At 70.6% G+C, this 53,518-nt stretch carries 44 protein-coding genes and 4 pseudogenes; 11 read left to right on the top strand and 37 right to left on the bottom strand.

Annotation, left to right across the window (positions count from 1 at the left end; translation table 11 throughout):
* Positions 1-143 precede the first annotated feature (143 nt).
* The 5 genes from fxsT to fxsA all read right to left on the bottom strand — a co-directional run bounded on the left by fxsT (position 144) and on the right by fxsA (position 8,689).
* Positions 144-4,085, bottom strand: coding sequence for an FxSxx-COOH system tetratricopeptide repeat protein (fxsT, locus tag ACWDO5_RS16270; protein WP_450530924.1), 3,942 nt, complete (start codon positions 4,083-4,085; stop codon positions 144-146).
* Positions 4,069-5,409: a TIR-like protein FxsC gene (locus ACWDO5_RS16265; RefSeq protein ID WP_450530923.1), complete on the bottom strand. Its 1,341-nt coding sequence runs from the start codon at positions 5,407-5,409 to the stop codon at positions 4,069-4,071. Before ACWDO5_RS16265 ends, fxsT begins: the two co-directional genes overlap by 17 nt.
* Before the next feature lie 111 nt (positions 5,410-5,520).
* Positions 5,521-6,231 carry an AAC(3) family N-acetyltransferase gene (locus ACWDO5_RS16260; protein WP_450530934.1) on the bottom strand — a complete coding sequence of 237 codons (711 nt, stop codon included), beginning with the start codon at positions 6,229-6,231 and terminating at the stop codon, positions 5,521-5,523.
* 76 nt (positions 6,232-6,307) lie between these two features.
* Entirely contained in the window at positions 6,308-8,515 is a 2,208-nt protein-coding gene (gene fxsBH / locus ACWDO5_RS16255; RefSeq protein ID WP_450530922.1) for a radical SAM/SPASM protein FxsBH, inactivated beta-hydroxylase extension form, read from the bottom strand.
* Between the two features lie 9 nt (positions 8,516-8,524).
* Positions 8,525-8,689, bottom strand: a complete 165-nt coding sequence (gene fxsA, locus ACWDO5_RS16250) for an FxSxx-COOH cyclophane-containing RiPP peptide (protein ID WP_450530921.1) — start codon at positions 8,687-8,689, stop codon at positions 8,525-8,527.
* A gap of 231 nt (positions 8,690-8,920) precedes the next feature.
* Here fxsA and ACWDO5_RS16245 point away from each other — a divergent pair, with 231 nt between their 5' ends.
* Positions 8,921-9,823 carry a DUF4231 domain-containing protein gene (locus ACWDO5_RS16245; protein ID WP_450530920.1) on the top strand — a complete coding sequence of 301 codons (903 nt, stop codon included), beginning with the start codon at positions 8,921-8,923 and terminating at the stop codon, positions 9,821-9,823.
* A 7-nt stretch (positions 9,824-9,830) separates the two neighbouring features.
* Here the strand turns inward: ACWDO5_RS16245 and ACWDO5_RS16240 are convergent, their stop codons facing one another.
* The 4 genes and pseudogenes from ACWDO5_RS16240 to ACWDO5_RS16225 all read right to left on the bottom strand — a co-directional run.
* A complete protein-coding gene (locus ACWDO5_RS16240; RefSeq protein WP_450530919.1) occupies positions 9,831-10,316 on the bottom strand; it encodes a hypothetical protein in 486 nt (161 codons plus the stop codon).
* A gap of 126 nt (positions 10,317-10,442) precedes the next feature.
* Positions 10,443-11,342, bottom strand: coding sequence for a S1 family peptidase (locus ACWDO5_RS16235; protein ID WP_450530918.1), 900 nt, complete (start codon positions 11,340-11,342; stop codon positions 10,443-10,445).
* 258 nt (positions 11,343-11,600) lie between these two features.
* Entirely contained in the window at positions 11,601-12,419 is an 819-nt protein-coding gene (locus ACWDO5_RS16230; protein WP_450530917.1) for a DUF1684 domain-containing protein, read from the bottom strand.
* Positions 12,420-12,424: 5 nt separating this feature from the next.
* A pseudogene (locus ACWDO5_RS16225) lies at positions 12,425-12,691 on the bottom strand (F420-dependent methylene-tetrahydromethanopterin reductase); the annotation flags it as partial.
* A 36-nt stretch (positions 12,692-12,727) separates the two neighbouring features.
* Here ACWDO5_RS16225 and ACWDO5_RS16220 point away from each other — a divergent pair.
* A pseudogene (locus tag ACWDO5_RS16220) lies at positions 12,728-12,934 on the top strand (GNAT family N-acetyltransferase); the annotation flags it as partial.
* Positions 12,935-12,961: 27 nt separating this feature from the next.
* Here the strand turns inward: ACWDO5_RS16220 and ACWDO5_RS16215 are convergent.
* Positions 12,962-14,158: a DUF5685 family protein gene (locus ACWDO5_RS16215; protein ID WP_450530933.1), complete on the bottom strand. Its 1,197-nt coding sequence runs from the start codon at positions 14,156-14,158 to the stop codon at positions 12,962-12,964.
* A 288-nt stretch (positions 14,159-14,446) separates the two neighbouring features.
* Between ACWDO5_RS16215 and ACWDO5_RS16210 the strand changes: the two genes are divergently transcribed.
* Entirely contained in the window at positions 14,447-14,884 is a 438-nt protein-coding gene (locus tag ACWDO5_RS16210; RefSeq protein WP_450530932.1) for a cell division protein SepF, read from the top strand.
* 27 nt (positions 14,885-14,911) lie between these two features.
* Here the strand turns inward: ACWDO5_RS16210 and ACWDO5_RS16205 are convergent, their stop codons facing one another.
* A complete protein-coding gene (locus tag ACWDO5_RS16205; RefSeq protein WP_450530916.1) occupies positions 14,912-16,102 on the bottom strand; it encodes an acyl-CoA dehydrogenase family protein in 1,191 nt (396 codons plus the stop codon).
* An 81-nt stretch (positions 16,103-16,183) separates the two neighbouring features.
* Complete coding sequence (locus ACWDO5_RS16200; RefSeq protein WP_450530915.1) at positions 16,184-17,851, bottom strand: MFS transporter; 1,668 nt, start codon at positions 17,849-17,851, stop codon at positions 16,184-16,186.
* 432 nt (positions 17,852-18,283) lie between these two features.
* Here ACWDO5_RS16200 and ACWDO5_RS16195 point away from each other — a divergent pair, with 432 nt between their 5' ends.
* Entirely contained in the window at positions 18,284-19,267 is a 984-nt protein-coding gene (locus ACWDO5_RS16195; protein WP_450530914.1) for a phosphatase PAP2 family protein, read from the top strand.
* Positions 19,268-19,341: 74 nt separating this feature from the next.
* On the opposite strand, the gene ACWDO5_RS16190 is transcribed toward ACWDO5_RS16195, so the two are convergent.
* The 5 genes from ACWDO5_RS16190 to ACWDO5_RS16170 form a co-directional block, all read right to left on the bottom strand.
* The gene (locus ACWDO5_RS16190; RefSeq protein WP_450530913.1) at positions 19,342-19,557 is read right to left on the bottom strand and encodes an I78 family peptidase inhibitor; all 216 of its coding nucleotides are present in this window, start codon (positions 19,555-19,557) and stop codon (positions 19,342-19,344) included.
* A gap of 449 nt (positions 19,558-20,006) precedes the next feature.
* Complete coding sequence (locus ACWDO5_RS16185; protein WP_450530912.1) at positions 20,007-20,966, bottom strand: helix-turn-helix transcriptional regulator; 960 nt, start codon at positions 20,964-20,966, stop codon at positions 20,007-20,009.
* A 53-nt stretch (positions 20,967-21,019) separates the two neighbouring features.
* Complete coding sequence (locus ACWDO5_RS16180) at positions 21,020-21,811, bottom strand: hypothetical protein (RefSeq protein ID WP_450530911.1); 792 nt, start codon at positions 21,809-21,811, stop codon at positions 21,020-21,022.
* Positions 21,808-23,091 carry a glycosyltransferase family 4 protein gene (locus ACWDO5_RS16175; RefSeq protein WP_450530910.1) on the bottom strand — a complete coding sequence of 428 codons (1,284 nt, stop codon included), beginning with the start codon at positions 23,089-23,091 and terminating at the stop codon, positions 21,808-21,810. Before ACWDO5_RS16175 ends, ACWDO5_RS16180 begins: the two co-directional genes overlap by 4 nt.
* A 249-nt stretch (positions 23,092-23,340) precedes the next feature.
* Positions 23,341-23,949: a transglycosylase family protein gene (locus tag ACWDO5_RS16170; RefSeq protein WP_450530909.1), complete on the bottom strand. Its 609-nt coding sequence runs from the start codon at positions 23,947-23,949 to the stop codon at positions 23,341-23,343.
* Between the two features lie 557 nt (positions 23,950-24,506).
* Here ACWDO5_RS16170 and ACWDO5_RS16165 point away from each other — a divergent pair.
* Together ACWDO5_RS16165 and ACWDO5_RS16160 are read left to right on the top strand one after the other, a co-directional pair.
* Positions 24,507-25,286 carry a hypothetical protein gene (locus ACWDO5_RS16165; RefSeq protein WP_450530908.1) on the top strand — a complete coding sequence of 260 codons (780 nt, stop codon included), beginning with the start codon at positions 24,507-24,509 and terminating at the stop codon, positions 25,284-25,286.
* A 162-nt stretch (positions 25,287-25,448) separates the two neighbouring features.
* Positions 25,449-25,733, top strand: a complete 285-nt coding sequence (locus ACWDO5_RS16160) for a hypothetical protein (RefSeq protein ID WP_450530907.1) — start codon at positions 25,449-25,451, stop codon at positions 25,731-25,733.
* Positions 25,734-25,822: 89 nt separating this feature from the next.
* Here the strand turns inward: ACWDO5_RS16160 and der are convergent, their stop codons facing one another.
* From der to aroH, 5 genes and pseudogenes are all read right to left on the bottom strand, one after another.
* Complete coding sequence (der, locus tag ACWDO5_RS16155) at positions 25,823-27,283, bottom strand: ribosome biogenesis GTPase Der (RefSeq protein ID WP_450530906.1); 1,461 nt, start codon at positions 27,281-27,283, stop codon at positions 25,823-25,825.
* 68 nt (positions 27,284-27,351) lie between these two features.
* Positions 27,352-27,981 (bottom strand): lysophospholipid acyltransferase family protein, encoded by a 630-nt coding sequence (locus tag ACWDO5_RS16150; RefSeq protein ID WP_450530931.1) that lies wholly within the window; start codon positions 27,979-27,981, stop codon positions 27,352-27,354.
* A 128-nt stretch (positions 27,982-28,109) separates the two neighbouring features.
* Positions 28,110-28,781: pseudogene (cmk, locus tag ACWDO5_RS16145) on the bottom strand ((d)CMP kinase); the annotation flags it as partial.
* Positions 28,782-29,039: 258 nt separating this feature from the next.
* On the bottom strand, positions 29,040-30,125 hold the full coding sequence (locus ACWDO5_RS16140) for a prephenate dehydrogenase (RefSeq protein ID WP_450530905.1): 1,086 nt from the start codon (positions 30,123-30,125) through the stop codon (positions 29,040-29,042).
* Positions 30,122-30,484: a chorismate mutase gene (gene aroH, locus ACWDO5_RS16135; protein ID WP_450530904.1), complete on the bottom strand. Its 363-nt coding sequence runs from the start codon at positions 30,482-30,484 to the stop codon at positions 30,122-30,124. The genes ACWDO5_RS16140 and aroH overlap by 4 nt, the downstream gene beginning before the upstream one ends.
* A 286-nt stretch (positions 30,485-30,770) precedes the next feature.
* On the opposite strand from aroH, the gene ACWDO5_RS16130 reads away from it, so the two are divergent.
* Positions 30,771-31,220 carry a Rieske (2Fe-2S) protein gene (locus tag ACWDO5_RS16130; RefSeq protein WP_450530903.1) on the top strand — a complete coding sequence of 150 codons (450 nt, stop codon included), beginning with the start codon at positions 30,771-30,773 and terminating at the stop codon, positions 31,218-31,220.
* A gap of 23 nt (positions 31,221-31,243) precedes the next feature.
* The gene (locus tag ACWDO5_RS16125) at positions 31,244-31,993 is read left to right on the top strand and encodes a nucleotidyltransferase domain-containing protein (protein WP_450530902.1); all 750 of its coding nucleotides are present in this window, start codon (positions 31,244-31,246) and stop codon (positions 31,991-31,993) included.
* On the opposite strand, the gene ACWDO5_RS16120 is transcribed toward ACWDO5_RS16125, so the two are convergent.
* The 13 genes and pseudogenes from ACWDO5_RS16120 to ACWDO5_RS16060 form a co-directional block, all read right to left on the bottom strand.
* Positions 31,925-32,677 (bottom strand): nucleotidyltransferase domain-containing protein, encoded by a 753-nt coding sequence (locus tag ACWDO5_RS16120; RefSeq protein ID WP_450530930.1) that lies wholly within the window; start codon positions 32,675-32,677, stop codon positions 31,925-31,927. The genes ACWDO5_RS16125 and ACWDO5_RS16120 overlap by 69 nt on opposite strands.
* 27 nt (positions 32,678-32,704) lie before the next feature.
* The gene (locus tag ACWDO5_RS16115; protein WP_450530929.1) at positions 32,705-33,727 is read right to left on the bottom strand and encodes an ADP-ribosylglycohydrolase family protein; all 1,023 of its coding nucleotides are present in this window, start codon (positions 33,725-33,727) and stop codon (positions 32,705-32,707) included.
* 5 nt (positions 33,728-33,732) lie between these two features.
* A complete protein-coding gene (locus ACWDO5_RS16110) occupies positions 33,733-34,452 on the bottom strand; it encodes an NUDIX hydrolase (protein WP_450530901.1) in 720 nt (239 codons plus the stop codon).
* A 20-nt stretch (positions 34,453-34,472) separates the two neighbouring features.
* Positions 34,473-34,709 (bottom strand): annotated as a pseudogene (locus tag ACWDO5_RS16105) (nicotinamide riboside transporter PnuC); the annotation flags it as partial.
* A 91-nt stretch (positions 34,710-34,800) separates the two neighbouring features.
* Positions 34,801-35,898: a pseudouridine synthase gene (locus ACWDO5_RS16100; RefSeq protein WP_450530900.1), complete on the bottom strand. Its 1,098-nt coding sequence runs from the start codon at positions 35,896-35,898 to the stop codon at positions 34,801-34,803.
* The gene (gene scpB / locus ACWDO5_RS16095) at positions 35,898-36,464 is read right to left on the bottom strand and encodes an SMC-Scp complex subunit ScpB (RefSeq protein ID WP_450530928.1); all 567 of its coding nucleotides are present in this window, start codon (positions 36,462-36,464) and stop codon (positions 35,898-35,900) included. The genes ACWDO5_RS16100 and scpB overlap by 1 nt, the downstream gene beginning before the upstream one ends.
* Before the next feature lie 32 nt (positions 36,465-36,496).
* Positions 36,497-37,855 (bottom strand): segregation/condensation protein A, encoded by a 1,359-nt coding sequence (locus ACWDO5_RS16090; protein WP_450530899.1) that lies wholly within the window; start codon positions 37,853-37,855, stop codon positions 36,497-36,499.
* A gap of 48 nt (positions 37,856-37,903) precedes the next feature.
* Positions 37,904-38,470, bottom strand: coding sequence for a hypothetical protein (locus ACWDO5_RS16085; protein WP_450530927.1), 567 nt, complete (start codon positions 38,468-38,470; stop codon positions 37,904-37,906).
* Positions 38,467-39,612 carry a ParA family protein gene (locus tag ACWDO5_RS16080; RefSeq protein WP_450530898.1) on the bottom strand — a complete coding sequence of 382 codons (1,146 nt, stop codon included), beginning with the start codon at positions 39,610-39,612 and terminating at the stop codon, positions 38,467-38,469. The genes ACWDO5_RS16085 and ACWDO5_RS16080 overlap by 4 nt, the downstream gene beginning before the upstream one ends.
* A gap of 380 nt (positions 39,613-39,992) precedes the next feature.
* Positions 39,993-41,108 carry an alanine dehydrogenase gene (ald, locus tag ACWDO5_RS16075; RefSeq protein WP_450530926.1) on the bottom strand — a complete coding sequence of 372 codons (1,116 nt, stop codon included), beginning with the start codon at positions 41,106-41,108 and terminating at the stop codon, positions 39,993-39,995.
* A 143-nt stretch (positions 41,109-41,251) separates the two neighbouring features.
* Positions 41,252-43,297 (bottom strand): tetratricopeptide repeat protein, encoded by a 2,046-nt coding sequence (locus ACWDO5_RS16070; protein ID WP_450530897.1) that lies wholly within the window; start codon positions 43,295-43,297, stop codon positions 41,252-41,254.
* A gap of 163 nt (positions 43,298-43,460) precedes the next feature.
* Entirely contained in the window at positions 43,461-44,087 is a 627-nt protein-coding gene (locus ACWDO5_RS16065; protein WP_450530896.1) for an NUDIX domain-containing protein, read from the bottom strand.
* Between the two features lie 84 nt (positions 44,088-44,171).
* Positions 44,172-45,821 carry a CTP synthase gene (locus ACWDO5_RS16060; RefSeq protein ID WP_450530895.1) on the bottom strand — a complete coding sequence of 550 codons (1,650 nt, stop codon included), beginning with the start codon at positions 45,819-45,821 and terminating at the stop codon, positions 44,172-44,174.
* Between the two features lie 407 nt (positions 45,822-46,228).
* Here ACWDO5_RS16060 and ACWDO5_RS16055 point away from each other — a divergent pair, with 407 nt between their 5' ends.
* The 3 genes from ACWDO5_RS16055 to ACWDO5_RS16045 all read left to right on the top strand — a co-directional run bounded on the left by ACWDO5_RS16055 (position 46,229) and on the right by ACWDO5_RS16045 (position 51,288).
* Positions 46,229-48,031, top strand: a complete 1,803-nt coding sequence (locus tag ACWDO5_RS16055) for a glycoside hydrolase family 15 protein (RefSeq protein WP_450530925.1) — start codon at positions 46,229-46,231, stop codon at positions 48,029-48,031.
* Positions 48,032-48,128: 97 nt separating this feature from the next.
* Positions 48,129-49,526: an FAD-binding oxidoreductase gene (locus ACWDO5_RS16050; RefSeq protein WP_450530894.1), complete on the top strand. Its 1,398-nt coding sequence runs from the start codon at positions 48,129-48,131 to the stop codon at positions 49,524-49,526.
* Positions 49,527-49,662: 136 nt separating this feature from the next.
* Positions 49,663-51,288: a PucR family transcriptional regulator gene (locus tag ACWDO5_RS16045; RefSeq protein WP_450530893.1), complete on the top strand. Its 1,626-nt coding sequence runs from the start codon at positions 49,663-49,665 to the stop codon at positions 51,286-51,288.
* Positions 51,289-51,376: 88 nt separating this feature from the next.
* On the opposite strand, the gene ACWDO5_RS16040 is transcribed toward ACWDO5_RS16045, so the two are convergent.
* A complete protein-coding gene (locus tag ACWDO5_RS16040) occupies positions 51,377-52,468 on the bottom strand; it encodes a glycosyltransferase family 4 protein (protein WP_450530892.1) in 1,092 nt (363 codons plus the stop codon).
* A 90-nt stretch (positions 52,469-52,558) separates the two neighbouring features.
* Complete coding sequence (locus tag ACWDO5_RS16035) at positions 52,559-53,338, bottom strand: hypothetical protein (RefSeq protein WP_450530891.1); 780 nt, start codon at positions 53,336-53,338, stop codon at positions 52,559-52,561.
* Between the last annotated feature and the right edge of the window lie 180 nt (positions 53,339-53,518).

Here is a 53,518-nt window from a genome sequence, read left to right as displayed (position 1 = left end):
GGTGCAGGCCGCGGTGTACGCGTACGAGAGCGGTCTGGTGCGCCCCGGCGCCCAGTGAGCAGACGTGCCTGAATCTTCAGGCCGACCGGCGGAAATTAAGCCTCGCCGGCGATTGGCGCGGGGCCCGGGGCGGAGCCCCGGGATCAGACGGAAAGCGGCTCCAGATCGCGGTGCACCCTGCGCTCGTCCCGCGCGATCCTGGTCAGCGCATGCTCCTCACCGAGCAGCCGCTGCAGCTCCGTCACGGTCTCCGCCCGCACATGCGCCGCCTCGTCCTTGCGGCCGAGCAGGCCGAGCGTGACGGACATGTTGGAGACGATGCCGAGCACCTCGGGATGGTGCGAGCCCAGCACCTCGCGCAGCCGGCTCACGGTCCGTTGCTCGATCTCCAGCGCCTCCTCCAGACCGCCCAGATCCGCAAGCGAGTTGGCGAGGTTGATGGTGCTGTACAGGGCGTGCGGATGGTTCTCGCCCAGGACCTCCCGCATCGTCCTGGACGCCTTCGCCAGCAGCTGTTCCGCGGCCTCCGGAGCGCCACAGCCCCACTGGAAGATGCCCAGGTTGTTGAGGGCTGCGAGGGTGTACGGGTGCCGCTCCCCCGGCACCCTCACGTACTGGTCGACGACCTCCTGCGCCAGATCCCGCGCCGCGACCGGCTCCCCGGCCGCGAACAGGTCGGCCGCCAGATTCAGATCGCAGGCGAGCGAGTCCGGGTTGGCCGATGTGTACTTGGCGCGATAGCGATTGCGGGTGGCCGTCGTCAGCCGCCGCGCGTCCTCGATCCGCCCCGCCCTGCGCAGTGAGACGGCGAGGCTCTTGGCCGCCGCCAGCGTGCCCGGGAAGGCCCGGCCGAGCTGCTCCTTGTAGATCTCGTACGTCCGGCTGAGCAGCGAGACCGAGTCCTCGTACCGTCCGACTTCCCGCAGGTCACGGGCAAGGTTCATGGCCGAGGAGAGGGTGTACGGATGCTCCGGGCCGAGCACTTCGGTGCGCCGGTCGAAGACCTCCTGGTCGATCTCGCGGGCCCGGGCGTACTGGCCGACCATGCGCAGATTCAGCGCCAGGTTGTTGGCGGCCGCGAGCGTACGCGGATGGGACTCGTGGAAGATCTGGCTGAATCCCTCGTGCGCCTCGGTCGCCAACTCCATCGCCCTGCCGTACTGGCCGAGGGTGCCCAGGTCCATCGCGAGACCGCTGGTGGTCATGTACGTATGCGGATGGGAGGTACCCAGCACCGCCTGCTGACGCTCCAGGGTCACCTCGTCCAGCTCCTTGGCCTCCACGTAACGGCCCTGCGAGCGAAGGATGTTGGAGAGGTGGAAGCGGAGATAGAGATACTGCAGGTCGTCATTGCCCAGCATTTCGCGCCAGACCTCGCGCAGTTCGTCGGCGAGCGTGTACGCCGCGTTCAGGTCGCCGCGCTTCCACAGATAGCGCACCCGGTCGATCATCAGCCGGCGCGTCTCGGGCTCCTTGCAGAACCTGGCCTCGGAGGTGCCGAGATGCGGCCAGATGCTGGCGAACCGCGGCCAGGTCTCGGGGTTGTCGATCGGCTCGTCGTCGTCGGGCCGCGCGCCCGCGAGGACCCGGTGGACGGCGTGCCGCGCGTCCTGCTGCTCCTGCTCGGTCAGCTGGGCCCGGATGACCGCCTGCACCAGTCGGTGCACCTGGATGCTGTTGGAGACCTGGTCGACCTTGGCCAGCGCGAACCGGCCGATCTCCCGGATGACCCGGCCGAGCACCAGCTTCTCCTGCAGCGAGGAGTCGTACGGCTTGAGCGCGTCGATCATCTCCTTGCTGTAGAGGAGGTTCGCGGAAATCGGCTCGGGGGCGAAGAAGGCGCAGAGCTGGAGGAGGCGCACCGCGGCGGGCGAGCGCTCCTTGAGCCGTTCGATGGAGACGTTCCAGGTCGCGGCGACCGGCTCGGGATAGCCGGGGGGCTGGTTGAGCGCGAGGACGCTTGCGGCCTGTTCCCTGAGCTGTTCCAGATACGCGGCGACGGGGGTGGCGGTCTCCGCGATCCAGGCCGCGGCCTGTTCGACGGCGAGCGGCAGGTCACCGACGGCGGTGGCGACCTGGTCGGCGTCCTCGATGCTCAGCCCGCGGGCCCGGCGCTGGAGGTGCTCGATGGACTCCTCGCGCAGGAATACATCGACGGGCAGCGCGTCCCCGTACTGCGACCAGGTCTGGTTCCTGGAGGTGACGAGGATGTGCCCGGGCCCCTGCGGCGGGAAGAACCGCTTGAGCTGCTCGGGGTCGTCGGCGTTGTCGAAGACCAGCAGCCAGCGGGAGGACGGCACTCCGCGCCGCAGCAGGTCGATGGCCTCCTGCGAGGCGGCCGCCATGTCCTCGCTGCCCTGGGCGCCGAGCCGGACTGCGAGTTCGGCGAGTCCGGCAACCACGTCGTCGGGCTGCTCGGAGGAGATCCACCACACCAGGTCGTAGTCGGCCATGAAGCGGTGGACGTACTCCAGGGCGACCTGGGTCTTGCCTACGCCGCCGAGTCCGTACAGGGTCTGCGGCTGGGGCAGCACCGCGGCCACCGTCATTCCGCCGCCGAGCTGGTCGCGCATCCGCTCCAGCACCACCGAGCGTCCGGTGAAGCCAGGGTTGCGGGGCGGCGCGTTCCAGATCTTCGGCACGGTGCCGGGGAAGCGCGGCCCCGGCGAGGCGCTGTCGGGGAGCTGGACCGGGCGGTCCAGCGCCCGCAGCAGCGCGGTGGTGGCGTGCACCTCGTCGAGCCGGAAGAGGTCCACCGGGTTGCGGTCGATGTACGGGGTGGTGAGCCGGACGTCACCGACCCGGATCGGCAGCAGATGGTGCCTGCCGCCGCCGGGGTCCTCGGCCGCGGCCCGCGACCAGAGCTCCACCGCCCGGGCGGACTTGAGATATGCGCCGGACAGCAGCACCACGGTGCGGGCTGCGTTCTCCGCGGCGAGTTCGTCAGGGTCGGCCGGGTCCCGTTCGACCGAGACGTCGCGCGGCACGACCCGGAAGCCGGCCCTGGTGAGCAGAGACTCCACCCAGTCGGCCCACATGCGGTTCTCGGCGACATAGCTGAGGAAGAGGTCGGCGGGCAGGGCGGGCCGGCGGCGGGTGAAGGCGTCCCTGATCCGGAGCCTGACCTCTTCGCCGATGGCGGGCATCGAGGTGATCCGCTGGTCGGTGATGACGGTCGTGAGCCGTTCGAAGGCGGAGAGCAGGGAGTTGGTCAGGCCCGCTTCGTCGCCGAAGGTGGCGAGGGTCTCCTCGTAGGCGTAGTAGGGCCGGTACGGAATCTCCACCGCGCCCCAGTAGGCGGTGAGGTCCTCCCCGGCGAGGCCGGTGGGGAAGCGGTCGAACTTCAGCCGGGCCAGCGCGCGTCCGGCGTCCGCCTTTTCCTTCTCGCCCTCGTCGATCCGCATCGGGACCGGGAAGATCCGGATGCCCCGGCCGCCGTACCGCTCGTCTATCTGCCGGGCCACCGCGGCGGCGCCGTCGATGGACTGGTCGCTGAGGGTGAAGCAGTCGACGAGGATGTCGGGCAGATGGACGGTGCAGATGTCGGCGATGTCGCTCAGGCCGGTACGGCTGTCGATGAGGACGTAGTCGTAGTTGGCCTTCATGTCCTCGCGCAGCGCGTCGAAGAAGTGGCCGCCGCCGAGCCGGTCGTAGAAGTTGTCCCAGTCGAAGGTGGAGACCGTCGCCGAATACTCGCGGTTCTGCTTGCCCGCGGAGACGAAGTCGAGTGTGCCGCCGTCGGGGAACTCCCAGCCGAGGCTCTCGGGGGTGAGGGAGACGGCGTGCGGCTGGATGCGCGCGTAGTCGAGATGCCAGTCGTCGCGGCGCGGCTCGGGGCTGGTCGCGGCCCAGGCGTACTCGGTGATCAGATCGATGACCCCGGTGGTGGCGCCGAGCGTGGAGGGGTCGAGGAAGGGGTGGAAGAAGCGATGCAGGCCGGGCGCTTCCAGGTCCCAGTCGACCGCCAGGACCCGCTTGCCGTTCGCGGCTAGAATCCAGGCCGTGTTGGCCAGGGCCATCGTGCGGCCCGTACCTCCCTTGTACGAATAGAAGGTGACGATGCGTCCGTCACGACTGGCCGTCATCCGTGTCCTCCGCATCGGGGGCGATGTCACGCGTGTTCGGGACGTAGTGCGTGGTGCCGTACTCGGCCATCGGGCCGCGGAGCCTGGGCCGTTCGGAAGAGCGGGCTCCGGGCGCCGGGGGCGCCGCGGGCGGGAAGACCTCGGCGTGCCGCAGATACTCCTGGGCCGCCGACTCCACCACCTGGGGCAGGATCTGGCCGAACGCCTCCATGCTGAGCACGCCTCTGGCGGCGGCCCGGCAGGCGGCCCGGCCCTGGCGCATCTGGTGGGGCATCGTGCGCTCCAGCTTCTTGACCAGCTCGGCCTCGGACACCCGGCTCTGCGGGTCGTCGCGGTTCCAGGGGACGACGACGCTCACCCAGGGGCGCGGCTCCGCGTCGAAGGCGGCGAGCCGCTCGCGCCGGTCCTCGTCCTCCAGCGCCCAGCGGTCGACGAGAAGTATCTCGGGCCGGGTGGGCGGCTGGCTCAGGTCGGGCGGCGTCTCATGGTCGAACGAGGAGACCGTCGCCTGGTAGTTGAGCGAGCGCACCAGGTCCTGGGCCACGTACGCCAACGGCCGTGCCGAGTCCGGATGGTAGGGATTCCAGTCCTGGGACTGCTTGCCGTAGTAGTCGGGTGCGCGGCCTTCGGGCAGCTCGTGACTGGTGGGCGCGGCAACGGTCACATGCATCGGGCGGGGGCCGCCGCGGGGCTTGCCGAAGGCACTGGGCGCCTGCCGGTAGTCGACGGGGCTGCCCGAGCCGACGCGCGTAGTGTCGGCGACGCTGACAATGCGTTTGGCGAGCTCATAGACGGCGGCCTCGTACTCCTCGGCGAATATCCGGAGTTTGATCAGCCCATAGAGGCCGTCGGTGACGTAGCGGTCGCCGAAGGCACGGTGGTTGAACTGCAACCGCTCGGCAGGACCTGGCAGTTGCTCCGGCGGCATCGGCACCCACAGCGCGGGCACGATCGCCTCCGCCGGCCTGTTGCTCTTGGCCTGGTGGTAGATCGCCCGCTGGGCGAAGGCGTACCACTCCTTGCCGCACATCTCGCTGGCGAAGTACCGCGGCGAGAACAACGGCACGAACACCCGGCAGGTGGCCAGTACTTCACCCAGGCGCTCCGACCAGCCCTCCCCCGAGCGGATCTCCCGGTCCATGAACCCGGCCGGAGCGCCGGCCGGCAGATCGGTCATGGCCATCACATGGCCGCACAGATCGCGGAAGAGCCGCTCCACCCACATGTCCGGATCGGGGCCCCCTGCCCCGTACCGCGGCGTGTGCGCATAGCTCAAAAAGAAGTACGGCCGATGGTCCGCCGCTCGGTGCCCTGAATCTGCCACACGACCCCCGTCCTGTGCGAACGCCCGCCCCCACACCCAGCATCGATGAGAGACGCGAGCGAATTAATCATTCCGGAGCCCGACACGCTCCATCCCCCGACGTTCAGTCAATCAACACCGCTTTTCGGTCATCCAGCTCTCTGCATGGTCGACCGCGTCCTTGATCGAGAACAACCTTGCGAGCCTTCCTCCCACTTGTCCCTTCTGTTCCATGCCCCATGTGAAGGCGGCGCCGATCGCGTCGAAATCGCTGTCGTCCAGATCGGCGTCTTCGTACTCCGTCCATTCCTTACCCCCGCCAGGTCGCTGCACCACACAACGGTAGGTGCGCGGAGGCGCTCCGGTGCGGTATTCAGCGAGATGGAATGCGGTACAGACGGAGAAATCCACATTAATCATCAACACCTGTGCCCGTGCCCGGTAGAGAGCTCCGAGCGGCGAGTCCTCGCCGAGATGGGAAGTCAGCGGATGCCGGGCGAGGAGTTCCGCGGCCCGCCGCCCCAGCGCCGCGAAAGAGGTCTGCGGATGGGCACTGCGCACGGCTCCCTCGGCGGTCCGCACGGACTCGGCCAACCGGCCCATTCCCTGACTCCGGCTGGCCGCGGCGTCGAAGGCCGGCATTTCCGCCCGGAAGGCCGCCGCCTGCTCGGGTGTCATCCCGCGCACCCGGGCCAGGTACGAGTGGGACGTGTCGGAGTTCTCCATGGTGAACGCGGGCACCACCAGTGTGCCGTCCGCGCCCAGCACGTCCAGCAGCGCGTCACGGACGGTGTCGCCGCGCAGCCCGGTGGCGCGCAGGGAGGCATGGACAAGCAGCGTCATGCCGTCCTGTACGCCCAGCCTGCGCAGCCTGTTGGCCAGCCCGCGCCGGAGCCCGGCCTCAGGCCGGAGCCCGGCCTCAGCCACGACCGGCCTCTTTCCAGAGCTCGTCCAGCAGGCGCCGCCCGCTGACGGTCAGTTCGGCCGCGCGCTCCAGGGTTTCCAGGGCGCGCTCGGCCTGGTCGGCGGCGGCCGGTTGGAAGGCCGCGAGGCCCACTCGTTCGTACGCCCCGGCCAGCAGCTCGGACGCCGCAACGGGCTCGTCCTGCCAGGGCGCCGGGTGGCGCCACCAGCCATCCTGCGCATAGAGATCCGTGACCTTGACCAGCGCGTGCAGCTTCGCCCGCCTGAATCCGCGCAGCAGCGCGGGCGCCAGCTCTTCGGGGCCACCGGGCAGCGCGATTCCCAGCGCACCGTAGCCGTGCCTCCACAGTGACGGCTCTCCCGATACCAGCGGCGTCAGGGTAGTCAGACAGTCCGCGGCCTCCGTGGCCTGTTCGGGTGCGGCCTGTCGCAGCAGCCCCCAGGCCTCGGCCAGCCGCTCGCTCCAGTCGGCCACCTCACCGGCGCCGAGCCGCTCCCGCACGGGGGCGCCGAAGCAGTTGCGGTACGGGTCGAGGTCGTCGAGCCGCAGAGCGGGCGCCCCCTCGCCGCCGAGCGTGCGCACGGGCCGCCAGCCGTCGCTCTCCTCGTCCGTGCGTACGTGCACCGGCGCACATCCGTCCACCCGCACCTGGAAGCCGTTCTCGGCCAGGCGCACCTCGGCCTCGCCCGGCTCCCCGGCACTGGTCAGCCGCAGTTCGCCGAGCGTGGGGAGCCAGAGCCTGCTGTCCCGGTGCGGCATCCGGACGGGGAGGTCGAGCCCGCCTCGTACGACCGCCGCGGCGAGGTACGAAGCCAGCCGGAGCGCGAGTGAGACCGCCTCTGTCCGCCCCGTACGCAGCGCGGCCAGCGTGTCCTGCAGCCAGGTGTAGGTGTACGGATGGCCGTACACCGCGTCGAGCACATCGGCGTGCCCCTCCAGGACACCTGCGAGCTGCCAGACCTCGTCCCACTTCTCGCCGCCCCGCCCGTCGAGCTCCTGATGGAGCTCGGCGAGCAGGGTACGGGTCAGGTCCTGGTGCTCGGCCATCAGCACGCCCGCGTCCGTGACCGCGGGGGACACCGTCGACGCGGCCGTACGCTGCTCGATGCCGCGGATCAACGCCTCGAGGTCGGCGCAGTACACGGAGGTGTTGTCGAAGCCGTTGCCGGAGCTGTAGCGGTGGGTGTAGAGCCCGCCGCCGCACGACCGTACGACCGGGCACTGCCGACACGTCCGGCTGACTGCCGCGAGGCCCAGCTGGCGCGCCCTGACGCCGGGGTGGGCCGCAACGTCGTCGAAGGGGTGCGTGAAGACGTCGAATCCGGTGGCTGCCGCGCCTTCGTAGGCGCTTTTCAGCGAGTCGACCTGCTCCAGCGTGCCGTCGGTCTCGACGACGACGAGGTCGGTGGGGGCGAGGCCGAGGGATTCGGTGAGGCTGAGGCCGCCGCCGAGCGTGGAGAGTACGGATTCGAAGAGCCGTACCGGCACGTTTCTGCCCAGTTGGTCCCAGCGGTCGAAGACGGCGAGGATCCAGTCGGCGTACGCGGTGGGTGAGCCGTCGGGGCGGGCCGGCGGGTCCTCCCAGGTGGCGTGCGGGAGCAGGAAGTCGATGAGGGGAGGGTCGAGCTCGGCGAGCGCGTCATACACGGCGATCGGGTCGTTGGCCACATCGATCGTGCAGAGAAGGCCGAGATAGAGATGGCGGTAGCGCTCCTGCCGGAGCAGTTCGACGGCCCTGAGGACAAGCGGATGACTGGTGCGTCCGTCTGCGAAGCGGCGATGGCGGTCGTTCGCGCTCCGGTCGCCGTCGAGGGAGATCCCGACCCGGACGTTGTACTCGCTGAAGAGGTCCAGGTAGCGCGCGGAGAGCTGTAAGCCGTTCGTGTGGATTCGAAGGTCGAGCTCGGCCACTGTGGCGAGGGCTCCGGTCAGCTCCTCGCAGATGCGTCGCAGTCGTGCGGGTCCTGCCAGAAGAGGCTCCCCTCCGTGCAGGATCACTGACACGGAGGGCAGGGCATGGCTCTTGGCATGCTCGGCCAGTCGCAGAGCTGTCCAGGAAATCGCTTCGTCAGAGATTGCCTTTGGGCGGGTACGCCAGCTCTGATCAGCGTGTTCATAGATATAGCAATGGTCACAGGCAAGATCACATCTGCTGTGAACCTTCAATACGATCTCGCGGAATGGGACCAGCGGTCCAGTCATTCCACCAGTCTAGAGCGCCGAGTTGAACGTGGAAGCCCGCGGAGTGCGGTCGGCGGCGGCGGGAAGAACGCGGGCCAGCCTCCTGGCAGTTTCGGTGCTACGCACATCGATCTGTGCCAGCGGAACGCGGTTCTTCTTCGCAGCCGCGAAGGACGCGGAGGTCTGAAACGTCATGAGGGCCGTCCTTGATGTTGTGTCCAGCACAGATACCACGCACCGTTGCGATGCCGGCGGCACGACTTTACTCTCATGGCCACTCGCAGCAACTCAAGCCATGGAGACGGAACAAAAGAGTTTCCTCGTATTCTCGCAGGACAGTACGGAACAAGCCATTCCGCCTAACGAGTGAAGACAAAACTGCAGACAGGGGTGCGCATGACCGGGTTTCCCGGCCCACTGCAAAGCATGGTCTTCCGAAACACTGATCTGCCGGAGCTCTTCCACCACACGGACGCCATCGCCATCTCGCGCCAGCGCGAGGCCGTCAGCGCCACCCGCTACCAGCTGCTGCTGCTGGTCGTCGGCGCGGCCCTGGCGACGCTGCCGTCGTCACTGAAGCTCGGCGACACCTTTCAACTCCCCAGCGCGCTCAGCGCGTTGGCGTACGCCGGGGTGCTGATCCTCAGCTACCGCTCATCGAGGCACAGAGCAAAGTCGCATTGGCAACTCAACCGCTCCGCAGCGGAGTTCATCAAGTCGATGTGCTGGCGCTACGCGGTCCATGGAGCACCCTTCGACTCCAACTCCACTGATACGGACGGGCTGTTCACCGTGCGGCTGGAGGAAGGGCTGCGGGAACTGACCAAGGTCGGCTGGCAGGACCCGCGCCCGAACGTGCCGGAGGTGGCGGCCGGGGAGCTGATCACCACACCCATGCGGCTGCTGCGCGCCAAGGCATTCAGCGTACGCAAGGAGACGTATGTCAGGGACCGGCTGATCGAGCAGCGCAACTGGTATCACCGCCGCAAGGAGATATCCCGCCGGGCGACCATGCTGTGGTCCGCCTCGATCGGGCTGCTCACCCTGCTCGCACTGTTCTTCGCGCTGCTGCGTACCTTCTCGCTCGCCGACTCCGTCGACATGGCGGGGCTGTTGTCCTCGGCGGCGGCCGCGTGTCTGGCGTGGAGCGAGATCCGCCGCCATCAACCTCTCATCGCCGCCCACGCGCTGGTGGAGGAGGACCTCGCGGCTATGCATACGGCGATGGAGACCACGGTGAGCGATGACCAGTGGCCGTCAGCGGTGTACGAGACCGAGCGCATCGTGTCGCCTCAGCACACCGACTGGCTTGTCAGACACCGGAGTTGATGGCACATCAGATCCACTGGCGCTCAAGGCCGTCGCGCCAGATGACCGTCACGGGCTTTCCGCGATCGCGTGCGTAGCGGACGATGTCGCCCGTGCCGCCGTGGCCGCGGGCGGGGCGGCCGTCCCAGACCGCGAGGAGGCGGTCGCAGTGGTCGGCGATATAGGCGCCCGCCGCGTAGTAGGCCTCGTCGGTGGAGTGCGGGAAGGCGAGCTGGATCTCCCGCGTGGCGCGGCCCCTGAGGCGCTGGTAGCGGGCCAGCTCGTCGGGGGCCGTGAAGCCGTCCTCGTAGTCCCCGCTGGGGATGACCACGGTCAGTTCCGCGCCACAGGCCAGGGCGATGTCCGCGAAGAGCTGGTCGGCTCCGGCCGCGAGGCTGGACAGGGCCTCCATCGAGCCGTCGTGGCCGCAGAGCACGGCGTGCATTCCGGCGCGGATATGGGCGTAGGCCTCGGGAGGGATTCCTCTGTGGCCGGTCACTCCAATGCGTTTCACTGACCGCAACGTCCCTCCCTTCGAACCCGACCGCTCTGACATCCTCTCAAAAGGGGACGCGACGTCGAGCCCCCGTCCTGTCGTACGGACGAGGGCTCGACTGCTGCCGACCGCGAAGGTGGTGCGTCAGTAGACGCTGACTCCATAGGCGCTGAGCGCCTCGGTGACCGGCTGGAAGAACGTCGTGCCGCCGGAGGAGCAGTTGCCGCTGCCGCCGGAGGTCAGGCCGATGGCCCTGCTGCCGGAGTAGAGCGGGCCGCCGCTGTCGCCCGGTTCGGCGCAGACGTTGGTGCGGATCATGCCGTAGACGACATCACCACCGCCGTAGTTGACCGTGGCGTTGAGGCCGGTGACGGTGCCGCTGTGGGTGCCCGTGGTGGAGCCGCGGCGGGTGACGGACATGCCGACCGTGGCGTTGGCCGCACTGGTGATGTCGACGCTGCCGACGGTGCCCGGGTGGGCAAGCGAGGTGTTGGAGTACCGCACGATGCCGTAGTCGTTGCCCGGGAAGCTGGATCCGGCCGTGGGACCGATGCTCGTGGTGCGCGCGGAGTTGGTGTACCAGGGCGGATTGCCGTCGGTGCAGTGGCCGGCGGTCAGGAAGTAGTAGGTGCTGCCGCTGCGGACGTTGAAGCCCAGCGAGCAGCGCCAGCTGGTGGCGTAGATGGCGTCGCCGCCGGAGATGAGCTTGGAGAACGTGCCGGGGGTGCGCTCGATGCGCAGCGCACCGGCATTGGACCCGGCCTCTTGCTTGATCTTGGCTATCTCGGCCTGGGACACGGTGCTGTCGGCCGTGACAACCAGGGCACCCGCCGCCTTGTCGATGTGCCAGGCGGTGCCTGCCACATCGGCGTCGAGTACGGCGTCGCTCGCGGCGGTGAGCTGGTTGGCGCTGAAGGTCTGGGCCTGGTTGGCGTTGGCAGCGGGGACGGCCAGCGCGGCGGCGGCGATCAGGCCAGTGGTGACGGCGAGCAGACGCGTACGTCTCGCCGCGCCACTGCGGGGGGTAGTGCGCTTGATCCTCACTTGTCGTTCCTCCAGGGCGGAATCGGGGGCCCGTTGTGGGGTTCGGGGCCCGTGAGGCGCAGCCATGAAGCACGTTCGATCAGCCACGTTCGATTTCCGGACAAGCCGTGCTCCTGACAAGCGCTGTTCGGGAGTATTCGGGGCGTCAACTTGCCGCGCAAGGGCGCCTTTCGGCCGCTCCGCGCACCCACGACACGTTGCCCCGGCGGCTCGGTGGCCATCGGGGCTGTGCCGTACTTGTCCGGCCGGTAGGACGGCTCAGCCGCCCAGGAGGTTCCGTTCGCCCGCCGGGACACCGGCCTCCAGGATGTTGCCGGGGGGCGGGAAGGGGCAGATGAAGTGGTCCGCGAAGGCGCACGGCGGCAGCAGCGAACGGTTGAAGTCGACGGTCACCGCGCCGTCCGCGGCCGGTGCGGAGGGCCGCAGAAACCGGAAGCGGTAACTACCGTTTCCGCTGGTGGCGTCGGCGAAGACCGCCCACAGCGAGCCGTCCGGCTCGACGGCGACCTGCAGGGTGCGCTCCTCGCCGTCGATCTCGAAGGCGATCTCGCCACCGAGGCCGAGGCCGCGCTCGCGTCCGTCGGCGTTCTCGACCCGTACGCTGCGGTGTTCCTCGTACGGACGAAAGCACCCCGGCAGCGACCAGCGGGCGTCGTACGCGGTCGCCTCGATGTCGTGGAAGGCCTTGCGCGCCGGCGAGTTCGGGTCGAAGTCCCGTACCGCCCACAGGCCTTCGCGGCGCAGCACGACAAGGTGCCGCTCGCCGTGCGCGACCCGGGCGTCGGGGATCGCGCCGTGGTCCGCCGTCAGCCGGACGCCGCCGGTCAGCGGCTGTCCGTCGACGGTGAGAGCGTCCTCGGCAGCGGCGGTCAGCACCACTTCGTCGCCGTCCTCGCGCCACTGGCCCGGGACGGCCGGAATTCGACCTTCCGGGTAGTCCGAGAGCCAGTGCGTGCCGGTGAGGGACAGCGGTCCGTACGGCGCCGAGACCGTCGCGGTGCGGTGTTCGTGCCAGCTCTTCCAGTCCTGCGCGGCTTCCGCATCCGCATCCGCGTCTGCGTGTGCGTCTGTGCTCATCGTGATCAACCTTTCCACACCGGCTCGGCGAGCCCGAGGTGCGATCGCAGCGTCGTGCCGGTGTACTCCGTGCGGAAAGCTCCGCGTTCCTGGAGGAGCGGCACGACCCGCTCGACGAAATCGTCGAGTCCGCCGGGGGTGAGATGGGGGACGAGGATGAAGCCGTCGGCCGCGTCCGTCGACACGGACTCGTCCATCGCGGCGGCCACGCTCCGCGCGGTGCCTACGAAGGCCTGCCGGCTGGTCGCCTCGATGACCGTCTGCCGGATCGACGATGAGTTCACTCCGCCCGGCGGTGCCCTTCCTGCTGGACGCACTCCGCGCACGGCCGCGGTGGTCTTGCCCGGCGCGTGCTGGAGCGGGAGGCCGCCGAGCGCGGCTACTGCCGGATCTGTCCGACCACCGGACCGCGCCAGCCCGAGGCCAAGGGCCTCTATCTGGCCGCCGGATACCGCCCTCTCTGTTCCGCAGATCCGGAATCGATCGGCCCGCTGCCGTTCGAGAAGCACCTGGAGCCCCGGATCAAGCGATCTGACACCAGGTCAGCAGTCACAGCTGCAGCAGTCGCAGCAGTCGCAGTCGCACTTGTGGCAGCAGCCCTCGCGCTTCTTGCGGGACCAGGGACCTTCGTACTCTTCGGCGCAGCAAAGCTTGCAGGTGCAGCACAGCCCGATGAAAGCTGCGCAGCCGGCCCAGAAGCCGCGCCTGCCCGGCTTCTGGGGTTCCTGGTGGAAGCCGGGCGGCATACCGCCGGGCCCACCAGGACCGGCGGGGGCGCCCCCGCCGTAGGGGTTGTTGGAGCCGTACGGTCCCTGGCCGTACGGACCGCCCTGCCCCTGGTACGGGCCCTGCGGCGGGCCTCCGTACCCCTGGTGCGCGCAGGTCGTCGTCCCAAACGCCCGGTTCACCGAGTTCTGCAGCTCGTGCGCCAGCAGCACATGCACCAGCTTGTCGTCGGCGAGGCGGGCGTCGCGCAGCGCGAGCCGCACCCCGTGCACCGCGTCGTCGGCGAGCCGTCGCGCCTCGGCCTGCGAGGTGCCGGTGGCGGCGAGTGGGTTCCACGCACCCGACACCGCGTCAGCTGCCCTGTCCTCGACGGCATCCAGCAGGTGCGCGAGCCGTCCGAAGAGCTTCCCGGCCTCGGCCAGCGGCGCGATGTTCTCCGGCCGTCCGGCCAGTACGGCGGTGTGCGCGAAGGCGGCCGCGGTCGCCGTCTCGGTCGGCTCGGTGACGGTCAGCAGCGGGGTGCCGGGCCCGGCCAGCGCCTCGATCCCGCTCTGCCTCTCGACGGCGTCGAGCAGCACCGCCGTGTCGAAGCCGAGCTCCGCGCCGGTGCGCGCCCCGGCCCGGTCCCAGCCCGCGGCGACCCGGAGGGCGGGAGCCGCCACCGGCCTGCGGGCCAACACCCCGTCCCGGTCGGCGACGTGGTCCCGTATCTTCGCCGACGCCAGCACCAGGGAGACGGCGGCCGCCAGGCGCGCTCCTTCGCCTCGGGCGACGGGGGCGGTGCGCATGGCCCGCAGCGGGCAGGGGCCCGCGGTGCGCCGGGAGGCGGGGGTGCGCTCGGCCTGAGCCTCCGTCAGAACCGAGACGATCAGGCCGTCATAGTTGGTCACGACCCGGGCGAACTGGCCATGGTCGGCGCGAAGTGCCAGGCATAGTCCGCACAGATGGGCCATCCACTCCGTCTTGAGCCCGTCGGTGAGTCGATGAGTGCATGGCCTGACGATTCCGAACACGACGGTCCCCCGAGAGTCGTTCCACAGTGCGGCACGCATCGTATCGAGCGATCCGTTCACCCGGACGCGCCCAGCGTCACCCGTCCGGCCCGACTTTCATATTTTGGGCCCGTAACCCCCCGCACCAGGAAGAATCTTGACGAACCGCCACATCTTCTGCACCAGTACCGTCACGAATCCCCTGCGCGGCGACTATCTACTTGGCGCGCGATCCGCATCATGGACGACCATAGGGACGCGGAACGAGAGAAGACCGCAATGAGCGGACTGGAGCGGAAGGAGGCGTCCATGGGATCTGTGCGCAAGGCAAGCGCCTGGCTGGGACTCGTCGAGGACAGTGACGAGCGTTACTACGACGACGAGTACGCCGAGAGTGCTGAGACGGGTGACGCGTGGGTCACCGACCCACGGGTGCGCGTGGCCTCCGAGTCCGCCCAGGAACAGGGCCGCCGGATCGCCACGGTCTCCCCGGACAGCTTCCGGGACGCCCGCGGCATCGGTGAGCTGTTCCGGGACGGCGTCCCGGTCATCGTGAACCTCACGTCCATGGAGCCCTCCGACGCCAAGCGCGTGGTGGACTTCGCCGCGGGGCTGACCTTCGGGCTGCGCGGCTCGATCGAGCGCGTCGCTACCCGGGTCTTCCTGCTGAGCCCCGCCGACACACAGGTCGTCAGCGGGGAAGCCGCCAGCCGTTCTCCGCAGGACGGTTTCTTCAACCAGAGCTGAGCAGGGCGTTCGCCGGCCGCCACCGGGTCACCGGAAGGCGTCCAGGCCGGTGAGCGCCTTGCCCAGCACCAGCTGGTGCATCTCGACGGTGCCCTCGTAGGTGAGCACCGACTCGAGATTGGTCGCATGGCGCATCACGGGGTACTCCAGCGAAATCCCGTTCGCACCGAGGATGGTGCGCGAGGTGCGGCAGATCTCGATCGCCTCCCGCACATTGTTGAGCTTCCCGAAGCTGACCTGCTCGGGGCGGAGCTTCCCCGCGTCCATGCGGCGGCCCAGATGGTGGGCGAGCAGGATCCCCTTGTGCAGCTCCACGGCCATGTCGGCGAGCTTGGCCTGGGTGAGCTGGAAACCGCCGATCGGCCTGCCGAACTGCTCGCGAGTCTTCGCGTACTCCACGGCGGACTCGAAGCTGGACCGCGCCGCCCCCATCGAGCCCCACACGATTCCGTAGCGGGCGTGCGTGAGGCAGCTCAGCGGGCCCTTCAGACCGGTGACCCCCGGCAGTACCGCGTCGGCCGGCAGCCGTACCTCGTCCAGGACCAGCTCGCTGGTGACGCTGGCGCGCAGCGACCACTTGTGCTTGATCTCGGGGGCGGAGAAGCCGGGAACGCCGGTCGGCACGGCGAAGCCGCGGATGCCCTCGTCGGTCTGCGCCCACACCACGGCGACCCCGGCCACCGAGCCATTGGTGATCCACATCTTGCGGCCGGTGAGCACCCAGTCCGAGCCGTCCCGCTTGGCGAACGTCCGCATGCCCGCCGGGTCGGAGCCGTGGTCGGGCTCGGTGAGGCCGAAGCAGCCGATGATCTCGCCGGCCGCCATGCCGGGCAGCCAGCGCTGCTTGTGCTCCTCGGAGCCGAAGCGGTGAATCGCGTACATGGCGAGTGAGCCCTGTACGGAGACGAGCGAGCGGATGCCGGAGTCGGCGGCTTCGAGCTCCAGACAGGCGAGGCCGTACTGGACCGCGGTGGCGCCCGCGCAGCCGTATCCCTGCAGGGACATGCCGAGCGCGCCGATCGAGCCGAGTTCGCGGGCCAGCTCGCGGATGCCGGGGAGCTCGCCGCGCTCGTACCAGTCGGCGATGTGCGGCAGGACGCGGTCCGCGGCCCAGCTGCGGACGGTGTCGCGGATCGCGAGGTCCTCCGGGGCGAGCAGATCGTCGATGCCGAGGGGGTCGCTGGGGTCGAAGGGCGGCAGCTTCGAGGGTGCGGACATGGGCGTGGCCTCCGGCGGCGCTCACACAGCGGAACACAGAAAACTAGCAGTGTTAGTTACTGCTCCGGCTGACGTTACGGCTCAGTGTGCCGCGCGTCCAGACCCGGCCGCCGTGGCGGTACCCCCAGGCGTCAGCCCTGGGCTACGGTTCGCGCTCGCCGGGAGCGAGCCCTCCGGGCGCCTCGGCCTCGGGCACTTCTCGGCGGCGACAGTCGCGCACTCCATGACCTTGGGCAGCCGCACCGCGGCGAGCGCGCCGAGCAGCAGCAGGCCCGCGCTGACCAGGAGCGTTATATGGAGGCCGTGGACGAAGGAGTGGCGCGCCGTGCTGCGCAGCATCGCGCCTGCCGGGCCGCCGAGCCGGTCCGCCACCTCATAGGCCTCGCCCAGCGAATGGGAGGCGGCCGAGCCCGCCTGTCCCGGGACACCGGTGAGCGAGGCGAGCGCGGGCGCGTACGCCGCGTTCATGACGCTGCCGAGCAGCGCGATGCCCATCCCCGCACCCAGTTGGTAGCAGGTCTCGCCGATCGCGGCAGCCCCGCCCGCCTGGTCCGGCGGGGCCTCGCTGAGCATCGACTCGTACGCGGCGAACAGCGTGGTCTGCAGTCCGAAGCCGAGCAGCACGAAGCCCGTGGTGAGCAGCCAGGGCCGGTCGTGATGTCCCATCAGGGTCAGCAACAGCACGGCCGCGGCGGTGAGCACGAAGCCCCAGCCGACCATCCGGCGCGGGCCGATGCGGTGCAGGGTGTACGAGCCGGTGACGCCCGCGGCCATCGCGGCGAACGTCAGCGGCAGCAACCGCAGGCCGGTCTCCAGCGGGCTCAGCCCGAGGACGAGCTGGAGATACTGGACGGCGATCAGCTCCAGGCCGACCAGCGCCAGCATGGCGAGAATGATGCAGCCGACGGAGGTGGAGAAGGCGGCCCTGGCGAACATCCGCATATCGATCAGCGGATGCTCGCGGCGCTTCTGCCGCCGTACGAACAGGGCAAGCAGGACACCGCCCAGCAGCAGCGTCCCTGCGGTCCTGATGTCGAGGACGCTGTCGCCGACGCCCAGCCGCTTGACGCCGAGGACCGTGCCGAGTACACCGGCCGCGGCCATCAGCGCGCCCAGTACGTCCCAGGGCCCATCGGCGCTGCCCCTGGACTCGGGCAGCAGCCACCGGCCGACGGGCAGGATCAGCACCATCAGCGGGATGTTGATCAGGAAGACCGAGCCCCACCAGAAGTGCTCGACGAGAAAGCCGCCGAGGACCGGTCCGGTGGCGGCGCCGACCGCGGCGACCGCGGTCCATATGCCGATCGCCGTCGCCCGCTCCCGCCTGTCGGGGAAGACCGCGCGGAGTATCGAGAGCGTCGCGGGCATGATCATCGCGCCGCCGACGCCGAGCAGGGCGCGCGCCCCGATCAGCACCTCCGGCTCGGTGGCGAAAGCGGCGAGGACGGAGGCGACGCCGAAGATGCCGTAACCGATCAGCAGCACACGGCGGCGGCCGACCCGGTCGCCGAGCGTGCCGAAGAGGATCAGCAGCGCGGCGCAGATGAGGGGGTACGCGTCCACGATCCACAGCAGCTCGACCCCGCTGGGGCGGAGGTCCTCCGTGACGGCGGGGACGGCGACGTGCAGCACGGTCGCGTCCAGCGCGACGAGCAGCAGGCTGACACAGAGGACGACGAGGACGACCCAGCGGTTCGCACCGCCGCCGGCGGCACGCAGCCGTGCTCCGGCCGTGGTCGTCCCGGACATGTACGTACCTCCCAATGAGTTCCTCGCGCTCGGCGGGCCAGCCAGGGACGGTGCTGCTGTCCCACAGGGCGGTCCGGCATCGACGGGCGAGTGCGCCAGCGTACGCGAGTTCCGGCGTGTGGCGCGTGTTCCATCTCTCACCTGTCGGGCAGGCGCGTGTGGCGTGCGCCACGTCACACCCGCCGAACCGGAGCCGATCCTGGACGTCCGCCAACGAGGGAAATTCCACACGGGGAAGCGGTGAACTATTATCCGCAGCCCCGGAAAGGAACCCATGATGACGGGCTCCCGGGCAATAGGGCGCCAGGTCACCGGGATTTCCGAATTGGCCCGGAGTAAAAGCTCGATGTGAGACATAGTCCACATCACATCGTCATCACAAACCCGTGGGATCGACCTGCGCGGACACTCACTCGCTGTAACGTCGATTGGGTGCGAACCGACATCTTTGCCCGCCTGGACCGGGAGCCGGAACCGCCGAAGATAGAGATCCCGCGGATGAGCCGCACTCGTCTCGCCCTCTTCGGCGGGACGTCGGCCTTCTATCTCGCCATCGTCGTCGCCGTGCTGGCCTCGACCTGGCTGGTGATCATCGACTGGAAGGTCATGCTCTTCCGGCCCTACCAGCAGTGGCCGGAACTGCACGCCTTCCTCGATTACTTCGTGGTTCTCGGCCAGCGCGGACCCACAGCCGTGATGGTCGCGGCCTGGCTGTGCTGGCGCTCCTGGCGCCAGCACACCCTGCGACCCCTGCTGGTGCTCGGTGCCTCGCTGCTGTTGCTCAACGCGACGGTGGGCGCCGTCAAGATCGGACTGGGCCGGCTCGGCCCCCACTACGCGACGCAGATCGGCTCCGCCGAGCTCTTCGCCGGCGGCGATATATTTCCCTCAGGGCACACCGCGAACGCGGTCGTGACCTGGGGAATCCTGGCGTATCTGGCCACCACTCCGCGGGCCAGACGCTATCTGTCGGCCCTGTCGGCAGTGGTCTCCCTGGGCGTCGGCCTGACCACCGTGTACCTCGGTACGCACTGGCTGAGCGATGTGCTGCTCGGCTGGGCCGCCGGGCTGCTGATCCTGCTCGCACTGCCCTGGTGCGAGCCGCTGATCGGCCGCGCGGAGGCCTGGATCCTCTCGCTGCGCGAGCAGTGGCGTGCACGCCGCCGGCTCGCTCCCTCGCTGCCGGTCGCGGCGGGTGGCCCCAGGCCCGGGATGTTCCCGCAGCCTGGGCCTTCGGGAGAGCAGGATCCGGCCCGCGTGCCAGTGGCCGCCGTCGCTGGCAGGCCGGCTTCGAACGGCAGGACCACAGCGCAGCTCGCCCAGCCGAGGCCGCACACGGTGCGCTCCGAGCGGACACCCATAACCCCGTCCGGCAGCCGCCGACCGCCGACCTCGCGGCCGATGGCGGGCGGCTGAGTCCGTATGTTCCGCCGGGAACCCGGCGGAGGCCCCGATCCTGACGGTCGGGGCCTTCGCGCGTGCGGGACCTGTCAGCCCGGCCAGCAGCGGATGACGGTGCCGCCCTCCACCTCGAAGTTGAGCCGGCCTGCCAGGTACTCCATCGTGATGATCGCGCCCGGCGGCAGCGATCTGACGGTGCTCCAGCCACGCTCACGAGCCAGCTGCTCGGCACCGTCGGCGGCGAGTCCGACATACGCGTCGGGGGCGTCGTCGGGCTGTGCGGGAGGGGTCGGTATGGGTGCCATGACACCCACCGTAGGCGGCCGCGGACGGTGACGGAAGCCGGGGGGAGGGGATGGTTCAGCAGTCCCACGCACCTCACGGTCACGCTTCTGTCACAGGATCACGACACGCGTTTAGCCCAAACCCTGTCACTCGAACGAGCAGTTCAACGCCGCCCCCAAGGTAATTCCACGACCCTTGGTGATCATGCCGAATTCCATCCGCTGAATTGTCCGGGCCAAGCACCGGAGGGCAAATTGACGGAGGGTTAAGAATTCACCGGTTCATTACAGAATCCCCCCGCGCGTCCGAACAACCTTCGGGCGCATTGAACGTCCAGCCGGGTACGCAACCTGCTCGGAGCCGACCGCGCGACGAGCAGGATGCCCCCGGCCCGCTGCCGACGAGACGAAGCCCGAGCGCGGACAGCGAGGCGGCAGCGACGGGTACGAAACCGCCGAGGCGGAGGCGATCAGTCCAGGGCCCGGGAAAGCCGGTCCCGGACCGTCCTGATGTGCTCGGTCAGCTCCTGCGGCTCGATCACATCGAAGTCGACGCCCATGAGCATCACATGGATCACCAGCACATCCAGGCTCGCGGCCCCGGTGCACAGCAGACACGTCTTCTCGTCGACCGCTTCGAGGGCGCCGTCGGACGGACCGACGAACTCGGCGGCCAGTTCGGCCGAGGTGTGCAGCCGGATGACCGCCTGGGCGGCGTAGGCGTGTGTGGAGACGCCCTTCGAGACATACGCGGCCAGGTCCTCGGCCGGCGGGGTGCGAGCAGTGAAGCGCGGGCCGTGCGGCGGCTTCGGGGTGATCCGGTCGGCACGGAACGTACGCCAGTCGCCGCGGTCCAGATCCCAGGCGACGAGATACCAGCGCCGCTCGGTGCACACCAGACGGTGCGGCTCGACGGTGCGACGGGTGGCTGAGCCGCCGTGGTCGCGGTACTCGAAGCGCAGCCGCTCGCTGTCCCGGCAGGCGTTGGCCAGTTCCGTCAGCACGCTCGCGTCGACGGTGGAGCTCTGCGGGCCGCGCAGCATCGGCACGGTGAAGGCGTTGAGCGCACCGACCCGGCGGCGCAGCCGGTTCGGCAGCACCTGCTCCAACTTGGCCAGGGCGCGTACGGAGGTCTCACCGATGCCCTCGATGCCATGGCCCGCGGCGGTGCGCAGGCCCACCGCGACGGCCACCGCCTCCTCGTCGTCGAGCAGCAGTGGCGGCAGCTCGGCCCCGGCGCCGAGCTGATAGCCGCCGCCGGTGCCGGGGCTGGCGTTGACGGGGTAGCCGAGCTCGCGCAGCCGGTCGACGTCGCGCCGGACCGTACGCGGCGTGACGCCGAGGCGGTCGGCCAGATCGGCGCCGGACCACTCGCGGTGGGCCTGGAGCAGCGAGAGCAGGCGCAGCAGTCTTGCCGAGGTCTCCAACATGGTGTCGAGTCTGGCAGCGATTGAGGACAGCCACTGTCCTCAAGTGTCGTGCGTCAGGGCGCTGCGGTGAGGCGTACGCAGAGTTCGTTGTCGCTCGTGTAGCAGGGGGCGGCCAGCCAGTTACCGGACGGCAGCTTCGGGTACACGAAGACGTTCTTGCGGTCCCAGACGTCGTCGAGGATGCGGGCGATCCGTATCCAGGCGGCGTCCGCCGTGGGCCGCAGCCACATGTCCCACAACTCCTGCTTGCCGAGGTGCTGCTCCGCCAGCGGGCCGTACAGCAGGGTGAAGCCGAAGGCTCCGCCGTCGCCGCCGGTCACCGGCACCTGATGCGCCTTGTCGGAGCCGCGCAGCCGCGCCTCGGCGACGGCCCCCTCACCCAGTACGACTCCGTAGAGCACCCCCTCCACCGTCATCGCGCCGCGCTCCGGCGCGAGGCCGATCTCCCCGGCCTCGGCGTGCGGCGCCCGCACCCAGCAGCGCACCGCCAGCAAGCCGTCCGGAGTCGGGTACGGCACGCGCACGGCGATCCGGTCGGCGTCGGGCGTGCGGTCGACCAGCATGCGCAGGTCCCGCATGCCGGGCGCGACGGCCTCGTCACCGACATACGCGTCCCAGCGGCCCTCGGCCAGCTCGACCGTGCTGGGCAGCACGGCCCGCAAGCTGCCCTCCCCCGTGGGGGTCAGCGGCAGCCGCGCCTCGTCCTGTGTGCCCGCGCCGCCGCGCAGCTTCAGCACCAGCGCGGCGTCCGGCGCAGCGGCCCCCCCGATGTCGAAGGTGATGCCCCCCGCGGAGTCGGCAATGCAGTCGGCCCGCGGCACCCGCCGCTCGGTGGACGTGGTCATGAGGACTTCTTCCCTTTCCGGATCACGTCGGCAGCCAGATAGCGCAGGGCGTAGGCCCCGTCGTACAGCGCGCCCCGGGCCTGGTGCGCGGCGTCCCGAAGCGGGCTGCGCGAGCGGCCCTCGCCGTGCGCGACCAGCTCGGTGAACAGAGCCTCGTGGCGCTCGGCGATCCGCACCGGGTCGAAACGGGCGGAGGCGGCGAGCGCCGCCTGCCCGGTGCGCCGGCGCAACTCGTCGTCCTCGATCAGCCCGAGCAGCGCGTCGGCGATCGCGTCCACGTCGCCGACCGGCACCAGACGGCCGTCGACGCCGTCCTCGATGATCTCGCCGGGCCCGTGCGGGCAGTCGGTGGAGACGACGGGCAGGCCACAGCGCATCGCCTCGACGATGGTCATGCCGAACGACTCCAGGCTGGAGGTGACGGCGGCGATCGAGCCCTTGACCCACTCCGGTTCGAGCGGGTTGGCGGGGCCCATCAGGAAGACATGGTTGTGCAGCCCGCGCTCCTCGATGAGGGCGCGCAGCGCATTCCTCTCGTTGCCGGTCGCGTCTCCGCTGCCGTAGATCCGCAGCCGCCAGTCGGGACGCGCGGCGACCACCTTGGAGAAGGCCTTGACCAGCAGGTCGTACCGCTTGACCCTGGTCAGCCGGCCGGCCGCGACGATCCATTTGCTCGAGGCGTCGGCAGGCCGGACGGCCGGCGCGGGCACGCTGTTGGGCACCGACTCGATCCGTACACCGGGCAGTTTCAGCTTGGAGCGGTAGGACCGGGCGTCCGCCTCGGTGACGGTGGTGATCGCGTCGAGGAGGGGGTAGCGGTGCCCGATCTCGCGGCGCAGCCGGTCGCCGTGACTGTCCAGCGTGAGGTGTTCCTGGGCGACCCGGACCGGGCCGCGCCGGGTCTGGCGGGCGATATGCACATTGAGACCGGGGCGGGTGCCGACGACGACATCCGCCTCAAGGGATCCCAGGTAGGCGGCGATCCGGGAGTCGGTGAGGCGGCTGTACTGCTTGTGGCGGCCGTCGCCGCGCGGGAAGACCCTGGCGGGGCGCTCGTAGTCCGGATGGTCGCCGTCGTAGCCGGGGCTGCTACTGCGCAGATCGACGAGGTGCTTCATGGTGACGCCGACGGGCGCGCCCATGGTGGGTTCGTCACGGTGGCGGAAGACGGAGACGATCTCGACGTCGTGCCGCTCGGCCAGGGTCTGGGCGAGGTTGAACGTCGTCCGGATCGTGCCGCCGATGCCGTACGCGTTGTGGAGCAGGAAAGAGATGTGCATGCGCCGCCGCGTCCCCCAGTCTTCGTGTGTACCGGAGTGGACTTTACTTGCCTGATAGGGCTGATAGGGGAGTTGGGGGCACGATGAAGCAGTTCTCGGTCATCTCGCCGCCCTGCGTCGCCCAGCCCTTGTCGTCCTGTCGGCGGGCGACGGACAGACAGGTGCGGCGGATCTTCGGGGGCTCGGCGCCGAGCTCACCCCGGAATGACCAGCATCACGCCCACCCGGGCGGGGCTGCCGAAGGACGCCTCAGAGCGCGAGCCGCTGCCCGGGCACGATGAGGTTCGGATCACCGCCGATGACGGCCTCGTTGGCGGCGTACAGGGCGCGCCAGTTGGTGCCGTGCGCCGCCGCGATCCCGCTCAGGGTGTCGCCGAGCCGGACGGTGTAGTCGCCGCCCCGGGCGCTGCCGCGTTCGGTGTGGGCGGCTGCTCGCCTCGGCGCCTTCGCCGAGGCCGCGGACGTGTCCTTCGCTTTGGCCTTGTGGGCCGTGGACTTGGGAGCGCCGGCCTTCGACGTCGTCGGCGCCTTGCCGTACGCCCCGGCCCGCGCCGCGCAGGTGGGCCATGCGCCCCACCCCTGCGCCCGCTGGACCTTCGCGGCGACAGCGATCTGCTGCCCCTTGCTCGCCCGGTCCGCGGTGGGCGCGTACGCCCCGCCGCCGTAGGCGCGCCAGGTCCCGGCGGAGAACTGCAGCCCGCCGTAGTAGCCATTGCCCGTACTGATGTGCCAGTTTCCGCCGCTCTCGCACGCCGCGATGCGGTCCCATACCCCTTCGTCCGCCGCCCGGGCCTCGTCCGTCGTCGCGGCGAGCAGAGCCAGCGGCGCCACCAGTGCGGCGCTGACCAGCGCCGTCATGTCACGCCTTCGTACGGAATGGGAACTCGTGACATCAAATCCCTCTCGAAGGACCCGGGGTCCCCCTGGGCGGTGCCGACTTCGGCGCATCCGGCGCCGTGCGTCCGCTCCACCTCGCCCACCTGAGGCGGTCGTTCTGCGCTGCTGCTGCGCCGTACTGGCCGTACGGCCGGCGGGCTGTCCCGGGCGGTGCTCTGTGCACACGGCGGAGGAATCTAGGCAGCTCAAGGCCGCGGTATCAACCAATCCCCCGTCATTCCAGGCCAGTTGCCTGTTACCCGCAGTATCGGCGGAATCCGGCCACCCACTTGATTCGCTGATTTCATGATTTGTCGACCTGTCGGCTAACGGATCTGTGACCCGCCTCACCGCGCCAACTTCCCTTCAGTCAGCTGCCGTTGACACGGAGTAATCGATTCCGCCCGCAGTCTCACTACTTGCGTCGGATGGTGCGATTCCGTTCCATTTCACGCGTGACTCCGGCCACAGATCACCCGTTGAGCTCTTTACGAGCCGGGAACCGCCCGGCGCACGCAACAAGTTCCGAGGAGCCACCCGTGCCGCGCATGCTCGACGTCAGCGAGGACGTACGCGCCGAGATCGGCGACGAAGAAGCCGACCGGCTGCTCGCCGGCGAGAACGCCCCGGGCAGCTACGACTGCACTTCCTGCCGTACCCCGGGCGACTCCGAGCAGGAACGCACCAGCACCGTGCTGTTCGTCGGCGAGGAGACCGCCGTTCTCGCCTTCGCCCACGCCACCTGCATCCCCTCGCAGGTCGTCCAGGTCGCCGAGGACCAGTTGCAGGGCGCCGTTCGGTCCATCACCGGCGACGAGTCACAGAACCCCGGTGCCGGTCCCCAGCAGGCCGTCCTCGGCATCACCAGCGGTCTCGTGCTGATCGACGGTGATCTGCACCCCGCCCTGGTCGTCGAGCCGACCGCGCCCATCGCCCGCCCCGGCGCCACCGGCTTCGGCGGCGACGACTTCCTCCCGCTCCTCATCGAGCAGGGCTTCCAGCCGGTCTCCGACGTGAACCGGTGGCCCGGCCGGCTGCCCGGCTGGTCCGTCCTGGTCGCCATGGGACAGCTGCACGCTGTGCTCCAGCCCGGCACCGGCGGCGGCAGCCCGGTCGCCTGGTGGCAGGCCCATCAGCCGCTCCAGGTCACCGACGGCTGGCGCGCGGCCGCCAACAAGTCGCACACGGTGCTCGTCTTCGCCGCCCCGGTCGGCTCGATCGGCCAGCAGCCGCGCGAGGATCTGCTGCGCGAGGCGCTGGAGAAGGCCGCGGCGGGCGGCCGCCTGGTGGCCGCGGCGATGCCGCTCGCGGGCACGTGACGGCGCCAGGGGTGCGGAAACGTACCCCTGGTGCACGTTTCGTCCGTCCCTCGGAAGGATGCAGCTCCGCGCAGCCCGCATCCGTCCGGCGGCAGGGGTCGTTGCAGGTACGTGCACTCATACGACCCCTCCCGCCAGCCGTACCAGAGTCAGATCCCCGCCATGCGCCCAGCGCGTGACGCGACGGCCGGCCACTCGCCCACGCCCATCTACGACACGCTGTACTCCGAGTACCGCAGGGCGTTCAGGGCGCTGCCGGGCGACCGGAGCGGCGAGGAGGACCTCGACTTCAGGGCCTTCGGCACCGGGCTGCACAGCAGTCGCGGCGGGTCATCGGGCCATACGAGCCACCCGGGGACGGGCTGGCAGGCGTACCCGCTGAGCCGGCCGCACAACGGGAACCATGTCCCGGCGGCGCTGCCGCCGGGTCCCCGCCGGGGTCTGTGACCCCGGGACGGGGTCTGTCCCCCGGGAACAACATGGCGCTGCCCCGGGCCGATCACCAGTCCGGGGCAGCGCCATGTCACGCGTTCACGTCACTTCTTGCGGCCGCGCTTCTCGCGCACTCGCACCGAGATGTGGATCGGGGTGCCCTCGAAGCCGAACTCCTCGCGCAGCCGGCGCTCGACGAAGCGGCGGTAGCCGTGCTCCAGGAAGCCGGAGGCGAAGAGCACGAACCGCGGCGGCTTGGTGCCGGCCTGGGTGCCGAAGAGGATGCGAGGCTGCTTGCCGCCGCGGATCGGGTGCGGGTGGGAGGCGACGATCTCACCGAGGAAGGCGTTCAGCCGACCGGTCGGGACACGCGTCTCCCAGCCCGCCAGGGCCGTCTCGATCGCCGGGACCAGCTTCTCCATGTGGCGACCGGTACGGGCGGACACATTGACCCGCGGCGCCCAGGCGATCTGCCCGAGCTCGGTCTCGATCTCGCGCTCCAGGTAGTACCGGCGCTCCTCGTCGAGGTTGTCCCACTTGTTGAACGCGACGACCATCGCACGCCCGGCCTCGACAGCCATGGTGATGATCCGCTGGTCCTGGACGCTGATGGACTCCGTCGCGTCGATCAGGACGACCGCGACCTCCGCCTTCTCCACAGCGGCGGCGGTACGCAGGGAGGCGTAGTAGTCCGCGCCCTCCTGGAGGTGGACCCGGCGCCGGATGCCGGCCGTGTCGATGAACTTCCAGGTGACACCGCCGAGTTCGATCAGCTCGTCGACCGGGTCGCGGGTGGTGCCGGCGATCTCGTTGACGACGACCCGGTCCTCGTTCGCCACCTTGTTGAGCAGCGAGGACTTACCGACGTTCGGGCGGCCGATCAGGGCGATGCGGCGCGGGCCGCCGACCGCGTTGCCGAAGGTCTGGGCCGGGGCGTCGGGCAGCACGTCCAGGACGGCGTCGAGCATGTCGCCCGTACCGCGGCCGTGCAGCGAGGAGACGGGGTGCGGCTGGCCGAGGCCGAGCGACCACAGGGCGGTGGCGTCCGCCTCGCCGCTGGGTCCGTCGACCTTGTTGGCGCAGAGCACGACAGGCTTGCCGGCCCGGCGCAGCAGCTTGACGACGGCCTCGTCGGTGTCGGTCGCGCCGACCGTGGAGTCCACGACGAAGACGACCGCGTCGGCGGCCTCGATGGCGTACTCGGCCTGGGCGGCGACAGAGGCGTCGATGCCGAGGACGTCCTGCTCCCAGCCGCCGGTGTCGACGACCTTGAAGCGGCGGCCGGCCCACTCGGCCTCGTAAGTGACGCGGTCGCGGGTGACGCCGGGCTTGTCCTCGACTACGGCCTCACGGCGGCCGATGATGCGGTTCACCAGGGTCGACTTGCCGACATTGGGGCGGCCGACGACGGCGAGGACGGGCAGCGGGCCGTGACCGGCCTCGCCGATCGCGTGCTCGACGTCCTCGACCTCGAAGCCCTCTTCCGCGGCGAGCTCCATGAACTCCGCGTACTCGGCGTCGCCAAGCGCTCCGTGCTCGTCGCCGGAGTGGATCTGGTCGTTCATGAAGTCTCGTACCTCGTTCGTTGCATCATCGATGGACCGCGGAACGCGGCCCACTACTCAAGTCTCGCCTAGCGCCCGGTGAGGCGCTTGGCGTTCTCCAGGTGGGCGGTCAGCCGATCCTGGATACGCACGGTGGCGTCGTCCAGCGCCTTGCGCGTGCGGCGGCCGCTGCCGTCGCCCGCCTCGAAGGCGTCACCGAAGACGATGTCGACCCGGCTGCGCAGCGGAGGCAGTGCCCGTATCAACCGTCCGCGGCGCTCGGTGCTTCCCAGCACCGCCACCGGGACGATCGGGGCGCCGGAGCGTACGGCGAAGTACGCGAGCCCGGCGCGCAGTGAGGCGAAGTCTCCCTCGCCCCGGGTGCCCTCGGGGAAGATCCCGAGGACGCCGCCGTTCTCCAGCACGCCCAGGGCGTTGGTTATGGCGGTGCGGTCGGCCCTAGTACGGTCCACCTTCACCTGACCGATTCCCAGCAGGAACGGGTCGAGGGGGCCGACGAACGCCTCCTTCTTGATCAGGAAGTGCACGGGACGGGGCGCGGTGCCCATCAGCATCGGCCCGTCGATGTTGTGCGAGTGGTTCACGGCGAGGATCACGGGGCCGGTCGCCGGAACCCGCCAGGCACCGAGCACCCGCGGCTTGAACAGTCCGTACATGAGCCCGATGCCGATGCCCCGCCCGACCGCCGCGCCCTTCATCGAGGGTACGGTCACCGGGCGGCTCGCTTCTCTGTGTTGTCGGTCGCGCTCCGCCTCGACTCCGCTCCGGCCGAGTGCTTCTCCCTCGTCCCTCGGTCGGAGCCCTCAACCTGCGCTGCGTCTCGGCTGCGCCGCTCCTCGACGAGGGTGACGACGCACTCGATGACCTGCTGCAGGGTCAGGTCGGTGGTGTCCACCTCGACCGCGTCGTCAGCCTTGGCGAGCGGGGACGTCTTACGGCTGGAGTCGGCCGCGTCCCGCTTGATCAGGGCTTCCTTGGTGGCCGCGACGTCGGTGCCCTTCAGCTCCCCGCTGCGGCGGGCGGCGCGGGCCTCGGGCGACGCGGTCAGGAAGATCTTCAGGTCCGCGTCCGGCAGGACGGTGGTGCCGATGTCGCGCCCCTCGACGACGATGCCGGTCTCGGCGGCCGAGGCGATGGAGCGCTGCAGCTCGGTGATCCGGGCCCGCACCTCAGGGACGGCGCTGACCGCGCTCACCTTGGAGGTGACCTCGTGCGTACGGATCGGCCCGGTGGCGTCCATGCCGTCCATGGTGATGGTGGGGTTGGCCGGGTCGGTGCCGGAGACTATGGCGGGCTTGGCGGCGGCGGTGGCGATGGCGGCCGGGTCCTGGAGGTCGACGCCGTTGATGATCATCCACCAGGTGATCGCGCGGTACTGGGCGCCGGTGTCGAGATAGCTCAGCCCGAGCGCTGCGGCGACCGCCTTGGAGGTGCTCGACTTGCCCGTGCCGGAGGGGCCGTCGATGGCGACGATCACGGATTCCACGGTGTCGGACACCTTCCTGGTACGCGGAGAGGGCAGGCGGAATTGCCGGTGGGCCCTAAACAAGGTTACCGAGTACTTGGGCCCGCCTTTACACACGGATGGCGGCGCCACTGGGGCTTCGCCCCAGACCCCAGTCCTCAATCGCCGGACGGGCTGAATTTCAGCCCGTCGGCGGTTGAAGTCCGGGGCGCCGTCCGGCGCTGGGGGCTCCGCCCCCGGACCCCCGCTCCTCAATCGCCGGAGGGGCTTGATTTCCCGCCCGGACCGTGGTCACTGCCGGATCGACCAACCCCGCTCCCGCAACGACGCCGTCAGCACCGTCGCCGCCGCCGGCTCCACCATCAACTGGACCAAGCCCGCCTGCTGGCCCGTCGCATGTTCAATGCGAACGTCCTCGATGTTCACACCCGCCCGGCCCGCATCCGCGAAGATCCGCGCCAGCTCCCCCGGCTGGTCGCTGATCAGGACCGCCACGATCTCGTACGACGTCGGGGCCGTGCCGTGTTTGCCCGGCACGCGGACGCGGCCCGCGTTGCCCCGGCGCAGGACGTCCTCAATGCCCTCCGCGCCGTCCCGGCGCTTGGACTCGTCGGAGGACTGCAGGGACCGCAGCGCCTGGACCGTCTCGTCCAGGTCCGCCGCGACCCCGGCCAGCACGTCGGCCACCGGGCCCGGGTTCGCGGAGAGGATCTCGACCCACATCCGGGGGTCGGACGCCGCGATCCGGGTGACGTCACGGATGCCCTGGCCGCAGAGCCGTACCGCCGTGTCGTCCGCGTCCTCCAGCCGCGCCGCGACCATCGAGGAGATCAGCTGCGGGGTGTGGGAGACGAGGGCCACCGCCCGGTCATGGGCGTCGGCGTCCATCACCACCGGGACGGCCCGGCAGAGCGCGACCAGCTCGAGGGCGAGGTTGAGCACCTCGGTGTCCGTGTCGCGCGTGGGCGTCAGCACCCACGGGCGGCCCTCGAAGAGGTCCGCGGTCGCCGCCAGCGGACCCGAGCGCTCCTTGCCCGCCATCGGATGCGTGCCGATGTACGCGCTCAGGTCCAGGCCCAGCGCCTCCAGCTCGCGCCGCGGCCCGCCCTTGACGCTCGCCACGTCGAGGTAACCGCGCGCGGTGCCGACGCGCATCGCGTCGGCCAGCGCGGTGGCGACATGCGCCGGCGGTACGGCGACGATCGCGAGGTCGACCCGGCCCTCGGGCGGGTCGTCCGTCCCCGCGCCGAGCGCGGCGGCGGTACGGGCCCGCTCCGGATCGTGGTCCACGAGGTGCACGGCGACTCCGCGCCCCGCCAGGGCGAGGGCCGCGGACGTGCCGATCAGACCGGTTCCGATGACGACGGCGGTTCTCACTGAGCGATGTCCTTGCGCAGAGTGGCCGCGGCACCGAGGTACACGTGCGCGATCTCCGACTTGGCCAGATCCGACTCGACGTGCGCGAGGATCCGTACGACACGGGGCATCGCCCCGACGATGTCCAGCTCCTGCGCGCAGATCAGTGGTACGTCGACGATGCCCAGCTTGCGCGCGGCCGCCGCCGGGAAGTCGCTGTGCAGATCCGGCGTGGCCGTGAACCAGACGCTGATCAGATCGTCCGTGGCCAGCCCGTTCCGCTCCAGGATGGCGGTGAGCAGTTCGCTGACCTGCTCGTCCATGTGTCCGGCCTCGTCCCGTTCCAGCTGGACGGCTCCCCGGACCGCTCGTACCGCCACGTCGTGCTCCTTAAACTGTGCGAGTGCTCCGTTCAGCGTAGTCAGGCGCCGGGGCACACGGCTGCCGCGACCACCCTTCGAGCGCGGGCCGAGCGCCGAACACGGCCAATGTCACCCAGAGCGGACAGCACTGCCAGTTGGGCCGCCCGCCCGCGCGGACTGGGCTGTCGGACGTACAGCACGCGCCTGATGCGGCACACGCTGCCCGGCTTGCTTCTTCTTCGGCGCTTTGAGCGCCAAGATGCTCGGTGATCCTTCTGAAGGTCACGACAACAGGGAGACAGCCATGGACGCGCGACGAAGGACGCTTCTGGCGGCGGGCGCGGCGGGCGCCGCCGCCCTGGTCGGCTGCGGCGACGGGGACGAGAGCGGCTCCGCGTCCGAGCAGCCGACGTCGGCGGCGCCGGGCACGACCGAGCCCGGCACCGGCTCGACCAGCGCACCGGCCGGAGAAGAGCTCGCCAAGACCTCCGCCATCCCGGTCGACGGAGGCAGGATCTTCGACACCGAGAAGGTCGTGGTGACACAGCCCGAGAAAGGCGAGTTCAAGGCCTTCTCGGCCATCTGCACCCACCAGCGCTGCCTGGTCAGGACGATCGCGGCCGGCACCATCGACTGCCCCTGCCACGGCAGCAAGTTCCGCATCACGGACGGCTCGGTCGCCGAGGGCCCCGCCACCACACCCCTGCCCGAGAAGCAGATCGCCGTCTCCGGGGACACCATCCGGCTGATCTGACCGCCTCACGTACCCTCTCGCGCATGACGCCCGAGGTGACGCCCGAAGCACTCGTCCGCGACCACACCGTCTACTCCTGCGTGATGGGCTCGCGCGCCTTCGGGCTGGCCACGGACGGCAGCGACACCGACCGCCGCGGGGTCTTTCTCGCCCCGGCCCCGCTCTACTGGCGCTTCGACAAGCCTCCGACGCATCTCGATGGCCCTGCCGACGAGCAGTTCTCCTGGGAGCTGGAGCGCTTCCTGGAGCTCGCGCTGCGCGCCAACCCGAACGTCCTGGAGTGCCTGCACTCCCCCCTCGTCGAGCGCGTCGACGACACCGGCCGGGAACTGCTCGCCCTGCGCGACGCGTTCCTGTCCCGGCAGGCCCACCAGACGTTCGTGCGCTATGCGGTGGGCCAGCGCAAGAAGCTGGAGGCGGACGTCCGTCAGCACGGCGCCCCGCGCTGGAAGCACGCCATGCATCTGCTGCGGCTGCTCGGCAGCTGCCGGGATCTGCTGCGTACGGGCGAGCTGGTCATCGACGTCGGCGCCGACCGGGAGCGGCTGCTCGCGGTCAAGCGGGGCGAAGTGCCGTGGCCTCGGGTCGAGGCATGGATGACGAGCCTCGCGGACGAGGCCGCCGCGGCGGCGGCGGGCTCACCACTGCCGGCCGAGCCCGACCGGGCGCGGGTCGAGGACTTCCTGTTCCGCACCCGCCGGGCGTCAGCGCTCCAGGCGTACGCGGACCACGAAGTCGCGCAGGGCCTCGTACGCGGTGGGCTCGTCGGGTAGCCGCGAGGCCAGCCGCGCCTCCTCCAGGACTTCGTGCAGCGCTTTGACGTCGGCGCGCACCCGTTCCCGGTCGACGCCGGATGCGGGGCCGTGTTCGGCATCCGCCTTGGCCGCTATCAGCTGTGGCAGATGCCCCGGGGCGTCGACCTCCCCGAGCAGGGTCGGCAGATGAGCCTGCACTTCGCCGCTGCGCATCAGGTGGATGCCGGTGAGCAGCGCGCGGAAGGTGTACAGCAGCGGTTTGAGCTCCCCGGTCTTCTCGAAGAGCCGCCACTGGGTGTTCGCGAACCCCCGGTAGTGGTGGGTGTGGTGGCTGGTGAGCACGCCCGGGGCGAGCGCGGCCAGCTCCGCGTGCGCGTCCGAGGTGTGCACCACCAGCGGTGAGAGCAGCTGTTCCAGCACATATCCGTTGCGCCGCAGCATCAGCCGTACGAACTTGCGTACGTCGTGCGTGACCAGGTCCATCTCGACGCCGTCCCGGTCCCACATCCGGGACCGGGTCTCCTCCGGCTCGCTCAGCCCCAGCAGCTCCTCGACGGGCAGCAGATGGACCCCGCGCAGGTCCACGTCCGAGTCCCGGGACGGGAATCCGTACAGATGCGCCCCGGAGACGGTGGTGAAGAGCAGCGGGTCGGACTGTTCGTCGGCGACGGGGCCGAGCCCCATGTCGAGCGGATCAGTCAGCGGGCCGGTCAGCGGATCAGTCATGGATCAAGAGTCCCAGAGGGCCCCGAGCGACATCAGGTCGCTGCGGTACTCGATCCGCTCGGACCACTCCTTGGGCCAGGCGCCCGCCCCCAGATGCGCGCCGGCGAGAGCGCCCGCGATGCTGGCGATCGAGTCCGAGTCGCCCTTGGTGCAGGCGGCTCGGCGCAGTGCCGTGACCGGCTCCTCGGGGAAGAGAAGGAAGCACAGCAGAGCGGTGGCGAGGGCCTCTTCGGCGATCCAGCCGTCGCCGGTGGCCAGGCACGGGTCCGTCTCCGCGTTGGCCGTGCGCACCGCTGTCGCGAGCCGCTCCAGGACCTGCAGGCACTCGTCCCACCCCCGCGCGATGAACGCCTCGGGCGTCGGGTCGTGGGAGTAGGTCCACAGGTCGCCGAGCCAGTGGTGGTAGTAGTGGCTGCGCATCTCGTACGCGTACGAACGCAGCTGGCCGACCAGGCCCATCGGCTCCGCGCCCTGTGCCAGCAGGAACACCGCGCGCGCCGTGAGGTCGCTCGCCGCGAGCGCCGTCGGATGGCCGTGGGTGAGCGCCGACTGCAACTGCGCGGCGCCCGCCCGCTGTTCCTCGCTCAGCCCCGGTACGAGACCGATGGGCGCGACCCGCATATTGGCGCCGCAACCCTTGGAGCCGATCTGGCTGGCCTCGTGCCAGGGCCGGTCGCTGTCGAGTATCTGGCAGGCGACCAGGCAGGTACGGCCGGGGGCGCGGTTGTTCTCCGGGGAGTGGTACCACTCGACGAACTCCTCGCGCACCGGCCCGGTCAGCCGGGAGGCGACGAGCAGCCCGCGGTCCATCGCGGTGCGTATGCCGCGCGCCAGGGCGAGCGTCATCTGGGTGTCGTCCGTGACGATCGCGGGCCTGGGCAGGTCCATCTCCCGCCACGGCCCGCACTTGGCGAGGATCTGGGGCACGTCGTTGAACTCGGTCAAGAAGCCCAGCGCGTCCCCGAGCGCGAGCCCGATCAGCGAGCCGGTGGCTGCTTGCTTGGTGATGGTCCTCGTGGTCCTCATGGCGGTCATGCGTGCCGTCCTTCCGGTCGCAGGAGTGGAGGGTGCAGGGCCGAGGCGGCACCCGCTCGGTACAGTGCGGCCGGCTTCCCGCGGCCGCCGGTGCGGCGCGGCGGGCCCTCGACCGCCTCGACGAAGCCGGGTGTGGTGAGGACTTTGCGCCGGAAGTTGGGCCGGTCGAGGTCGACGCCCCAGACCGTTTCGTACACCCGCTGCAGCTCGCCGAGCGTGAACTCGCGCGGGCAGAAGCTTCTTGCCAGGCAGGTGTATTCGAGCTTGGCGCCGATCCGGTCGTGCGCGTCGGCGAGGATCCGGTCGTGGTCGAAGGCGAGCCGGGCAGCGGTGAGCGGCATCCACTGGGCCTGCGCCGCGTCCCCGCCGCCGCGCGGCTCCGGGAGATCCGGCAGCAGCGCGGTATAAGCGACGGACACGACCCGCATTCGCGGATCGCGGTCGGGGTCGCTGTAGGTCCGCAGCTGCTCCAGGTGGAGGTCGGCGACGGTCTCTCGCGACAGGCCGGTCTCCTCGGCCAGTTCGCGGCGTGCGGCCTGCTCGGCGGACTCCCTGGGCCGTACGAAGCCGCCCGGCAGTGCCCAGGCGCCCTTGTACGGGTCCTCCCCGCGCTCGACGAGCAGGACGTGCAGCCGTCCCTCGCGGACGGTGAAGACGGCGAGGTCGACGGTGACCGCGAAGGGCGGGAAGGCGCCGGGGTCGTAGCCCTGCATCATCGTTTCTCCGGAATGGGGGGCGCGAGGGTCCCCACCGCCCTCGCCGCGAGCGGCCACGTCCACTCGGTGCGCGGGGTGCGGCACACCGGGAGGGTGTCGGAACCTGGTCCACCCCCGTGGGTCCAGGTCCACCGGCCGTTCACGGCGAGGGTGGCCATGTGCCGGCGGGCGACGAGCCGGACGCGGAGCACGCCGCTGCCGAAGCCGATGAGTTCGACGACGCCCGAGAGACTCACGCCCGCCCCCTTAATAGTCATGTTGACTATAAAGGCGAACGGGCCTGTCCCACAAGACGCGAGAAGCCCGCGGCCGAAGGTGACCGCGGGCTTCGTTCGAGAAGTGGTGTGGTTACAGGCCGACTTCCTTCATCAGCATGCCGACCTCGGTGTTGGTCAGGCGGCGCAGCCAGCCCGACTTCTGGTCGCCCAGTGCGATCGGCCCGAAGGACGTCCGTACGAGCTTGTCGACCGGGAAGCCGGCCTCGGCGAGCATCCGGCGCACGATGTGCTTGCGACCCTCGTGCAACGTCACCTCGACCAGGTAGTTCTTGCCGGTGTTCTCGACGACCCGGAAGTGGTCGGCGCGGGCGTAGCCGTCGTCCAGCTGGATGCCGTCCTTGAGCCGCTTGCCCAGCTCGCGTGGGAGCGGGCCCTGGATGGCGGCGAGGTAGGTCTTCTTCACGCCGTACTTGGGGTGGGTCAGCCGGTGGGCCAGCTCGCCGTGGTTGGTGAGCAGGATGATGCCCTCGGTCTCGGTGTCGAGCCGGCCGACGTGGAAGAGACGGGTCTCGCGGTTGGTGACGTAGTCACCGAGGCACTGGCGCCCGTCCGGGTCTTCCATCGTCGACACGACACCGGCCGGCTTGTTCAGCGCGAAGAAGAGGTGCGACTGGGTGGCGACGGTCAGCCCGTCGACCTTGATCTCGTCCTTGTCCGGGTCTACGCGCAGCCCCTGCTCGACGACGATCTTGCCGTTGACCTCGACACGGGCCTGCTCGATCAGCTCCTCGCAGGCACGGCGGGAGCCCATGCCGGCCCTGGCCAGCACCTTCTGCAGCCGCTCGCCCTCCTGCTCGGCGCCGGGGAACGTCTTGGGGGTCTTGATCTGCGGCTTGTCGGCGTACCTGTCCCGGTTGCGCTGCTCGATCTTGGCGTCGAGCTCACGGGGGCGGGCCGGTGCACCGCGCCGGGAACCCTGAGGCTTCTGCGCAGGTTTCGGGCCGCCCTTGGCGCCGCCGCGCGCGGACGCGCCGCGGCCCTTGCGGGGGCCGCCCTCCTCGGTGGAACCGCCCACGTCGTAACGGCGCTCCTCGGGCCGGGGGCGGCGGGGGCGCTGCCCCTGCTTGTCGTCGCGCCCCTTCCCGCCGGCGCCCCGGGAGTCCCGGTTCCCGCCGACGCCCCGGGAGTCCCGGTTGCCGCTTCCGCTGTTCCTGCCGCTGCTTCGCATCAAAATTCCGTCTTGTCGTCTGCGTCGGTGTCCGGTGCGTCCGGATCGAACGACGGCACACCCTCTTGCGTCTCGGCCTCGATCGCCTCCGCCTCAGGGAGAAAGGGCGCGAGCTCCGGGAGCTCGTCCAGGCCGCGCAGGCCCATCCGCTCCAGAAAGTAGTTCGTCGTCCTGTACAGGATCGCACCTGTTTCGGGTTCCGCGCCCGCCTCCTCGACCAGACCGCGCTGGAGGAGAGTGCGCATGACGCCGTCGCAGTTCACTCCGCGTACGGCCGAGACGCGCGAACGGCTGACCGGCTGGCGGTACGCGACGACCGCGAGGGTCTCCAGGGCGGCCTGGGTGAGCCGGGCCTGCTGCCCGTCGAGTACGAAGCGCTCCACAGCTTCGGCGTGCTCGGCCCGCGAGTAGAACCGCCAGCCGCCCGCGACGAGCCGCAGCTCGAAGCCGCGGCCCTGGACCGTGTACTCGTCCGCCAGCTCCCGCAGCGCGTCGGCGACGGCCCGGCGCGGCTGCTCCAGGACCTTGGCAAGGTGCTCCTCGGTGGCCGGCTCGTCGACGACCATGAGGACCGCTTCGAGCGCGGGCTTGAGATCGCTCACGCCTTCTCCTCCTCCTGGTTCTGGCGAACCTCAGAATCGAATTCATCGGTGACGTTCCCGGCCGACTCACCGCCGGTCCACTTGACCACGAGTTCCCCCAGGGCGTCGTCCTGCTCCAGGACGACGGCCTTGTCGCGGTACAGCTCCAGCAGCGCGAGGAAGCGCGCGACGACGGTGAGGGTGTCGGGCGCGCCCGCGGCGAGCTCCCGGAAGCTGAGCTCACCGGCCTCCCGCAGCCGCGCCACGACCACCTCGGCCTGCTCGCGCACGGACACGAGGGGGGCGTGGATGTGGTCGACGTACACCTGCGGCTTGGGCCGGGGCTGCATCGCCTTCACGGCGAGCTTGGCGAAGCCCTCCGCGCCGATGCTGATGACGACCTCGGGCAGCAGCTCGGCGTACTGGTCCTCGAGCCCGACGGTACGGGGATACCGCTTGCCCTCTTCCTCCAGCCGCGCGCTGAAGATCTCGGCGATCTGCTTGTACGCGCGGTACTGCAGCAACCGCGCGAAGAGCAGGTCCCGCGCTTCGAGCAGCGCGAGGTCGGCCTCGTCCTCCACCTCGGCGGTCGGCAGCAGCCGGGCGGCCTTGAGGTCGAGCAGGGTGGCGGCGACGACGAGGAACTCGGTGGTCTGGTCGAGGTCCCAGTCGTCGCCCATGGCCCGGATGTGCGCCATGAACTCGTCGGTGACCTTGGAGAGGGCGACTTCGGTGACGTCGAGCTTGTGTTTGGAGATCAGCTGCAGGAGGAGATCGAAGGGCCCTTCGAAGTTGGCAAGCCGCACCTTGAACCGCCCATCGCCGACGGCTTGCTCGGCGGGGTCGCCTTCGACGGCCTCGGCCTCGCCCGGGGCGCCGGGCCGGCCCGCGTCCGCCTTGCCGGGCGGGTCGGTCCCGGCCACACCCGCCTCGACGGGGGCGTCCGGCGCCCTCGGGATGCCGGGCCGGGCGGCGTCGGGCCCGCCGGGCGGGTCGGTCCCGGCCGCGTCCGGCCGCATCTCGGGTTCGCCGACGGCGGCTTGCTCAACGGCCTCGGCCCCGCCGGGAGCGCCCGTCTCCGGCTCGCTCGGGGTGTCGCACTGGCCGGCCTCCGGCCTGCCGGGAGCGTCCGGGGCGCGCGGGCCGGGGTCCTGGTCTTCGCCGCGCAGCGGGCGGCCGGAGTCCGGGGGCCCGCCCCCACCCGCGGCCGAGCCGCCAGTCGATACAGCGGGAAGGGGCGAGTCAGGGGCAAGCTCACCCGCCGCACCGTCCCCCACCGCGCCCGGGCCGCGGCCCAGCGAGCGGCGGGGTGAGCGCAGCGGGCTGTGCCCCCCGGCCGAAGGCTGGGGGAGGGCGGAGTCATCGGTCGGGGGCATCGCGGTCCAGGGGCAAAAGGGGCAGGCAGTGCAGCGCGCAGGCTACCGTCAGCGCCCGCGCAGACGTCGCACGAGAATGCTCGCCTCGCCGCGCTGCTCAAGATCCGCCAGTACCACCGCCACCGCCTCGCGGACGATCCTCCCGCGGTCGACGGCGAGCCCGTGCTCGCCGCGCAGCACCAGCCGCGCATGCTCGAGGTCCATCAGTTCCTCGGCCGAGACATAGACCGTGATCTTCTCGTCGTGCCGTTCGCGGCCGCTGGGCCGGCGGTTCGCGCCACGCCCCCGGCGGCGCGTCTGTCCGGTCGGCGACACGGCGGCGGCTCCCGCAGAGGCCGCATCCTGCGGGCGACGGGCCTTCGGCGCGGCCTCGGCCTCCGTCCCCCGGCTGCGCCCTTCCGCTGAGGAGTCCGCGTCCGCCGCGGAGTGTTCCTGGGACGACGAGGAGGACGAAGCCGGCTCGGCCGCGCCATCGCCGACCGGATCGCTCTCCCCCGCCGGCGCCGGCACCCTCGGCTCGCCGTTCGCCTTGCGGCGCTGAGACGCAGGGGAGGAGGCCTGCAGCGCCATGCCCCCGGTCGTACGGAACAGCTCGTCGGCCCCGGGCAGACTCACTCGGCGTGACACCGGGCGAGCACCTCCCTGGCGAGCTGACGGTACGCGGCGGCGCCGACGGAGTTCGATGCGTACGTGGTGATGGGCTCACCGGCCACCGTCGTCTCCGGGAAGCGCACAGTCCGCCCGATCACCGTGTGGTAGACGTGATCGTCGAAGGCCTCGACCACCCGCGCCAGCACCTCGCGGCTGTGCACCGTGCGCGAGTCGTACATCGTGGCGAGGATGCCGTCGAGCTCCAGGTCGGGGTTGAGCCGCTCCTGGACCTTCTCGATCGTCTCGGTCAGCAGCGCCACCCCGCGCAGCGCGAAGAACTCGCACTCGAGCGGCACGATCACCTTGTGCGCGGCGGTCAGCGCGTTCACCGTGAGCAGACCCAGCGACGGCTGACAGTCGATCACGATGTAGTCGTAGTCCGACATCAGCGGCTTCAGCGCGCGCTGCAGCGTCGACTCGCGCGCGACCTCGCTCACCAACTGCACTTCCGCGGCCGAGAGATCGATATTGCTCGGCAGCAGGTCCATGTTGGGCACCGCGGTCTTCAGGAGCACATCGTCCGCCGCCATGCCCCGCTCCATGAGCAGGTTGTAGACGGTGAGGTCGAGCTCCATCGGGTTGACGCCGAGGCCGACCGACAGGGCTCCCTGTGGGTCGAAGTCGACGAGCAGCACACGCCGTCCGTACTCCGCGAGCGCGGCGCCCAGGTTGATGGTCGACGTCGTCTTGCCGACGCCGCCCTTCTGGTTGCACATCGCGATGATCTTCGCGGGACCGTGGTCGGTCAGCGGGCCCGGGATCGGGAAGTACGGCAGGGGCCGCCCGGTGGGGCCGATCCGCTCACGGCGCTGACGCGCGGCGTCAGGGGCGAGGGTGGCCGCGTACTCGGGGTCCGGCTCGTACTCGGCGTCGGGGTCGTAGAAGTGCCCCTCGGGGACTTCCTCGTAGGCGGCGAAGTGGGTGGACTCTCGGCCACTCTCGTTGCCGGCCATGGCGTTCACGTGTTGGCCGTCCATCATCTTCATCGTGTGGGCTGTCGTCATGTGCGTCGTGTGCTGGCGTGTCGCGAAGGTTCGGACAGCGACGGAGCCGACAGCCTCGAGCCCGGGCTGCTCTGTTGACGGGACCCGGCCCCTCGCAGGCATACCTGGTTGACCACCCCCGGGAGTAAATGTCGACTCATTCACAAGTCGTCTTACCTCCTTGGACGTGACCAGGAAACTTTATCGATAGGTCAGCGTGGCACCATGCCGACGGTTGGCGACTCTATGGCGTGTCACCGGTCCGCAGCAACACAATCCGCCGGACCCGGCCGGATGTGTCGGCAACCGAACACCCTTCTGTCAAGAGTGCTCAGGACTCCCGGCGTGACCTGGCCCTCAGGTTTCGGGGGTGCGCGAAACGGTTAAAGGGTTACGTTCGACGCGAGTTGAGCGAGCGTCGCAAACCGGTCGGATACACGTCCGGCCGGACCATGCCCGGCAAGGTCCGGCCGTGGGAGTGACGTTGACGACGCCGTTGACGCCTAGCCGAGGAGCGCGCTCAGTTCGACGCTCTGAAGGCCGTGGGCCTCGGCGACCGGGCCGTAAACGACCTGGCCGTCATGGGTGTTGAGGCCCTTGGCGAGCGCCGGGTCGCGGCGCAGCGCCTCGACCCAGCCGCGGTTCGCGAGCTCCACGATGTACGGCAGCGTCGCGTTGGTGAGCGCGTAGGTGGAGGTGTGGGGCACCGCGCCGGGCATGTTGGCGACGCAGTAGAAGACCGAGTTGTGGACCATGAAGGTCGGCTCGGCGTGGGTGGTCGGACGCGAGTCCTCGAAGCAGCCGCCCTGGTCGATTGCAATGTCGACAAGTACACTTCCCGGCTTCATCTTGGCGACGAGCCCGTTGGTGACCAGCTTCGGGGCCTTGGCGCCCGGGATGAGAACGGCGCCGATGACGAGGTCCGCCTCGACGACGGCCTTCTCCAGCTCGAAGGCGTTGGAGACGATCTTCTTCACCTTGGTACCGAAGACCCTGTCGGCCTCGCGCAGCTTGTTGATGTCACGGTCGAGCAGGGTGACGTGGAAGCCCATGCCGACGGCGATCTGCGTGGCGTTCCAGCCGGAGACACCACCGCCGATGACGACAGCCTCGCCGGGCGCCGTGCCCGGGACGCCGCCCGGCAGCACACCACGGCCGCCGACCGAGCGCATCAGGTGGTACGCGCCGACCTGCGGGGCCAGCCGGCCCGCGACCTCGGACATCGGGGCGAGCAGCGGCAGCGCGCGGGTCGCGGTCTCCACCGTCTCGTACGCGATGGCGGTGGTGCCGGACTCCAGCAGGGCGTCCGTGCACTCGCGGGACGCGGCGAGGTGCAGATAGGTGAAGAGCGTCTGGTCCTTGCGGAGGCGGTGGTACTCCTCGGCGACGGGCTCCTTGACCTTCAGCACCAGGTCGGCGGTGGCCCAGACCTCGTCCGCGGTGGGCAGGATCTGCGCGCCCTCGGCGACGTACTCGTCATCCGTGATCGAGGAGCCGACACCGGCGTTCTGCTCAATGAAGACCTGGTGGCCATAGCGCACGAGCTCGTGCACGCCGGCCGGGGTGATCGCCACCCGGAACTCGTTGTTCTTGACCTCGCGGGGGATGCCGACCTTCACGTCGATCACGGTCCTTGGCTCAGGGGATACAGGAGGCATTGCCATACATACCCGGATACGCACGACGCACCGGATGACACCACGAGAACACGTGGCGGAGCCAGTCTAATGAAGGATTTTCAGCTGTCTAGCCTTACAAAGCATCAATCCTTGGCTGAAGTGCTACGGATTTCGTAGGTGGAACCCTTCTCTCCGAGCAGTCTTTCCGCAGCGGAGCGGTGCAGCCGGGCTGCCGCCGGATCGCCCAGCCGGTCGAGGGTGTCGGCCAGCCTGAGCTGCAGAGCTGCCTGCAGCCGTACGTCCCCGGCCTGCCGCGCCCAGTCCACCGCCTCCTTGCAGGTGTGCAAGGACTCCTCCGGCCGGCCCGCATATTCCTGTACGCGAGCCGCCTCGCTCAACGCTCGTGCCTGGGACGGGAGATCGCCCGCTCTGCGGTAGCCGGCCACCGCGGCCCGCCAGCTGCGCAGCGCGTCGCCGTACCGGCCGGCGTAGGTGTGCACGGCGCCGAGCCGGCCGTACAGCCGTGCCTCATCGGCCCGCTCGCCGCGCGCCTGACGCTGGGCGAGCGCCCGTCCGTACCAGTCGGCGGCCCGCTGCCAGTCCCCCAATTCCTGGTAGGCGCCGCCTACGGATTCCATCGCGCGACCGGTCGCGTACGGATCGTTCGCGGCCCGTCCGGCGTTCAGTGCGGCCCGGTAGCGGGCCAGCGCCGCCTCGGTGCGGCCGGTTTGCGCGTCCAGATCGGCGAGATTGAGCAGGGCCGCTGCCTCTTCCCGGTGCAGCCCGCGCCGCTCGGCGACGCCGAGGACCAGCTGGTGCAGGCCGTAGAGCTCGGGAGCGGCGGCCTCGGTGCCGCGATGCGCGGCCAGCGCCCTGACCAGCGCCGCAACCAGCCGGTGCGCCAGGGTGTCCAGCCCGCCGTCCTCGACCGCGAGGCGCGCTGATGCCAGCAGGGCGGGAAGCCGCGCGCTCAGCCACTCGGCCGCGACGGGCGCGTTCGGGAAACGCAGCGCGCTCGGCAGCCCGGTCAGCTTCTTGCGCGCCGGGGAGCCGTCCGGCTCAGTGATGGCACGGCAAGACTGCAGCTGACGTACGGTCCGCTCCAGCATCCGGGCCCGGGCCAGCTGCACCTCGGCAGGCCGGTCCTGCCTCTCCACCAAGGCACGCAGCATCGGCAGGAGACACCCCGGCACCACGTACTGCCCTCCCTCTGCCTCCGGCGGGGGGACTCCCACCGAGTGCAGCAGGCCGAGGGTGGCGAAGTCGTCCAGCGTCGACTGCGCGGCCGGGACCGAGCAGCCGGCCAGCGCGGACGCGGTGTGCGCGTCGGCAAGCCCGCCCGGCGCGAGGGCCAGCAGTCGCAAAATCCGGGCGGCCGACTGCGGCAGAGACTCGTACACCAGCCGGAAGGCCCGGGCCAGTGGCCTTGCGCCCCTGGGCTGCGCCCCGTCGTCGGGCACTCCCCGCAGCCGCTTGGCCACGTCGGCGACGGACGCCCTCGGCCTGGCTGCGAGCCAGCCGCCGACCAGGACCAGGGCTGCGGGAAGCCCGCCGCACTCCTCGGCGATGGACTCGGCGGCCTGCGGGTCGACGGTGATCCGCACCGACCCGGTGAAGGTGCTGAGCAGTTCGATCGCGGACTTCGCGTCCATCCCGCCGAGCGTGCACGGCCGTACGTCGGGGATGCCGGTCAGCGGCCCCTCGGAGACCGCCACGGCCAGGCAGTCGGGGTTGTCGGGCAGCAGCGGGTCGACCTGCTCGGCGTCACCGGCGTCGTCGAGGAGCAGCAGCATCCGGCGTTCCGCGAGTGCCTCGCGGACCATCTCGGTCAGCTCGTCCTCGCCGGCGCCGGGCGGCGCTGCGATGCCGAGGGAGTCGAGCAGCTCGCGGGCGGCCGAGTCCATCGGGACGCGCCGCCCGCCGGGTTCGGTCAGCCGGACGCGCAGCACCCCGTCGGGATAGTCGGCGGCAAGCCGGAAGGCGAGTTCCTCGGCGAGTGCGGTACGACCGGATCCGGGGCGCCCGGCGATCAGGAGGACGCGGGCGCGGGGTGCCTTGCGTCCGGACAAGGTGTTCAGGCCGGCCCGTTCGATATCGGCCCGCAGGGACTTCAACTCCCGCTGACGCCCGAAGAACTGGTCCCGGGACGCCCCGGCCTGGCCGCCCAAGTCCACCGCCTGATCCGCCACGGGCCACGCTCCCGTCCAGTCCGCGCACGAGCCGAGCCCGCCGGGACTCCGCACGGGCGTTCCGAGCGTAGTTCACGCTCTGCGACGATCCCTGCGGAGCGTGGCGGGGGCATCGCCCGATCGGATCAGCAGATCGTCAGACAAGGCCCCGTTCGGACCTGGCTCAGGCCTCGAAGGGGCGGGCCGGCCAGGGGGCCTCGGCCGGGCGCAGCGTGTCGAAGCCGTCGCCCGCCAGTGCGGCGGTGGCCGCCAGGACGCCCACGACGAGGCAGGAGTTGTGCAGGTCACCGGCGAGCACGCCACGTACGAGCTCGTCGAGCGGTACCCGCGCGAGCTCCATGTCGGCCTCCTCCTCCGAGACCTCGAAGCGCTCGCCCTCGGCCTCCGACAGATCGCGGGCGAGGAAGATCCGTACGGCCTCGTCGCAGCCGCCCGGCGAGGTGTAGACGTCCGCCAGCACCCGCCAGTCCTCGGCCTTGACGTGCGCCTCCTCGTACAGCTCGCGCTGCGCGGCGTGCAGCGGGTTCTCACCCGGCACGTCCAGCAGGCCGGCCGGAATCTCCCAGAGCCGGTGGCGCACGGGGTGCCGGTACTGGCGCAGTACGAGGACACGGCCCGTGTCGTCGAGCGCGAGTACCGCCACCGAGCCGGGGTGAACCTGATAGTCCCGCCGCGCGATCGTGCCGTCGGGCATGACCACGTCGTCGGTGCGGACGCTGGTCTTGTTACCCCGGAAAGGCGTCGCGGTAGCGGCGACGTGCCACTCCTCGGGCGTGTCCTTGACGGTCATGAAAACGTCCTCCCACCACACACAACAGAAACCGGGGTACGGGAACCCAAAAGCCCCGTACCCCGGCAACCGTATCGCCTGTGATTACTTGCCCGTCCTGCGCTCCACCGCGGCCTTCACCAGGCCCGCGAAGAGCGGGTGCGGGCGGGTCGGGCGGGAGCGCAGCTCCGGGTGCGCCTGGGTGGCGACCAGGTAGGGGTGCACCTCGCGCGGGTACTCGACGTACTCCACGAGCTTGTTGTCGGGGGACGTGCCCGAGAAGAGGATGCCCGCCTTCTTCTCCAGCTCGGCGCGGTAGGCGTTGTTCACCTCGTAGCGGTGGCGGTGGCGCTCTTCGACGTACGGCTGGTCGCCGTAGACCTCGCGCACGATCGAGCCCTCGGCGAGCTTCGCCGGGTAGAGGCCGAGTCGCATCGTTCCGCCCAGGTCGCCCGCGCCCTCCACGTACGCAAGCTGCTCCTCCATCGTGGAGATCACCGGGTGAGCGGTGGCGGCGTCGAACTCGGTGGAGTTCGCCTCGGGGATCTCAGCGAGGTTGCGCGCGGCCTCGATCACGATGCACTGCAGGCCCAGGCAGAGGCCGAGCAGCGGGATCTTGTTCTCGCGGGCGAAGGTGATCGCGCCGACCTTGCCGGTCACACCGCGGTCGCCGAAGCCGCCGGGGATGAGAATCCCGTCGACGTCGCCGAGCTGCTTCTGCGCGCCCGCCGGGGTCTTGCAGTCGTCGGAGGTGACCCACTTGACCTTGACGCGGGCCTTGTTGGCGAAGCCTCCGGCGCGCAGCGCCTCGGTCACCGAGAGATAGGCGTCGGGCAGGTCGATGTACTTGCCGACCAGCGCGACCGTGACCTCGTGGTCGGGATTGTGGACGCGGTCCAGCAGGTCGTCCCAGGTGGCCCAGTCGACATCGCGGAACGGCAGGTCCAGCTTGCGTACGACATAGGCGTCGAGGCCCTCGGTGTGCAGCACCTTGGGGATGTCATAGATCGACTTGGCGTCGATGGCCGCGACCACGGCCGCCTCGTCGACGTCGCACATCAGCGAGATCTTGCGCTTGATCGCGATCGGCACGTCACGGTCGGCGCGCAGCACGATCGCGTCCGGCTGGATACCGATGTTGCGCAACGCGGCGACAGAGTGCTGGGTCGGCTTGGTCTTCAGCTCGCCGGACGGGCCGATGTACGGCAGCAGCGAGATGTGTACGACGAAGACGTTGTCGCGGCCGACCTCGTGGCGGACCTGGCGGACGGTCTCCAGGAACGGCAGCGACTCGATGTCACCGACGGTGCCCCCGACCTCGGTGATCACGACATCGACGTCGTCGGTGGCCATGCGCCGGATGCGGTGCTTGATCTCGTTGGTGATGTGCGGGATGACCTGGACGGTGTCACCGAGGTACTCACCGCGCCGCTCCTTGGCGATGACCGTGGAGTAGACCTGACCGGTGGTGACGTTGGCCGAGCCGTCGAGGTCGACGTCGAGGAAGCGCTCGTAGTGCCCGATGTCCAGGTCGGTCTCGGCGCCGTCGTTGGTGACGAACACCTCACCGTGCTGGAACGGGTTCATGGTGCCCGGGTCGACGTTGAGATACGGGTCGAGCTTCTGCATCGTGACCCGAAGGCCCCGTGCCTTGAGCAGCGCGCCCAGGCTCGAAGCCGTGAGGCCCTTGCCGAGGGAGGAGGCGACACCCCCGGTGACGAAGATGTGCTTGGTCGTCATGGATTTGGGCGGCATCGCCAAGAGGGGGCTCCCGTGGTCGCGAGGTGAGGTGCGTACCGGCCTGCCTCCGAGGGGGTCGGGGGGTGCCGTCGCTGCGGTTTCGGGGCCCCTGTTTCACACAGGACGGCCACCGGTCCACGGGGTACCAGGGTATCAGCGACAGCGCGTGACTGCTTCCGGCCAGTCATGCTCTGAGTGGACACGCCCCTCAGCGAGGGCTCACCCTTGGCTCACCCGTTCGGCCGTGTCAGGTTGCCGAGACAGCCGCGCGGATCATCAGGGTGCGTCGTATCCTGCTCGGACACTCGCTGCCGAGCGATGTAAAGGGCGCGGGCGAAGCGCATCGAGCAGGGCTCGTCAACGACCCTTGACTGCAGTAAGCGCCCTGCGGGGCGGACATGGCCGTTCGACTGGAGATGCACGTGGCCGGGCGCATCGAGGATTACGCACTTATCGGAGACATGCAGACCGCTGCCCTGGTCTGCCGGGACGGCACAGTGGACTGGCTGTGCCTACCCCGCTTCGACTCGCATGCCATTTTCGCCGGCCTGCTCGGCACCGAGGAACACGGTTTCTGGCGGCTGGGGCCTGCGCACGCCGCGGAGGCCGAGCCGCCGACGGCCGACCGGCGCCGCTACCGCGGGGACTCGCTGATCCTCGAATCGGAGTGGGACACACCGCGCGGCACGGTCCGCGTGACGGATTTCATGCCGCCGCGTGACGGTGCGCCGCAGCTGATCCGGATCGTGGAGGGCGTGAGCGGGCGCGTGCCGATGCGCTCGGCGCTGCGTATGCGGTTCAGTTACGGGCGTGTGGTGCCGTGGGTCCACAAGGTTGACGGGCGCACCGTCGCCGTCGCCGGGCCCGACTCGGTGTGGCTGGACGCCGAAACCGAGACGTACGGCAAGGACCTCACCACGTACTCCGACTTCACCGTCGCTCCCGGCGAGCGGATCGCGTTCACGATCAGCTGGCAGCCCTCGCACCACCGGCCGCCGGCGCTGCCGGACCCGGAAGGCTCCCTGGAGGCGACCGCCGACTTCTGGCGGGAGTGGGTCGAGCACTGTACGTACCACGGGCCCTACCGCGAGGCCGTGGTCCGCTCACTGATCACGCTGAAGGCGCTGACGTACGCGCCGACGGGCGGGATCGTTGCCGCGCCGACGACGTCGCTGCCGGAGGAGATCGGCGGCGTACGCAACTGGGACTACCGCTACACCTGGCTGCGCGACGCGGCGATCACCCTGTCGTCGCTGCTGCGCACCGGCTACCGCGAGGAGGCCCGTGCCTGGCGCGAGTGGCTGCTCCGCGCGGTCGCCGGCGACCCGGAGAACCTGCAGATCATGTACGGGATCGCGGGTGAACGGGAGCTGGGCGAGGCCGAGTTGGACTGGCTCCCCGGCTACGAGAACTCCGGCCCGGTCCGGGTCGGGAACGGCGCCGCCCACCAGCTTCAGCTGGATGTGTACGGCGAGGTCACCGAGGCCCTGCATCTGGCCCATATGACGGGTCTGGCCCGCAACGACTACGCCTCGCTCCTCCAGCTCAAACTGATTCGCTATCTGGAGAAGCACTGGGACCAGCCTGACGAGGGCATCTGGGAGGTGCGCGGGCCGCGCAGGCACTTCGTGCACTCCAAGGTCATGGCCTGGGTAGCCGTCGACCGGACCATCAAACTGATCGAGTCCGGGGACGCGGACGGGCCGATCGAGCGGTGGCGTGAGCTGCGCGACGACATCCACCGCGATGTCTGCGAGAAGGGTTACGACAAGGAGCGCAACGCCTTCACGCAGTCGTACGGCTCCAAGGAGCTGGACGCCTCGCTGCTGCTGATTCCGCAGATGGGCTTTCTGCCGCCGGACGACAAGCGCGTCATCGGAACGATCGAGGCCATCCAGCGGGAGCTGTCGACCGAGGACGGCTTCGTACTGCGCTATCCGACGGCAGGCGAGGAGGCCGGCGTCGACGGCCTCGAGGGCGACGAGGGCGCGTTCCTCGCCTGCTCGTTCTGGCTCGCCGACGACCTGGCGATGATCGGGCGGGTGGACGAGGCACGGCGGCTGTTCGAGAAGCTGCTGTCGCTCCGCAACGACCTGGGGCTGCTGGCCGAGGAGTGGGATCCGAAGCTCAAGCGTCAGGTGGGGAACTTCCCGCAGGCGTTCAGCCACGTTCCACTGATCGACACGGCGCTGCGGCTGACGGCTTCGGGAGCGTACGGAGGATAGCCCGGCGGCGCGGCAGGGCCTTCTCCCCGACTGATCACGTCCCGCCCGACGGGACTACGATGAGAAGGTCCCCTCGCGCCCTCGAAAGGGGGCCACTATGGCGCCCCAAGGCATAGCGGACCCGGCTCTGGCCGGTTTCCGCGAGAAACTGACCGGGGAAGCAATCACCCCTGGTGACAAGGGATACGACGAGGCCCGCGCGGTCTTCAACGGCATGATCGACCGGCGGCCCTCCGTGATCGCCCAGTGCGAGACGCAGGCGGATGTGGCCCGGGCGATCCGCTTCGGGAGAGACGAGGGCCTTCAGATCGCGGTCCGCGGCGGCGGTCACAGTGTCGCGGGCATGTCGCTGACCGACGGCGGGATCGTGATCGATCTGCGCCGGATGCACACCGTGAGCGTCGATCCCGACTCGCGTGCGGCACGCATCGGCGGCGGCGCCACCATGAGCCATCTCGACCGCGCGACACAGCCGTACGATCTGGCGACCACGGGCGGCCGCGCGTCAACCACCGGCGTGGGCGGCTTCACGCTGGGCGGCGGATCGGGCTGGCTGGAGCGCAAGTACGGACTGGCCTGCGACAATCTGCTCGCCGCCGAGCTGGTGACCGCCGACGGCAGCACGGTGCACGCGAGTGAGGACGAGAACCAGGAGCTGTTCTGGGCGCTGCACGGCGGCGGCGGCAACTTCGGCGTGGCCACCTCGGTCACCCTGGAACTGCACGAGCTGCCCGCGATGAGCATGGTCATGCTGGTGTTCCGGCCGGAGGCCGGACCCGAAGTGCTGAAAGCCTTCCGCGACTTCGGGAAATCCGCCCCGGATGAGGCCGGCGGCGGCTGCATCTACCTCACCGGGCCGCCGGAGCCGTTCGTCCCCGAGCAGCTGGTGGGTGAGCTCATGCTCACGGCGCTGGTCACCTACACGGGCAGGGAGGCGGAGGCCCGCGAGGTCGTCGAGCCGCTGCTGGGGCTCGGTCACGAGTCAGAGGTGATCGCGGAGCTTCCGTACGCGGAACTGCAGTGCATGCTCGACGACCCGCCCGGGATGCGGAACTACTGGTCCGCCGAGTATCTGGAGAGCTTCCCGGACGAGGCAGTGGACGTCTTCTGCTCCCATGCCTCCGCCATGCCGGTGCCCTCGAGTTCGCAGCACATCCTCTTCCCGATGGGCGGCGCGGTGGCGCGGGGCCGGGCGGACTATCCGGTGCCGTGGCGCGCATCGCCGTGGGCCGTCCATCCCTTCGGCATCTGGGACAGCCCGTTGGACGACGAACGCGGCAAGCAGTGGGTCCGCGACGTCCGGGCCGACTTCGCGACCTGGTCCAGCGGCACGGTGTATCTCAACTTCATCGGGCAGGAGGGCCGGGAGCGGGTGGTGTCCAGCTTCGGCGCCGACAACTACAAGCGGCTCGCCTCGGTCAAGGCCGAGTACGACCCCGACAATGTGTTCCGGCTGAACCACAACATCCAACCGGCCTCGCCGAACGGCGCGTGACACCAGCCGTAACCGTCGGGGGCCTGACAATCGCCCAACTGACCGGCACGGTAGCGTCCGAACCCAGGGTGACGCCGCCCCTCGTCCACGGCGGCGTCACCCGTCCGGCCCGAGTGAATTCGCGAGGCGAGAGTCAGTGGAGACCCAAGGTGGAATCACGGTGCAGCGGGCGCTGGAGCTGCCCGGGCTGCGCGGCGGTCTTCCGGAGGTCGTCGCCGGCGCGGACCGGCTGCAGCGCACGGTGCGGTGGGTGCACGCCGGCGAGGTGCCGAACATCGCCTCCCTGCTGAAGGGCGGCGAGCTGCTGCTCACCACGGGCCTGGGCCTGGGCGCCCGGCCGGCCGAGCAGCGTGCCTTCGTACGGCGGCTCGCCGACCGCGGGATCGCCGCGCTGGTGGTGGAGCTCGGGCCGCGCTTCGACCGGCTGCCCGCGGCGATCGTGGAGACGGCGCGGGCGGCCGGGCTGCCGCTGGTGCAGCTGCACCGCGAGGTCGCCTTCGTCTCGGTGACCGAGGAGATCCACACCGAGATCGTCAATGGACACTACGCCTTGCTGCGGCAGGCCGAGGATGTGCACCGGCGGTGTACGGACGCGCTGCTCGGCGGGGGCGGGGTGCCCCAAGTGCTGCGTATCCTCGCGGACTTCACAGCGAACCCCGTCTTCCTGGAGACGGCCGACGGGCAGCTGCTGTACGCGACGGCCTCCGAGTCGGGGCAGGCCGGCGCGGATCCGCTCCAGGTGTGGGACGGACTGCGCGGGCAGCGGGCGGCGCGGGAGTCTCCGCCGGCCGGAACGGTCCTGGTGGACGTCCCCGGTGGCGGGCAGGGGGCGGCTTCGGTACGTGCCCGGCTGGTGCTGCCGACCGTGGGCTCCCCGCTGCTCACGGTGCACCGGATGGCGGCGGAGCGGGCGGCCGGGCTGCTGGCGGTCGTCCTGATGCAGGCCCGCCAGGAGGAGGAACTGGCGGCGCGCGGCCGCGGCGACTTCCTGACGGACCTGGCGGAGGGCCGCATCACGGCGGAGGACGCGCCGGCCCAGGCCCGCGTCCTGGGCTTCAAACCGGGCGAAGGACCGCTGCTGCCGGTCGTCATGCGCCTGGCCACCGAGCTCTCCCCCTCCGGGAACTGGGCGCTGCTGGCCCGGGCCGTGCTGGAGGAGCTGTCCTCGGTGGGCGTACCGGTGCTGCTGGGCGTACGCCCCGTGGAGGGCCGGGTTCCGCTGCTGCTGGGCCTGCGCTCCGAGTCCGAACGCACGGCGGTCGCGGACCGGGTCGCTGCGGCGCTGCGAGCGGGCGTGGAACGGGCCGGCCTGGAGAGGGCCGGCGCGCACCCGCCGGTCGTGGTGGTCGGCATGGCGGGCGGCTGGGCGGCGGCATCGGCGGGCCTGCGCCACGCGGCGGAAACGGCGACGGCGGCGCAGGGCCTGTCCCATCGCCCGTGGTACGACGCACGCCGCCTGGACATCGACCTGCTCCTGTGGCGCCTACGGGACCACCCGGACCTGGCTGCCTTCGTGGACCGCGCGATCGGCCCGCTGCGCGAACACGACCGGGCGTCCCGCCCCCCGCTGCTCCCCACGCTGCAGACGTACCTGGCCCACGCGGGCCGCAAGGCGGAAACGGCCCGCGAACTCCACCTGAACCGCCAGACGCTGTACAACCGTCTGGCCCGCATCTCGGAACTCCTGGGCACGGACTTGGACGACCCCCAGACGGTGCTGGCCCTGAGCCTGGCACTGAGGGCGAGGCGTCACGTGCCGTGAGGGTGAGACGGGCCCCGGGGGGGTGCGGAGGTGCGGGTGTGCGGTCAGGCCCGAGGTGCGGGTGTGCGGTCAGGCTCCGCTCCCAGGGTCAGGCGCCCCGTCCCGCCACCACCTCGTCGTACACGCTCAGCACCTGCGCAATCGTGTCGTCCTCCGTTGGCCACGTCCCCGCCTGCGCCAGCCCCGCCGCCGCGAGTTCCTCCCGCCGCCGCGCGTCCCCCAGCAGCCGTGCCACCGTCTCGCCCAGCGCGGCCGCGTCGCCGTAGGGGACCAGTTCCGCCGCCTCGCCCACCAGTTCCGGCACCCCGCCGACCGCCGTCGCGACCAGCGGGACGCCCAGGCGCAGCGCCTCCTGGGCGAGCAGGGAGCGGGCCTCCCAGCGGCTCGTGAGCAGGGCCACGTCCGCCGCCGACAGCAGGTCGGCGATGTCGTCGCGGCGGCCGATGAGCCGCACCGGCAGCTCCTCCGCCTCGATGCGGCGCTGGAGCGCGCCCCGCTCCCGTCCCTCCCCCGCGATCACCACCAGTGGCATCGGGTCCAGGCCGCGCCACAACCGCGCCGCGTCCAGCAGCGTCCTGTACCCCCGGCGCGGCTCCAGGCTGCCGACGGCCATCAGCAACGGCCGGTCCACCACGCCCAGTTCGGCCCGCGCCTTGCCCTCGATCGCGCCGGCCCCACCCCGCGGCGCCGGCGCCGCGACCGGTGCGAGCCTGGCGTCACGGGCGCCGCGGACGCGAGCCCGGTCAACCAGTTCGGAGCAGGTGCAGAGCACAACTGCCGCCGCCCGCACGGCCCTTCGCTCCAGCAGCCGCAGCACCCGACCACGCGCCAGCGCCCCGTCGTCGTGCGAGCGCGTGTGCCAGGTGACGACGAGGGGCACGCGCTGCCCCCTGAGCGCCAGCGTGGTGCGTACGGCGGCGTGCAGCCCGTGCGCGTGCACGACGTCGGCCCCCGCGCACGCCACACGCAGCGCCCCGACAGCCGCCGGGTCGCTCCGACGCGGCACGGGCGCGAAGTGCGCCCTGGCTCCCGGGAAGTCGCAGAGGTGCTCCAGTTCGGCGGGCGCGCACACCGTCACCCGCACGCCCCGCGCCACCAGCCCCGCGGCCAGCGACCTGACGTGCGCGCTGCTGCCCGCACTGCCGCCGCCCAGCACCTGGACCGTACGCAGCTGTGTCACGCGCCAAGGATGCCAGCCCGTACGCACGTTCCGGCACCGCCGGTATGTCGCGGCCGTGTCAGGTACCGGGCGGACGTGTCGTGGGATCACTCACATGGGGGATCCGGCGAGCCTGCTGACCTCGTCCCCGTACGCCGCCGCGGCAATCAGGACCGCCGCGTGAACGGCCAGTCCCGCGCGGCCGTTGCCCGCGGCGATCGCGGCGCCGAGGGCCGCGCCCAGGGCGTGGGCGCCGGTGTCGCCGAGCATGGTCCGCTCGCCCAGGTCCTCCGTGAGGATCGCGGCGGCGGCTCCCATGGGAGCCGCGGCGAGGGCGCCCGCGCTGCCGCCCCGCAGCAGCCCGGGCGCGCCGATGCCGAGCACGGCGACGGCGGCCCGCCCCGGGGCGACGTCCACGAGGTTCACTAGGTGCGCGGTGCCGGCGATCACGATCCCGGCGAGCAGCTTGTCGGCCGGCCGCTCCTTGAGCAGCGCGCCCGCGGCGAGCCCGGCGGCCCCGATCCCGAACAGCTTGACGACCCCGCTGGTCACCTCGCGCTGCCCAAGCGCGGCCAGGTGCGCCCGGAACCCGCGGCGTGGGTCACCGGCCCCGGCGATGTCGTCGTACGCCCCGCACGCCCCGGCCGCGACCACCGCGAGCCCTGCCGCGCCCCGGGTCCGGGCCGGCACGGTCCCGAGCGCGGCTCCGACCGCCGCGGCGGGCCCGGCGTAGAGGTCGACGGTGCGGCCCGCGTAGTTCTTGCGCTGCCACTGGGTGGGGTCTCCCGGCGCGCGCCTGCGCAGCGCTTCGTAGACGCCGCGGGTCGCGCCGAGCGCGGTGACGAACGCGGTAACACGGCCGCCGGGCCTGGGGTTCTGCGCTGCTCGCATACGCCCCACCCTAGGACGTGTTTTAGAAGTCCCTCCCCCAGAGCTTCGCCTGGGAGGGTGCCCCCACCCCGCGACGCCTGGCACGCACTCCCCCAGACTTCGTCCGGGGGTGCCCCCACCGCCTTGCGATTGCACGCAGCCGTGGGGCCCCAGGGGCCGCCCCGCCGGCGGGCCGGGCGA

The sequence above is a fragment of the Streptomyces sp. NPDC000880 genome (genome assembly GCF_053599675.1).
This window is presented reverse-complemented; position numbering and strand designations above follow the sequence as displayed.

Excerpts from the sequence above, each read along its gene's own strand:
- ACWDO5_RS16260 (WP_450530934.1), bottom strand. The coding sequence starts at position 6,231 with ATGACGCTGCTTGTCCATGCCTCCCTGCGCGCCACCGGGCTGCGCGGC.
- fxsT (WP_450530924.1), bottom strand. The coding sequence starts at position 4,085 with ATGACGGCCAGTCGTGACGGACGCATCGTCACCTTCTATTCGTACAAG.
- ACWDO5_RS16170 (WP_450530909.1), bottom strand. The coding sequence starts at position 23,949 with ATGACGGCGCTGGTCAGCGCCGCACTGGTGGCGCCGCTGGCTCTGCTC.
- ACWDO5_RS16205 (WP_450530916.1), bottom strand. The coding sequence starts at position 16,102 with ATGTCCGCACCCTCGAAGCTGCCGCCCTTCGACCCCAGCGACCCCCTC.
- ACWDO5_RS16110 (WP_450530901.1), bottom strand. The coding sequence starts at position 34,452 with ATGATGCAGGGCTACGACCCCGGCGCCTTCCCGCCCTTCGCGGTCACC.
- ACWDO5_RS16065 (WP_450530896.1), bottom strand. The coding sequence starts at position 44,087 with ATGACCGTCAAGGACACGCCCGAGGAGTGGCACGTCGCCGCTACCGCG.
- ACWDO5_RS16160 (WP_450530907.1), top strand. The coding sequence starts at position 25,449 with ATGCGCCCAGCGCGTGACGCGACGGCCGGCCACTCGCCCACGCCCATC.
- ACWDO5_RS16185 (WP_450530912.1), bottom strand. The coding sequence starts at position 20,966 with ATGTTGGAGACCTCGGCAAGACTGCTGCGCCTGCTCTCGCTGCTCCAG.
- der (WP_450530906.1), bottom strand. The coding sequence starts at position 27,283 with ATGAACGACCAGATCCACTCCGGCGACGAGCACGGAGCGCTTGGCGAC.
- ACWDO5_RS16125 (WP_450530902.1), top strand. The coding sequence starts at position 31,244 with ATGACGCCCGAGGTGACGCCCGAAGCACTCGTCCGCGACCACACCGTC.
- ACWDO5_RS16210 (WP_450530932.1), top strand. The coding sequence starts at position 14,447 with ATGGGATCTGTGCGCAAGGCAAGCGCCTGGCTGGGACTCGTCGAGGAC.
- fxsA (WP_450530921.1), bottom strand. The coding sequence starts at position 8,689 with ATGACGTTTCAGACCTCCGCGTCCTTCGCGGCTGCGAAGAAGAACCGC.
- ACWDO5_RS16245 (WP_450530920.1), top strand. The coding sequence starts at position 8,921 with ATGGTCTTCCGAAACACTGATCTGCCGGAGCTCTTCCACCACACGGAC.
- ACWDO5_RS16150 (WP_450530931.1), bottom strand. The coding sequence starts at position 27,981 with ATGAAGGGCGCGGCGGTCGGGCGGGGCATCGGCATCGGGCTCATGTAC.
- ACWDO5_RS16175 (WP_450530910.1), bottom strand. The coding sequence starts at position 23,091 with ATGCACATCTCTTTCCTGCTCCACAACGCGTACGGCATCGGCGGCACG.
- ACWDO5_RS16200 (WP_450530915.1), bottom strand. The coding sequence starts at position 17,851 with ATGTCCGGGACGACCACGGCCGGAGCACGGCTGCGTGCCGCCGGCGGC.
- ACWDO5_RS16180 (WP_450530911.1), bottom strand. The coding sequence starts at position 21,811 with ATGACCACGTCCACCGAGCGGCGGGTGCCGCGGGCCGACTGCATTGCC.
- ACWDO5_RS16090 (WP_450530899.1), bottom strand. The coding sequence starts at position 37,855 with ATGCCCCCGACCGATGACTCCGCCCTCCCCCAGCCTTCGGCCGGGGGG.
- ACWDO5_RS16130 (WP_450530903.1), top strand. The coding sequence starts at position 30,771 with ATGGACGCGCGACGAAGGACGCTTCTGGCGGCGGGCGCGGCGGGCGCC.
- fxsBH (WP_450530922.1), bottom strand. The coding sequence starts at position 8,515 with ATGACTGGACCGCTGGTCCCATTCCGCGAGATCGTATTGAAGGTTCAC.
- scpB (WP_450530928.1), bottom strand. The coding sequence starts at position 36,464 with ATGGTCGTCGACGAGCCGGCCACCGAGGAGCACCTTGCCAAGGTCCTG.
- ACWDO5_RS16035 (WP_450530891.1), bottom strand. The coding sequence starts at position 53,338 with ATGCGAGCAGCGCAGAACCCCAGGCCCGGCGGCCGTGTTACCGCGTTC.
- ACWDO5_RS16080 (WP_450530898.1), bottom strand. The coding sequence starts at position 39,612 with ATGCCTGCGAGGGGCCGGGTCCCGTCAACAGAGCAGCCCGGGCTCGAG.
- ACWDO5_RS16100 (WP_450530900.1), bottom strand. The coding sequence starts at position 35,898 with ATGCGAAGCAGCGGCAGGAACAGCGGAAGCGGCAACCGGGACTCCCGG.
- ACWDO5_RS16050 (WP_450530894.1), top strand. The coding sequence starts at position 48,129 with ATGGCGCCCCAAGGCATAGCGGACCCGGCTCTGGCCGGTTTCCGCGAG.
- ACWDO5_RS16190 (WP_450530913.1), bottom strand. The coding sequence starts at position 19,557 with ATGGCACCCATACCGACCCCTCCCGCACAGCCCGACGACGCCCCCGAC.
- ACWDO5_RS16060 (WP_450530895.1), bottom strand. The coding sequence starts at position 45,821 with ATGCCGCCCAAATCCATGACGACCAAGCACATCTTCGTCACCGGGGGT.
- ACWDO5_RS16230 (WP_450530917.1), bottom strand. The coding sequence starts at position 12,419 with ATGAGCACAGACGCACACGCAGACGCGGATGCGGATGCGGAAGCCGCG.
- ACWDO5_RS16115 (WP_450530929.1), bottom strand. The coding sequence starts at position 33,727 with ATGAGGACCACGAGGACCATCACCAAGCAAGCAGCCACCGGCTCGCTG.